Annotated in this window: 52 protein-coding genes (2 of these 52 cut by a window edge); 25 read left to right on the forward strand and 27 right to left on the reverse strand. The window is 70.6% G+C overall.

From position 1 onward, the window contains the following. The 7 genes from pdhA (ACZ561_RS21935) to ACZ561_RS21965 form a co-directional block, all read left to right on the forward strand. Window positions 1–3, forward strand: the 3' portion of a protein-coding gene (gene pdhA, locus ACZ561_RS21935; RefSeq protein ID WP_470998553.1) for a pyruvate dehydrogenase (acetyl-transferring) E1 component subunit alpha. It extends 1158 nt beyond the left edge of the window; only the last 3 of its 1161 coding nucleotides appear in the window; its start codon lies beyond the left edge, outside the window; the stop codon is at window positions 1–3. Beyond that, entirely contained in the window at window positions 3–1031 is a 1029-nt protein-coding gene (locus ACZ561_RS21940; protein ID WP_470997578.1) for an alpha-ketoacid dehydrogenase subunit beta, read from the forward strand. Before pdhA (ACZ561_RS21935) ends, ACZ561_RS21940 begins: the two co-directional genes overlap by 1 nt. Continuing rightward, complete coding sequence (locus ACZ561_RS21945) at window positions 1031–2350, forward strand: dihydrolipoamide acetyltransferase family protein (RefSeq protein ID WP_470997580.1); 1320 nt, start codon at window positions 1031–1033, stop codon at window positions 2348–2350. Before ACZ561_RS21940 ends, ACZ561_RS21945 begins: the two co-directional genes overlap by 1 nt. Before the next feature lie 94 nt (window positions 2351–2444). After that, window positions 2445–3338 (forward strand): NTP transferase domain-containing protein, encoded by an 894-nt coding sequence (locus ACZ561_RS21950; RefSeq protein ID WP_470997583.1) that lies wholly within the window; start codon window positions 2445–2447, stop codon window positions 3336–3338. Then, window positions 3335–4819 carry a molybdopterin molybdotransferase MoeA gene (locus tag ACZ561_RS21955; RefSeq protein WP_470997585.1) on the forward strand — a complete coding sequence of 495 codons (1485 nt, stop codon included), beginning with the start codon at window positions 3335–3337 and terminating at the stop codon, window positions 4817–4819. The genes ACZ561_RS21950 and ACZ561_RS21955 overlap by 4 nt, the downstream gene beginning before the upstream one ends. Before the next feature lie 20 nt (window positions 4820–4839). Further along, window positions 4840–5898 (forward strand): potassium channel family protein, encoded by a 1059-nt coding sequence (locus ACZ561_RS21960; protein ID WP_470998556.1) that lies wholly within the window; start codon window positions 4840–4842, stop codon window positions 5896–5898. A gap of 10 nt (window positions 5899–5908) precedes the next feature. Then, window positions 5909–6895: an NAD(P)H-quinone oxidoreductase gene (locus tag ACZ561_RS21965; RefSeq protein ID WP_470997588.1), complete on the forward strand. Its 987-nt coding sequence runs from the start codon at window positions 5909–5911 to the stop codon at window positions 6893–6895. 85 nt (window positions 6896–6980) lie between these two features. Here ACZ561_RS21965 and ACZ561_RS21970 read toward each other — a convergent pair whose 3' ends face one another. The 5 genes from ACZ561_RS21970 to ACZ561_RS21990 form a co-directional block, all read right to left on the reverse strand. Beyond that, window positions 6981–7526 (reverse strand): bacterial proteasome activator family protein, encoded by a 546-nt coding sequence (locus tag ACZ561_RS21970; RefSeq protein ID WP_361849460.1) that lies wholly within the window; start codon window positions 7524–7526, stop codon window positions 6981–6983. 96 nt (window positions 7527–7622) lie between these two features. Then, entirely contained in the window at window positions 7623–10478 is a 2856-nt protein-coding gene (locus ACZ561_RS21975) for an FtsX-like permease family protein (RefSeq protein ID WP_470997591.1), read from the reverse strand. Then, a complete protein-coding gene (locus ACZ561_RS21980) occupies window positions 10475–11209 on the reverse strand; it encodes an ABC transporter ATP-binding protein (RefSeq protein ID WP_376434364.1) in 735 nt (244 codons plus the stop codon). Before ACZ561_RS21980 ends, ACZ561_RS21975 begins: the two co-directional genes overlap by 4 nt. 148 nt (window positions 11210–11357) lie before the next feature. Further along, window positions 11358–12053 (reverse strand): PadR family transcriptional regulator, encoded by a 696-nt coding sequence (locus ACZ561_RS21985; RefSeq protein WP_470997595.1) that lies wholly within the window; start codon window positions 12051–12053, stop codon window positions 11358–11360. A gap of 106 nt (window positions 12054–12159) precedes the next feature. Continuing rightward, window positions 12160–12513 carry a hypothetical protein gene (locus ACZ561_RS21990; protein ID WP_470997598.1) on the reverse strand — a complete coding sequence of 118 codons (354 nt, stop codon included), beginning with the start codon at window positions 12511–12513 and terminating at the stop codon, window positions 12160–12162. A 97-nt stretch (window positions 12514–12610) separates the two neighbouring features. On the opposite strand from ACZ561_RS21990, the gene ACZ561_RS21995 reads away from it, so the two are divergent. After that, window positions 12611–12880, forward strand: a complete 270-nt coding sequence (locus tag ACZ561_RS21995) for a hypothetical protein (protein WP_470997601.1) — start codon at window positions 12611–12613, stop codon at window positions 12878–12880. Window positions 12881–12996: 116 nt separating this feature from the next. Here ACZ561_RS21995 and ACZ561_RS22000 read toward each other — a convergent pair whose 3' ends face one another. Continuing rightward, window positions 12997–14619 carry a protein kinase domain-containing protein gene (locus ACZ561_RS22000; protein WP_470997603.1) on the reverse strand — a complete coding sequence of 541 codons (1623 nt, stop codon included), beginning with the start codon at window positions 14617–14619 and terminating at the stop codon, window positions 12997–12999. Between the two features lie 269 nt (window positions 14620–14888). On the opposite strand from ACZ561_RS22000, the gene ACZ561_RS22005 reads away from it, so the two are divergent. Then, entirely contained in the window at window positions 14889–16550 is a 1662-nt protein-coding gene (locus ACZ561_RS22005) for a protein kinase domain-containing protein (protein WP_470997606.1), read from the forward strand. Window positions 16551–16565: 15 nt separating this feature from the next. Here ACZ561_RS22005 and ACZ561_RS22010 read toward each other — a convergent pair whose 3' ends face one another. From ACZ561_RS22010 to ACZ561_RS22020, 3 genes are all read right to left on the reverse strand, one after another. Further along, window positions 16566–17582 (reverse strand): phosphotransferase, encoded by a 1017-nt coding sequence (locus ACZ561_RS22010; protein WP_470997609.1) that lies wholly within the window; start codon window positions 17580–17582, stop codon window positions 16566–16568. Between the two features lie 15 nt (window positions 17583–17597). Continuing rightward, on the reverse strand, window positions 17598–18014 hold the full coding sequence (locus ACZ561_RS22015; RefSeq protein WP_470997612.1) for a pyridoxamine 5'-phosphate oxidase family protein: 417 nt from the start codon (window positions 18012–18014) through the stop codon (window positions 17598–17600). Window positions 18015–18147: 133 nt separating this feature from the next. Next, window positions 18148–18807 (reverse strand): response regulator, encoded by a 660-nt coding sequence (locus tag ACZ561_RS22020; protein ID WP_376434348.1) that lies wholly within the window; start codon window positions 18805–18807, stop codon window positions 18148–18150. A gap of 336 nt (window positions 18808–19143) precedes the next feature. Between ACZ561_RS22020 and pdhA (ACZ561_RS22025) the strand changes: the two genes are divergently transcribed. The 3 genes from pdhA (ACZ561_RS22025) to ACZ561_RS22035 are packed head-to-tail and all read left to right on the forward strand — an operon-like array spanning window position 19144 to window position 22707. Continuing rightward, on the forward strand, window positions 19144–20310 hold the full coding sequence (gene pdhA / locus ACZ561_RS22025; protein ID WP_470997615.1) for a pyruvate dehydrogenase (acetyl-transferring) E1 component subunit alpha: 1167 nt from the start codon (window positions 19144–19146) through the stop codon (window positions 20308–20310). 2 nt (window positions 20311–20312) lie between these two features. Continuing rightward, window positions 20313–21293: an alpha-ketoacid dehydrogenase subunit beta gene (locus ACZ561_RS22030; RefSeq protein WP_470997618.1), complete on the forward strand. Its 981-nt coding sequence runs from the start codon at window positions 20313–20315 to the stop codon at window positions 21291–21293. Window positions 21294–21324: 31 nt separating this feature from the next. Then, window positions 21325–22707, forward strand: a complete 1383-nt coding sequence (locus tag ACZ561_RS22035) for a dihydrolipoamide acetyltransferase family protein (RefSeq protein WP_470998559.1) — start codon at window positions 21325–21327, stop codon at window positions 22705–22707. A gap of 81 nt (window positions 22708–22788) precedes the next feature. Here the strand turns inward: ACZ561_RS22035 and ACZ561_RS22040 are convergent, their stop codons facing one another. Further along, on the reverse strand, window positions 22789–23634 hold the full coding sequence (locus tag ACZ561_RS22040; RefSeq protein WP_470997621.1) for an NAD(P)H-binding protein: 846 nt from the start codon (window positions 23632–23634) through the stop codon (window positions 22789–22791). A gap of 101 nt (window positions 23635–23735) precedes the next feature. Here ACZ561_RS22040 and ACZ561_RS22045 point away from each other — a divergent pair, with 101 nt between their 5' ends. The 3 genes from ACZ561_RS22045 to ACZ561_RS22055 all read left to right on the forward strand — a co-directional run bounded on the left by ACZ561_RS22045 (window position 23736) and on the right by ACZ561_RS22055 (window position 26147). Then, entirely contained in the window at window positions 23736–24128 is a 393-nt protein-coding gene (locus tag ACZ561_RS22045) for a winged helix-turn-helix transcriptional regulator (protein ID WP_376434340.1), read from the forward strand. A gap of 67 nt (window positions 24129–24195) precedes the next feature. Then, window positions 24196–24837: a GntR family transcriptional regulator gene (locus ACZ561_RS22050; RefSeq protein ID WP_470997624.1), complete on the forward strand. Its 642-nt coding sequence runs from the start codon at window positions 24196–24198 to the stop codon at window positions 24835–24837. Continuing rightward, the gene (locus ACZ561_RS22055) at window positions 24834–26147 is read left to right on the forward strand and encodes an MFS transporter (RefSeq protein WP_470997627.1); all 1314 of its coding nucleotides are present in this window, start codon (window positions 24834–24836) and stop codon (window positions 26145–26147) included. The genes ACZ561_RS22050 and ACZ561_RS22055 overlap by 4 nt, the downstream gene beginning before the upstream one ends. Before the next feature lie 153 nt (window positions 26148–26300). Here the strand turns inward: ACZ561_RS22055 and ACZ561_RS22060 are convergent, their stop codons facing one another. Beyond that, complete coding sequence (locus ACZ561_RS22060; RefSeq protein ID WP_470997630.1) at window positions 26301–27128, reverse strand: maleylpyruvate isomerase family mycothiol-dependent enzyme; 828 nt, start codon at window positions 27126–27128, stop codon at window positions 26301–26303. A gap of 155 nt (window positions 27129–27283) precedes the next feature. Here ACZ561_RS22060 and ACZ561_RS22065 point away from each other — a divergent pair, with 155 nt between their 5' ends. Together ACZ561_RS22065 and ACZ561_RS22070 are read left to right on the forward strand one after the other, a co-directional pair. Then, window positions 27284–28078, forward strand: coding sequence for a carbon-nitrogen family hydrolase (locus ACZ561_RS22065; protein ID WP_470997633.1), 795 nt, complete (start codon window positions 27284–27286; stop codon window positions 28076–28078). A 280-nt stretch (window positions 28079–28358) separates the two neighbouring features. Further along, window positions 28359–29561 carry a trans-sulfuration enzyme family protein gene (locus ACZ561_RS22070; RefSeq protein WP_470997636.1) on the forward strand — a complete coding sequence of 401 codons (1203 nt, stop codon included), beginning with the start codon at window positions 28359–28361 and terminating at the stop codon, window positions 29559–29561. A gap of 27 nt (window positions 29562–29588) precedes the next feature. Here the strand turns inward: ACZ561_RS22070 and ACZ561_RS22075 are convergent, their stop codons facing one another. Continuing rightward, on the reverse strand, window positions 29589–30080 hold the full coding sequence (locus tag ACZ561_RS22075) for an LURP-one-related/scramblase family protein (RefSeq protein ID WP_470997639.1): 492 nt from the start codon (window positions 30078–30080) through the stop codon (window positions 29589–29591). Between the two features lie 182 nt (window positions 30081–30262). Between ACZ561_RS22075 and ACZ561_RS22080 the strand changes: the two genes are divergently transcribed. Beyond that, entirely contained in the window at window positions 30263–32068 is a 1806-nt protein-coding gene (locus ACZ561_RS22080; RefSeq protein WP_470997642.1) for an NHL domain-containing thioredoxin family protein, read from the forward strand. A 119-nt stretch (window positions 32069–32187) separates the two neighbouring features. Here ACZ561_RS22080 and ACZ561_RS22085 read toward each other — a convergent pair whose 3' ends face one another. The 7 genes from ACZ561_RS22085 to ACZ561_RS22115 all read right to left on the reverse strand — a co-directional run bounded on the left by ACZ561_RS22085 (window position 32188) and on the right by ACZ561_RS22115 (window position 39080). Beyond that, window positions 32188–32532 carry a hypothetical protein gene (locus ACZ561_RS22085; RefSeq protein ID WP_470997645.1) on the reverse strand — a complete coding sequence of 115 codons (345 nt, stop codon included), beginning with the start codon at window positions 32530–32532 and terminating at the stop codon, window positions 32188–32190. A gap of 84 nt (window positions 32533–32616) precedes the next feature. Continuing rightward, complete coding sequence (locus ACZ561_RS22090) at window positions 32617–32844, reverse strand: DUF6458 family protein (RefSeq protein WP_376434320.1); 228 nt, start codon at window positions 32842–32844, stop codon at window positions 32617–32619. A 53-nt stretch (window positions 32845–32897) separates the two neighbouring features. Further along, window positions 32898–34187, reverse strand: a complete 1290-nt coding sequence (locus ACZ561_RS22095; protein WP_470997649.1) for a M18 family aminopeptidase — start codon at window positions 34185–34187, stop codon at window positions 32898–32900. Between the two features lie 108 nt (window positions 34188–34295). Next, complete coding sequence (locus tag ACZ561_RS22100; protein WP_470997652.1) at window positions 34296–36125, reverse strand: acyl-CoA dehydrogenase; 1830 nt, start codon at window positions 36123–36125, stop codon at window positions 34296–34298. Window positions 36126–36341: 216 nt separating this feature from the next. After that, window positions 36342–36809 (reverse strand): hypothetical protein, encoded by a 468-nt coding sequence (locus tag ACZ561_RS22105; protein ID WP_470997654.1) that lies wholly within the window; start codon window positions 36807–36809, stop codon window positions 36342–36344. A 58-nt stretch (window positions 36810–36867) separates the two neighbouring features. Further along, a complete protein-coding gene (locus ACZ561_RS22110) occupies window positions 36868–38637 on the reverse strand; it encodes an alpha/beta hydrolase (protein WP_470997657.1) in 1770 nt (589 codons plus the stop codon). 5 nt (window positions 38638–38642) lie between these two features. Further along, window positions 38643–39080, reverse strand: a complete 438-nt coding sequence (locus tag ACZ561_RS22115) for a hypothetical protein (RefSeq protein WP_470997659.1) — start codon at window positions 39078–39080, stop codon at window positions 38643–38645. A 238-nt stretch (window positions 39081–39318) separates the two neighbouring features. Between ACZ561_RS22115 and ACZ561_RS22120 the strand changes: the two genes are divergently transcribed. The 3 genes from ACZ561_RS22120 to ACZ561_RS22130 all read left to right on the forward strand — a co-directional run bounded on the left by ACZ561_RS22120 (window position 39319) and on the right by ACZ561_RS22130 (window position 42220). Further along, entirely contained in the window at window positions 39319–39810 is a 492-nt protein-coding gene (locus ACZ561_RS22120; RefSeq protein WP_355110628.1) for an SseB family protein, read from the forward strand. A gap of 117 nt (window positions 39811–39927) precedes the next feature. Continuing rightward, the gene (locus tag ACZ561_RS22125; RefSeq protein WP_470997662.1) at window positions 39928–40890 is read left to right on the forward strand and encodes a pirin family protein; all 963 of its coding nucleotides are present in this window, start codon (window positions 39928–39930) and stop codon (window positions 40888–40890) included. Window positions 40891–41131: 241 nt separating this feature from the next. Beyond that, window positions 41132–42220, forward strand: a complete 1089-nt coding sequence (locus ACZ561_RS22130) for an AI-2E family transporter (protein WP_470997664.1) — start codon at window positions 41132–41134, stop codon at window positions 42218–42220. 9 nt (window positions 42221–42229) lie between these two features. Here ACZ561_RS22130 and ACZ561_RS22135 read toward each other — a convergent pair whose 3' ends face one another. Both ACZ561_RS22135 and ACZ561_RS22140 read right to left on the reverse strand, forming a co-directional pair. Beyond that, window positions 42230–43048, reverse strand: coding sequence for an MBL fold metallo-hydrolase (locus ACZ561_RS22135; RefSeq protein WP_470997667.1), 819 nt, complete (start codon window positions 43046–43048; stop codon window positions 42230–42232). Between the two features lie 304 nt (window positions 43049–43352). Further along, window positions 43353–45560 (reverse strand): ATP-binding SpoIIE family protein phosphatase, encoded by a 2208-nt coding sequence (locus tag ACZ561_RS22140; protein WP_470997669.1) that lies wholly within the window; start codon window positions 45558–45560, stop codon window positions 43353–43355. Window positions 45561–45696: 136 nt separating this feature from the next. On the opposite strand from ACZ561_RS22140, the gene aspS reads away from it, so the two are divergent. Together aspS and ACZ561_RS22150 are read left to right on the forward strand one after the other, a co-directional pair. Further along, window positions 45697–47526 carry an aspartate--tRNA ligase gene (gene aspS, locus ACZ561_RS22145; RefSeq protein ID WP_470997672.1) on the forward strand — a complete coding sequence of 610 codons (1830 nt, stop codon included), beginning with the start codon at window positions 45697–45699 and terminating at the stop codon, window positions 47524–47526. A 185-nt stretch (window positions 47527–47711) separates the two neighbouring features. Continuing rightward, window positions 47712–48269, forward strand: coding sequence for a Uma2 family endonuclease (locus tag ACZ561_RS22150; protein ID WP_470998562.1), 558 nt, complete (start codon window positions 47712–47714; stop codon window positions 48267–48269). 3 nt (window positions 48270–48272) lie between these two features. Here the strand turns inward: ACZ561_RS22150 and ACZ561_RS22155 are convergent, their stop codons facing one another. After that, on the reverse strand, window positions 48273–49139 hold the full coding sequence (locus ACZ561_RS22155) for a helix-turn-helix domain-containing protein (RefSeq protein ID WP_470997674.1): 867 nt from the start codon (window positions 49137–49139) through the stop codon (window positions 48273–48275). 429 nt (window positions 49140–49568) lie between these two features. On the opposite strand from ACZ561_RS22155, the gene ACZ561_RS22160 reads away from it, so the two are divergent. Then, a complete protein-coding gene (locus ACZ561_RS22160; protein WP_470997676.1) occupies window positions 49569–50444 on the forward strand; it encodes a helix-turn-helix domain-containing protein in 876 nt (291 codons plus the stop codon). Continuing rightward, entirely contained in the window at window positions 50441–50650 is a 210-nt protein-coding gene (locus tag ACZ561_RS22165; RefSeq protein ID WP_470997679.1) for a DUF397 domain-containing protein, read from the forward strand. Before ACZ561_RS22160 ends, ACZ561_RS22165 begins: the two co-directional genes overlap by 4 nt. Window positions 50651–51172: 522 nt before the next feature. Here ACZ561_RS22165 and ACZ561_RS22170 read toward each other — a convergent pair. From ACZ561_RS22170 to ACZ561_RS22190, 5 genes are all read right to left on the reverse strand, one after another. Next, on the reverse strand, window positions 51173–51583 hold the full coding sequence (locus ACZ561_RS22170; protein ID WP_470997681.1) for an Imm50 family immunity protein: 411 nt from the start codon (window positions 51581–51583) through the stop codon (window positions 51173–51175). Further along, window positions 51570–52097 (reverse strand): Imm50 family immunity protein, encoded by a 528-nt coding sequence (locus ACZ561_RS22175; protein ID WP_470997684.1) that lies wholly within the window; start codon window positions 52095–52097, stop codon window positions 51570–51572. The genes ACZ561_RS22170 and ACZ561_RS22175 overlap by 14 nt, the downstream gene beginning before the upstream one ends. Beyond that, on the reverse strand, window positions 52094–52459 hold the full coding sequence (locus ACZ561_RS22180) for a hypothetical protein (protein WP_470997687.1): 366 nt from the start codon (window positions 52457–52459) through the stop codon (window positions 52094–52096). The genes ACZ561_RS22175 and ACZ561_RS22180 overlap by 4 nt, the downstream gene beginning before the upstream one ends. 227 nt (window positions 52460–52686) lie before the next feature. After that, window positions 52687–53136 (reverse strand): hypothetical protein, encoded by a 450-nt coding sequence (locus ACZ561_RS22185; RefSeq protein WP_470997690.1) that lies wholly within the window; start codon window positions 53134–53136, stop codon window positions 52687–52689. Between the two features lies 1 nt (window position 53137). Further along, window positions 53138–55595 carry the 3' portion of a putative T7SS-secreted protein gene (locus tag ACZ561_RS22190; RefSeq protein ID WP_470997693.1) on the reverse strand. Its footprint extends 2162 nt past the window's final position, so only the last 2458 of its 4620 coding nucleotides appear in the window; its start codon lies beyond the right edge, outside the window — the gene reads right to left on this strand; its stop codon occupies window positions 53138–53140.

Genomic DNA, 55595 nt, shown 5'->3' on the forward strand with positions numbered 1-55595 from the left:
TGATGACGACCCAGGTGGCGGCGGCCAAGGCCGCCAAGCCCGCGAAGCCGGCCACGATGGCGCAGGCGCTGCAGCGGGCCATGCGGGACGCGATGGCCGAGGACCCGACCGTCCACGTCATGGGCGAGGACGTCGGCACGCTCGGCGGTGTCTTCCGCGTCACCGACGGCCTCGCCAAGGAGTTCGGCGAGGACCGCTGTACGGACACCCCGCTGGCCGAGGCCGGCATCCTGGGCACGGCCGTCGGCATGGCGATGTACGGGCTGCGGCCGGTCGTGGAGATGCAGTTCGACGCCTTCGCCTACCCGGCGTTCGAGCAGCTGATCAGCCATGTCTCGCGGATGCGGAACCGCACGCGCGGCGCGATGCCGATGCCGATGGTGATCCGAGTGCCGTACGGCGGCGGGATCGGCGGCGTCGAGCACCACAGCGACTCCTCCGAGGCGTACTACATGGCGACCCCGGGTCTCCATGTCGTCACCCCGGCCACCGTCGAGGACGCGTACGGGCTGCTGCGGGCGGCGATCGCCTCCGACGACCCGGTCGTCTTCCTGGAGCCCAAGCGGCTCTACTGGTCGAAGTCCGACTGGTCGCCCGAGGCGCCCGCGCAGGTGGAGCCGATCGGCAAGGCCGTCGTACGGCGCCGCGGCACCAGCGCCACGCTGATCACGTACGGCCCGTCCGTGCCGGTCTGCCTGGAGGCCGCCGAGGCCGCCCAGGCCGAGGGCTGGGACCTGGAGGTCGTCGACCTGCGCTCGCTGGTGCCGTTCGACGACGAGACCGTCAGCGCGTCGGTGCGGCGCACCGGACGGGCGGTCGTGGTGCACGAGTCGGCCGGCTTCGGTGGGCCGGGCGGGGAGATCGCCGCCCGCGTGACCGAGCGCTGCTTCCACCACCTGGAGGCACCCGTGCTGCGGGTCGCCGGGTTCGACATCCCGTACCCGCCGCCCATGCTGGAGCGGCACCATCTGCCGGGCGTGGACCGGGTGCTCGACGCGGTGGCGCGGCTGCAGTGGGAGGCGGGGAGCTGATGGCCCAGGTGCTCGAGTTCAAGCTGCCGGACCTCGGCGAGGGGCTGACCGAGGCGGAGATCGTGCGCTGGCTGGTGAACGTCGGCGACGTCGTCGCCATCGACCAGCCCGTCGTCGAGGTCGAGACCGCCAAGGCGATGGTCGAGGTTCCGTGCCCCTACGGCGGGGTGGTGACCGCCCGCTTCGGCGAGGAGGGCACCGAACTGCCCGTCGGCGCACCGCTGCTCACGGTCGCCGTGGGCGGAACGGAAGCTCCCGTGTCGGCGCCCGCGAAGTCCGGGGCGGCCGCCGAGGATGCCGAGTCCTCGGAGTACTCCGGCAATGTGCTCGTCGGCTACGGCACGGCGGGGCCGGCGGCACGCCGGCGCCGCGTCCGCAAGGACACCGCTCCGGTGGCCCCCGTCGCCCAGGTGGCGGCGCCTGCGAAGCCGGTGCTTCCCGAGGGGCCCGTGCCGGTGATCTCCCCGCTCGTGCGGAAGCTGGCCCGGGACAAGGGGCTCGATCTGCGCGAGGTGCGCGGATCCGGTCCGGCCGGACTGATTCTGCGGGCCGACGTGGAGTCGGCCCTGGCCGCCGCCGAGCGCCCGGCACCTGCTCCGGCCGCGCCGTCGCCCGTGGCCGTCGCCGCCGGAGGCGAGCGTGTTCCGCTGCGCGGAGTCCGCGGCGCCGTGGCCGACAAGCTCTCGCGCAGCCGTACGGAGATCCCGGACGCGACCTGCTGGGTCGACGCCGATGCCACCGAACTCATGGCGGCGCGGGCCGCGATGAACGCGGCGGGCGGGCCGAAGATCTCGCTGCTCGCGCTCCTCGCCCGGATCTGCACCCATGCCCTGGCCCGTTTCCCGGAGCTCAACTCCACGGTGGACACGGCTGCCCGGGAGATCGTCCGGCTGCCGTCGGTGCACCTCGGGTTCGCGGCGCAGACCCCGCGCGGACTCGTCGTCCCCGTGGTTCGGGACGCGGGTACGCGCACGGCGGAGTCGCTGACGGAGGAGTTCGCGCGGCTGACCGAGTCCGCCCGGCAGGGGACGCTGACGCCGGCGGACCTGACCGGCGGGACGTTCACGCTGAACAACTACGGGGTGTTCGGGGTCGACGGATCGACGCCGATCATCAATCACCCGGAGGCGGCGATGCTCGGGGTGGGCCGGATCATCCCCAAGCCGTGGGTCCACGAGGGAGAGCTGGCCGTCCGCCAGGTCGTCCAGCTGTCGCTGACCTTCGACCACCGTGTCTGCGACGGCGGCACCGCGGGCGGGTTCCTGCGTTACGTCGCGGACTGTGTCGAGCGCCCCGCGGTCCTGCTCCGCACGCTCTGACGGCCCCGTCCCCGGATCGGCCGCCTGTCTCCGTACGTGAGACGGGCGGCGATCTTCGGGGTCGTACCGGGCGGGCGCGGATCATACTGCTGGGATGACGACCGTGTATGACGCCATCGTGCTCGCCGGGGGTGCCGCGAAGCGGCTCGGCGGGGCGGACAAGCCCGCGGTACGGGTCGGGGGCCGGGCGCTGCTCGACCGGGTCCTCGCGGGCTGCCGGGGCGCCGGGCGCACCGTGGTCGTCGGCGGTCGGCGGTCGACTGTCCGCCCCGTGGTGTGGGCCAGGGAAGAGCCGCCCGGTGGAGGGCCGTTGGCCGCGCTCGACGCCGGGGTGCGCGAGGTGGACGCCGACACGGCGCTCGTCCTCTCCGCCGACCTGCCGTTCCTCGACGAGGGCACCGGTCGGCAGCTCCTGGACGCCCTGTCCGCCGCGCCCGACGCCGAGGCCGCGCTGCTGGTGGACGCCGACGGCCGGGACCAGCCGCTCGTGGCCGCCTACCGCACCGAGGCACTCCGGCGTGAGCTGGCTCTCATCGCCGGTGCGCATGGCACCCTCGCCGGCCTCCCGCTGCGTCTGCTCACGGGGGAGCTCCACATCATCCGGGTCGCCGCGGAGCCCCTCGCCTCCTTCGACTGCGACACCTGGGAGGACATTGCCGCGGCCCGGGCCCGCATCAGGGAGCATGGGAACGTGCTGGACGAATGGATCACCGCAGTCAAGGACGAGCTGGGCATCGAGATCGACGTCGACACCGGCGTGCTGCTCGATCTGGCCCGGGACGCCGCCCACGGGGTCGCCCGCCCCGCCGCGCCGCTGACCACGTTCCTGGTCGGGTACGCGGCGGCGCAGGCCGCAGGTGCCGACGGCGGCCCCAAGGCGGTCGCCGAGGCCGCCCGCAAGGCCGCCGCCCTCGCCAACCGCTGGGCCGCCGAAGCGGAGCAGGCCGAAGCGGAGCAGGCCGAAGCGGGGCAGGGCGAAGCCGGATGACCCCACAGGAGCGGGCGGCCGGGTCCGGGACCGGCCCGGAGGCCGCCCCCGAGCCCGAGAGCGACGGCAGCGACGAGGCCCTCGCCCTCGTCGCCCCACCGCGCGCCGCCGCATTCCGACCCGCCGAGCCCCGCGCCGCCGAGTCCGGGTCGGCAGAACGGTCCGCCGGACAGTCCACCGACCCCGCGTCCGCCGATCCGCGCGCCGGCCACCGCCACTCCGGCCCGTCCCACTCCTCCGATCCCCACCGCGCCACCGCCTGGCCCGCCGCCCGGGCGGTCGCCGCTCGGGCCGGGGCCGCGACCGGATCCGGTCGCGAGCCCCGCCGTACGCCCCTGGGGCAGGCCCTCGGCCAGGTCCTCGCCGAGCCGCTCCGCGCGCTCACCGATCTGCCGTCCTTCGACACCTCCGCCATGGACGGCTGGGCGGTCGCGGGACCGGGCCCGTGGGAGATCCACGAGGAGGGCGCGGTTCTCGCCGGCCACGCACCGCTTGCGCCGCTCGCCGACGGCACGGCGGTACGGATCGCCACCGGCGCCCGCGTCCCGCCCGAGACCACCGCGGTCATCCGCAGCGAACACGCCCGCACGGACCCCGGCGGCCATCTGCACGCCCGGCGCGAGGTCCTGCCCGGCCAGGACATCCGCCCCCGCGGACAGGAGTGCCGCTCCGGCGACCGGCTGCTGCCCGCCGGGACGGCGGTGACCCCCGCCGTCCTCGGCCTCGCTGCCGCCGCCGGCTACGACGAGCTGGCGACCCTGCCCCGCCCCCGTGTGGAGGTCCTCGTTCTCGGCGACGAGCTTCTGACGGACGGACTCCCCCACGAGGGTCTGATCCGGGACGCCCTCGGCCCCATGCTCGGCCCCTGGCTGAACGCGCTCGGCGCCGACGTGCTCGCCACCCGGCGGATCGGCGACGACGCCGACGCCCTGTACGTCGCCGTCACCGGTTCCGAGGCCGACCTCGTGATCACCACCGGGGGCACGGCCGCGGGACCCGTCGACCACGTCCACCCGGTCCTCGCCAAGGCCGGAGCCGTACTCCTGGTCGACGGTGTGAAGGTCCGCCCCGGCCATCCGATGCTGCTCGCCCGCCTTGACGACGGCCGGCACCTGGTCGGCCTGCCCGGCAACCCCCTCGCCGCCGTCTCCGGACTGCTCACGCTGGCCGAGCCGCTGCTGGGTGCCCTCGCGGGCGCCCCGGTCCCGCCGCCGTACAGCGTGTCCGTACGGGACGAGGTCCAAGGCCACCCGTACGACACCCGGCTCGTCCCGGTCGTCCACCGGGGCGACGAGGTCGTGCCGCTGCACTACAACGGCCCGGCGATGCTCAGGGGTATCGCCGCCGCGGACGGGATGGCCGTCGTGCCGCCCGGGGGCGCGCGGTCGGGGGACGCACTGGAGATCCTCGACCTCCCCTGGCCGGTGGCCCCGGGCCAGGCACCAGGACACGGTGCGTCCCAAGGAGCGTGTTTCACGTGAAACTTCCCAGCCGTGACGTCATGGCCCGGAACGCGGACGAGAAGACGTCTCCGTCCCGGATCCGGATGCCCCGGCGCGTCGTCGAGAAGCCGCTGCGGCAGGTGACCAAGCGGCTGCTGATGGCCCTCGGTGTGCTGGCCCTGACCACCGTGATCGTCTACATCGACCGTAGCGGCTACAACGACAACGCCGACGGGAGCCTGGACTTCCTCGACAGCGCCTACTACGCGACCGTCACCCTCTCCACCACGGGGTACGGCGACATCGTCCCCTACAGCGACTCCGCGCGGCTCGTGAACATCCTGGTGGTCACGCCGTTGCGCGTCCTGTTCCTGATCATCCTGGTCGGCACCACTCTCGAGGTCCTCACCGAACGGACCCGGGAGGAGTGGCGGCTGAACCGCTGGAGGTCCACCTTGCGTGAGCACACCGTCGTCGTCGGCTTCGGCACCAAGGGCCGCTCGGCGATTCAGACGCTCTGTGCGACCGGGCTGCGGAAGGAACAGATCGTCATCGTCGACCCCTCGACGAAGGTGATCGAGACGGCGAACGCGGACGGCTTCGTCGGTGTCGTCGGCGACGCCACCCGCAGCGATGTGCTGCTCCGCGCGGAGGTCCAGAAAGCCCGTCAGATCGTCATCGCCACCCAGCGCGACGACACCGCCGTCCTGGTGACGCTCACCGCCCGGCAGCTCAACAGGGGCGCGAAGATCGTCGCCGCGGTCCGCGAGGAGGAAAACGCGCAGCTGCTGCGCCAGTCCGGTGCGGACGCCGTGATCACCAGCGCCAGCGCCGCCGGCCGGCTCCTCGGTCTCTCCGTGCTCAGCCCCAGCGCGGGCACGGTGATGGAGGACCTGATCCAGCAGGGATCGGGGCTCGATCTGGTGGAACGGCCGGTGATAAAGGCCGAGGTGGGCAAGAACGTCCGGGAGACCGAGGACCTGGTGGTCAGCGTGCTGCGCGGACATCGGCTGCTCGGATACGACGATCCCGCCGCCAGCCCACTGCAGTTGACGGACCGTGTGATCACGATCGTCCGGGCGGCGCCCGTCACCCCGCTGTCGACGCCGCCCGAGTAGCCTCGCCGCCATGCATGCGATCACGATTCCGGAACCCGGCGGCCCCGAGGCACTCGTCTGGGCCGAGGTGCCCGATCCCGTGCCCGCCGAGGGCGAGGTCCTCGTCGAGGTGGTGGCGAGCGCCGTCAACCGTGCCGATCTGCTCCAGCGACAGGGCTTCTACGACCCGCCGCCGGGCACCTCCCCGTACCCCGGCCTCGAATGCTCGGGGCGCATCACCGAGCTCGGGCCGGGGGTGTCCGGCTGGTCCGTCGGCGACGAGGTGTGCGCGCTGCTCGTGGGCGGCGGTTACGCGGAGAAGGTCGCCGTGCCCGTCGGCCAGCTGCTGCCGATACCGGACGGGGTGGACCTGGTCACCGCCGCGGCGCTGCCCGAGGTGACCAGTACCGTCTGGTCGAACGTCTTCATGATCGCCCACCTGCGGCCCGGTGAGACGCTGCTGGTGCACGGCGGTGCGAGCGGCATCGGCACCATGGCGATCCAGCTGGCCAAGGCCATCGGCGCACGGGTCGCCGTCACCGCCGGCGGCCCCGAGAAGCTGGCGCGCTGCGCCGAGCTGGGCGCGGACATCCTCATCGACTACCGCGAGCAGGACTTCGTCGAGGAGCTGCGCAAGGCCACGGACGGGGCCGGAGCGGACGTGATCCTCGACATCGTCGGAGCGAAGTACCTGGATCGCAATGTGAAGGCCCTTGCGGTCAACGGACGCCTGGCGATCATCGGGATGCAGGGCGGGGTGAAGGGCGAGCTGAACCTCGGCGCCCTGCTCGCCAAGCGTGCGGCGATCACCGCGACCACGCTGCGTGCCCGCCCGCTGCACGAGAAGGCGTCCATCGTCGCCGCGGTGCGCGAGCATGTCTGGCCGCTGATCGGCGCGGGCACGGTACGCCCCGTGGTCGACCGTACGGTGCCGATGCCCGACGCCTCCGAGGCCCACCGGGCACTGGACTCGGGTTCGCACGTGGGCAAGGTCCTGCTGCTGGCCCCGCGGGCCTGACCCGCCCCAACAGCTCCTGTACGCGGAAGGGCCCGGCACACACGTGTGTGCCGGGCCCTTCCCGTGCGACAGGCGACCTACCGGCCTACAGGTACGGCCCCGAGCGGACCGCGTGCCCGTGGCCCTGGTCGTCGTCATCGTCGTGCGGCGCACCCGGCGGAAGCGCCCGGCGCATCTGCTCCAACTGGGCACGGGCCGCCATCTGCTGGGCGAACAGCGCCGTCTGGATTCCGTGGAAGAGGCCCTCGAGCCAGCCCACCAACTGGGCCTGCGCGATGCGCAGTTCCGCCTCGGAGGGAATCGCCTCGTCCGTGAACGGCAGAGAGAGACGCTCCAGTTCCTCGACCAGCTCGGGCGCGAGCCCGTCCTCCAGCTCCTTCACGGAGCTTGCGTGGATGTCCTTGAGCCTGACACGGCTGGCCTCGTCGAGAGGTGCCGCGCGTACTTCCTCCAGGAGCTGCTTGATCATGCTGCCGATGCGCATGACCTTCGCAGGCTGCTCGACCATTTCCGTCACCGGGACCTCGCGGGATTCGTCGTCACCCTGAGTGCCGCCGAGCGCCATTCCGTCCTGTCCCACGATGAGGACCTGGGGGCTCTCCTGCGACCGTTCATTCCTCGGCATCTCCATGCCGCCATTCTCTCGCACACGTGCCTCACCACACGGTGTGCCCCCGGAGGAGGGTGATCCACCCTTCTCCGGGGGCACGGGACGGCAACGGTCCGGTCAGATCGCGGCGCGGCGGGCCAGGGCTCCGCGCGAACGGGTGACCAGAGCGGCCAGGAGCGCGGCGCCGATCGGCACGACCACCAGCAGCCCCACCAGCGTCTCCCAGGGGACGACGATCGGCACGTACGGCGGGGCGTCCATGGCGCCCCAGCCCTGGTCCAGGCTCTCCTGGTAGAAGCGCTCGCGTTCACGCCCCTCGGTGAGCCGCAGGCCCATCGCCGGCAGCACACCGGCCGCCGACCCGAGGATCACACCCATCGCGGCGACCACCCCGCACTGGAAGCCGCTGAGCGTGCGGCGGACCCGCGGGGGTGCTCCGACGGCGGAGAGTGTCTTGAGGTCGGCCTCCGCGTCGGCCTGAGCCAGGCCGGTCGCGATACCGGCGGCGCCGATGGTGACGAGACCGGCGAAGACGGCCAGCGAGAGGAGGATGATGCTGCTCTTGCCGACGAAGCCGTCCTCGACCCGCAGCTCGACATCGCTGCCGATCTTGGCGATCTCCCCGTCGAGCTTCTGGCGCTGCTCGCTGGTCGGCATCGTGTCGGTGGAGAACAGCGAGCCCAGCGGCGCCGTGCTGAGGCCGGCGGCCTTGGCGGCGGCCGGGGTGAGGAGCGCCTGGACGCCGTACGACTTCTTCTCGCCGGGCACCAGGTAGGCGGGGAGCGACTTGATCTCGCCCGGGACGGGCTTGCCCGCCTGCTCGGCCTCGCTCGCCTTCATCGTGTCGGCGATCAGCTTGACGGAGATCTTTCCGCCCTCATCGACCTGGGGCTTGGAGAAGGAAACGATTTTGCCCTCGGCCAGGGCCTTCTCGGCTCCCGAATCGTTGATTCCGAGGACCTTCAGGACCTTGGCGTCGCCGATCGTCAGCCCGCCCTCGACGTAGATGCCGCCGTCGTTGCTCGACTTGCAACGCCAGTCCTCGGCGAGCTTGCGCCGCTGTTCCTTGGTGAACTTCTCCGAAGGGTCCTCGCCGTTCTCGGAGGTCCACAGCGGGCACTCGTTGGCCTTCGGGATGACGATCTCGGACCTGCCGCAGCCCGGGGAGTCCATGAAGGGCTGGCAGTTGGGCTTGCCGACCTGCACGCGGTCGACATCCGCGCGGACGTCGATGGGCAGGTGGCGCTGGACGGCATCGCGGACCGCCGGGACGTCCCGGCCGCCGTCCTCCATGACGAGGGCGGAGACCGCACCGTGCGGCAGGCTCGCCCGGTACTCGGCCCGCGCCTGCGCGTCGGAGCTGGCCGTGTACGTGGAGACGGCGACGGTTCCGGCGACGGCGGCGAGCACGGCGGCGACGGCGGGTGCCGTACGCCCCCGGTTGCGCACGGCGTCCCGCAGGGCGAGGCGCGGCGACAGGGGCAGCCAGCGGCCGGTCCGGCCGAAGAGGCCCACGAGGGCGGGGGTCATGGCGACCACGCCCAGCTCGGCGATGGCGCTGCCACCCGCGACGATGACGAACTGGTCGGAGACCACCGATCCGTAGAGTGCGATCGCCGCGCCCAGGAGCAGGGCGCCCAGGCCGACCAGCGGCAGCACACGGCTGCTGCGGCGGACACCGCGACGGCCGGTGAGCGAGGCAAGGACGGTCTGCCGGGAGGCGGTGATGGCCGGGACGATCGCGGACAGGACGCCGGTCAGAACGGCGAGCAACGCGATGGCGAGCAGTTCCAGGGGGCGTATGTCGAAGCTGCCGAACCGCTGCCCGAACGAGTCCTCGAGGACCGGCTGGAGGGCGAAGGTCAGAATCAGCGCGAGGACCGTGCCGGTGACGGCGGCGGCGACACCGATGACGAGACCGCCGCCCAGGACGATGGCCCGGATGTGGCGCCGGTCGCCGCCGTTGGCGCCGACGAGCCCCAGCTGACGGCGCGAGCGGCGCGCGCCGACGGCGAACGCGGGTCCGGCCAGCAGGCAGATCTCCAGCATCGCGAGGCCGACGACCGTGCCGACCGCGGCGAGCTCGGCGGCCTGGGCGCCCGCGCTGGACTCGTAGTTGCCCCAGCCCTCCCTCTGGTACAGCGGGACCTCGGAGTCGGCGGGCGGGTCGAGGAGCACGGCGCGCGAGACGACGGCGACACCCTTGGTGTTGATCTGCTGCACGGTGTTCCACGTGAAACCACCGGGGGCCTTCACCAGGTGCGTGGTCTCGACGCCACCTCGGGTCATGCCGGCCTTCTCGGCCACCTTCGCGTACGGGGCGAGGAAGGCGCCGGGCAGGGCGTTGACCTGGTCGGCCTTCAGCTCGTTGGGGAGCTCGTAGGAGCCGACGATCCGGTAGGTCCTGTCGTAGCCGCGCGCGGACAGGGTCGAACCGATCGACAGGCCGCTGCTCTCCAGGAAGTGCGTGGTCGCGGCGAACTCGTCCGCCTTCTCGGGGAAGCGTCCCTCCTGGAGGGACATGATGCCCTTGGCGATCGGGTCGGCGGCCTTGAGCTCACGGATCTCGGTCTGGAGCAGTCCGTGGACGGTGGTGAGCTTCGCGTTTCCGGAGCTGTCCGTCAGGACGGTGGATCCGGCCGGGAAGGTCTTGGTGACGTCGGTGGTGCCGGTGGGCCACATCTTGTCGCCGTAGTCCTTCGCCGGCGTGCTCATCTCGCCGTCCGGCGACTGGAGGATCGGCGCGCCCGCGACGGCGGCGTCGGTGAACCGGGCGTCGGCGGCGCCGATCGTCCGGTCCAGGCTCTCCTCGGTGGACAACTCGGAGCTGCGGAAGGTCAGATCGGCGGCGCTGACACCCAGGATGGGCAGGGCGATCATGGCGAGGACCAGGAAGCTGCGGCCCTTGTAGCGCCAGGCGTCGCGGCGGGCTATACGGATCGCGGCGCGCCAGGAGTGGAACCAGTTGTTCACCGCTCGGCCGCCTGGCCCGAGAGGAGCGAGTCGGCCTCGCTGCGGACGGTCTGGTCGACGACGGCGCCGTCCCGCAGGAAGACGACGCGGTCGGCCCAGGCGGCGAACCGCGGCTCGTGGGTGACGAGCACGCCCGCGGCGCCGGCGTCGCAGCGCGAGCGCAGCAGGGCGAGGACGGACTCTCCGGTCTCGGAGTCCAGGGCGCCGGTGGGCTCGTCGGCCAGGACGAGGCGACGGTCGCCGACGAGGGCGCGGGCGATGGCCACACGCTGCTGCTGGCCACCGGACATCTCGTCGGGGAAGCGGTCGGCGAGGTGACCCAGGTCCATCTCCTCGAGCGCGGCGAGGGCCTCGCCGCGCGCCTTGCGTGCGGAGGTGCCGTCCAGCTCGCGGGGCAGGGCGACGTTCTCGGCGGCCGTGAGGGCGGGGATCAGGTTGTAGTCCTGGAAGACGTACCCGATGCTGCGGCGGCGCAGGGCCGCGAGGGCCTTGCGGCCGGCGGTGGTGATGTCGGTGTTCTCGACGATCACCCGGCCGGAGGTGGGGGTGTCGAGACCGCCCGCGATGGTGAGCAGGGTGGACTTTCCGGAGCCGGACGGGCCCATGACGGCGACGAGTTCACCGGGGAAGACATCGAGGTCGATGCCGCGCAGGGCGTGCACCTCGGTCTCGCCGGAGCCGTGGACACGGGTCAGGTTCTGCAGTTGCAGCACGGGCTGCTGTGTGGACATGGAGGGGTCCCCCTTGGGCGTACGCCGACGGACGGTCGTGTGACGTGCGGTCACGCGCGGTCGCGTGCGGTGTCGTACGGAGCGATTGGTCTCGTACGGAGCGGTTGAGGTGGTGGTGCGTGTGCGGTGCGGTGTGCGGGCCGCGGGTTCAGCGCAGTGGTGACGGGCGGGCGTCCCGGGAGGACGTGGCGGCGGAGTCGGGCGGCCGTGCCTCACCGGCGTCGGAGCCGGTACCCGAGCCGGTACCGGGTCCGGTGTCGGGGCCGGATCGGTCGGAGAGGCCGGTGGTGCCGACGGCGGCCGTCGAGAGCCGGATCAGCCGGGCCTCGCAGTGGTCCAGCCAGCGGGCCTCGGCCTCGGTCTGGAAGATCAGCTGCTCCAGGACGAGGAGCCAGGCCACGTCGTCGCGTTCCCGGGACTCGCCGCTCTCGAGGGCGGCGAGTGCCTGGGCTTTGAGCCGGGTGTAGTCCTGCATCGCCTTCACGGTGTGGCGGCGCTGGGACTGGATGACGGCGCGGATGTCGACCCCGGGCGCCCCGACGGCCATGGCGAGCTTGATGGCGAGCTCGTCGCGGGCCGGGCTGGTGCGGTCCACGGGCTTCTCGAACCACTTCTTGAGCTCTTCGCGACCGCTGTCGGTGATCGCGTAGAGCGCATGGCCGGCGTCGTCCTCGCCGCCCTGCGCGACCATGCCGTCCCGTTCGAGACGGTTGAGGGTCGTGTAGACCTGGCCGACGTTCAGAGGCCAGGTGGAGCCTGTGCGTGACTCGAACTCCGTACGGAGCTGCGAGCCGTAGCGAGGCCCGCGTTCGAGGAGGGCGAGCAGCCCGTGGCGGATCGACATACTCAGTATGTATACCGGGTATGCCGGAGTGGACAAGCGACCTGAGACGGAACCTCCGGGTCCGACTCAAGGGGGACGAGGCGGGGCCGGGCGGGGTGCGGGCCGCTCAGCGGCGGCGCAGCCGGACCCCGAGGAAACCGATCCCGAGCCCCACCATCGCGAGCCCCGCACCGAGGGTCAGGACGGGAACCTGCCGGTCAGCGGGGGTGGCGGTGGCGCGGGGACTGAGCCGGGGAGCCGCGGCGGGCGCGGACGCGGGTGGCGGTGTGTCGGTCGTGGGCTCCGTCTCGGGTACCGCTTCGAGTCCGTCGTCCGACCCGTCCTCCTCCTCGGGAGACTCGTCGGCTGTTGCCGTTTTGGTACGTGAGGGCTCCTCCGGCTCGGGGGAGGAGCTCGATTCCGGGGGCGGGACGGGCCGGCCGGGCCGCTCGCGCCCTTCCGCGGCGGGGCGCCCCGCCATGGAACCGGCCGGGGCAGGCTCGCCCAGGTAGGAGGGCGTGGGCCGCCCCCGGGTGGGCGCGGCCGGAGGGCCGGGAGGCCCGGAAGGGCCGGCGTTCGTGGCGGAAGGCCGCGGGCGGGGCGCGGCGGAGGAGGGCGAGGGGGAGGGAGAACGGGACGGCGTGGCGGCCGAGGTCGACGACGTCGGCCTCGAGGGTGACGTGGCCGGCTTCGAGGGAGCGGCCGTCGACGACGAGGGCCTCGGGTCCGCCGTCGGCCCTCTCTCCGCCCCGTACGCGACCGGTACGGCACCCACCACCAGCCAGCACACGACCACCGGGCCGATGGTCCGTGTCCGCGTACCGCGGAGTCCTGGAGTCACCGGGTGACCCCCTCCCGTACCGAGCCGCCGAGTTTCAACTCAGCGTCACATGTCGGGACACATCCGGCATCCCGGGCGGGAGGAGGGGGTGAGAGCCCTGCTCAGGGGGCTCTCGGCGTACGGCTACTGCGGCGGGTTGCCCGTCGAGACCTCGAGCGTGAACTCGGCGCCGTCCTTGCTGACGTCCTCACCGATCGGCGGGTACTGCTCCAGGACGGTGCCGTCGCCGTAGGTGTTCTCGTCGACCGGGGTCTGCGTCTTGATCTGCCAGCCCGCGGCCTGGATGCAGGCCTTCACCGACTGGATGTTCTTGTACGTGAAGTTCGGGACCTCGAACTTCTCCGGATCGTCGCTCGACTCGGTCGGCTCCGTGCACTTCTTCGTCTCGATGGTCTTCGAGAGGTCCGGTCCCTTGTACCCCGGGGCCGCCGACTGGCTCTGGCTCGGGTCGCCGCCGTTCTTCGACGAGTCGTCCTTGTTGAGGCTGATCGCCGTGATCACACCGCCGATCGCCACCAGCGCCACGACGATCGCACCCACGAGCACCGGCATGTTCCGCCGGGAGCCGGAGCCGCCGCCCGTCGTGACCGAAGTCTGCTGATGCGGCTGAGGCGCCATCGTGTACGGCCCGGGAGCGGGCGTCTGGTACGCCGGGGCGGGCGTCGGGGCCTGCTGCGGGTAGCCGTAGGACGGGGCCGGCGTCGGCGGGCCGTACGGGCCCGGCTGCGGCGTCGGGGGCTGGTACGGCTGCTGGACGCCGTGCACCGAGGGCGGCGGGGTCTGGCCGACCGGCGGGAAGACCGCCGAACCCACGCCCGAACCGCTGCTGACCTGACCACCGGCCACGATCACCGGCGCGCCCGTCTGCCCCGCCGACAGCACCCGAAGGCACTCGTCCTGCATCGCAGCCGCGCTCGGGAAGCGCTCGTTCGGGTTCTTCTTCAGCGCGCGGGCGACGAGCGCGTCCATCGCCGGCGTCACCGAGCGGTTGATGGAGGACGGCGCGACCGGCTCCTCCTGGACGTGCGCGTACGCGATGGCGAGCGGCGAGTCCGCGTCGAACGGAAGACGGCCCGTCAGCAACTGGAAGAGCATGATGCCGACCGAATAAAGATCGGAGCGGGCGTCCACACCGCGGCCCAGGGCCTGCTCGGGGGAGAGGTACTGAGGAGTACCGACGACCATGCCGGTCTGCGTCATCGAGGTGACACCGGACTGCATGGCCCGCGCGATGCCGAAGTCCATGACCTTGACGACGCCGCGCTTGGTCATCATCACGTTGCCGGGCTTGATGTCCCGGTGGACCAGGCCCATTTCATGGCTGGTCTCCAGCGCGGCCAGCACGTCGGCCGTCACCTTCAGCGCCTTGTCGGCCGGCATCGCGCCGAACTGCCGTACGTCGGAGGCGAGGACCGAGCCGAGCGGCTGCCCCTCCACGTACTCCATGACGATGTACGGCATGACAGCGCCGTCGAGGGTGTCCTCGCCGGTGTCGAAGACCGAGACGATGTTGGTGTGCGACAGCTTCGCGACCGCCTGCGCCTCGCGCCGGAACCGCTCGCGGAACGACTGTTCCCGGCCGAGTTCCGAGTGCAGGGTCTTGATGGCCACCTGCCGGTCGAGCGCGCTGTCGTACGCCAGGTAGACGGAGGCCATACCGCCCTCGCCGAGCAGGTCGCGAAGCTGGTACCGGCCGTTCGCGACCGAACCGCCCGCATAGCGGCCCTGTGCGCCGTCCTGGCTCATTCGTGCTCCCCCTACGCGCGCGTGGCGGCGCTGATCGGAATTTCCTGGCCAAGTCTGCCCCAGGGCAACGACACGTCAAGCCAGGTGCCCGTTCCGTGACACTCCGCGTGAGAAGCGTCTCGCAAGCGTTACAGGAACCGCCTGGAATTTGCACAGGCGTATGCGGAAGGGGTTGGATGACCGGTCCATCTCGAACCGTGGTGTCGGACGAAGCCTGTAGCGTGACGGCGGTACGGCATTGCACGGTAGACATACGACGGCGAGGACTGATGGCACCCGAATCCGAAGCAGGCGGCGGCGGCCTGTCGGGCGCCGCCGCCGAGTCCTGGGGCGTCGGCGGAGTGGTCGGTGACGGACGGTACCGGCTGACGCACCGTCTCGGACGAGGCGGCATGGCCGAGGTGTTCGCCGCCGAGGACGTCCGCCTGGGCCGCACGGTCGCCGTGAAGCTGCTCCGCTCCGACCTCGCCGAGGACCCGGTCTCCAAGGCCCGCTTCACCCGTGAGGCGCAGTCGGTCGCCGGGCTCAACCACCATGCGATCGTGGCGGTGTACGACTCCGGCGAGGACGTCGTGGGCGGCCAGTCCGTGCCCTACATCGTGATGGAGCTGGTCGAGGGCCGCACCATCCGCGACCTGCTGATCAGCGCCGAGGCGCCGGGTCCCGAGCAGGCCCTGATCATCGTCTCCGGAGTGCTCGAGGCGCTCGCTTACTCGCACCAGCACGGCATCGTGCACCGGGACATCAAGCCCGCGAACGTCATCATCACGCACACCGGCGCCGTGAAGGTCATGGACTTCGGCATCGCGCGCGCCCTGCACGGCGCGCAGTCGACGATGACCCAGACCGGCATGGTCATGGGCACGCCGCAGTACCTCTCCCCCGAACAGGCGCTCGGAAAGGCCGTGGACCACCGGTCCGACCTGTACGCCACGGGCTGTCTGCTCTACGAACTCCTCGCTCTGCGGCCTCCCTTCACCGGCGAGACACCGTTGTCGGTGGTCTACCAGCATGTGCAGGACGCGCCGATCCCGCCGTCCGAGGTCGCCCACGGGGCGCCGCCGGAGCTCGACGGGCTCGTGATGCGATCGCTCGCGAAGGACCCGGACGACCGGTTCCAGAGCGCCGAGGAGATGCGCGGGCTGATCCAGTACGGCCTGCAGATGCTCCAGCAGGCGGGCGGTCACACCGGCACGTGGAACACGGGCCCGGTGGAGGTGCACGAGGGCGGCCACACGCCGGTCGGCGGCGTCGCGGCGACGACCGCGATGGGGCACCCGATGCACCACGAGACGTCGCAGCGCCCGATCCTGCCGCCGATGAACCCGGACGACGGCGGATACGACGGCGGCGGCCACGGTGGCTACGGGCAGGACGGCTACGGGCCCCAGGGCGGCCGCAAGAGCGGCCGGGGCAAGGCGCTGCTCTTCGTGGCGCTCGCGATGATCGCGATCGTGGCCGGTGTCGTGTACGCGCTCGACAAGGCCGGTGAGAAGAGCGGCGGTACGAACAAGCCGCCGGCCGTGACCGACTCGCCGTCCACGTCCCAGGAACCGTCGACGCCTTCGCAGGAGACGCCGACGCAGGAGACCGAGGAGCCGGACACCTCCACGGGCGGCAACCAGCAGCCCTGGACGCCGTCCTACAAGCCCTCGTACAAGCCGTCGACGCCGTCCACGCCGACGGGCGAACCGTCGGCCCCGCCCACGGACACGACCGACGGGGGCACGGACACCGAGGGCACGACGGAGGGCACCACCGAGGGGACCACGGAGGGCACCACCGAGGGGTCCAGCGAGGGCACCACGGAGGGCAACACCAACTCGGGTACGTCGCAGGGCAATACGAACACGGGTACGTCGCAGGGCAACACCAACACGGGTACATCGCAGGGCACGACACTCGGTACGACCGCGGGCACCACCTCCTGACGCGTCTCGCGAGACTCACCCCGTGAACGCGTCGCGTACCGCCTCGTACTCGCGGGTCCACCACACCGCCAGGGCCGACGCCGCAGGAAACTGCGGGTCGGCCCTTCGGTCGTGGAGCTGGTAGCGCCAGCGCAGTATCCAGAAGTCGTTGAGCCGTTCCCACCACACGCGGTGCACCGCGGACGCCAGTTCCGCCCCGTCCGCGCCGGCCGCCCGCCGGTAGGCCCGCGCGTACGCCCGCACCTTCTCCAGGGCCAGCTCGCCCGCCGGCCGTACGAAGAAGATGGCGGCGGCCCTGACCGCCTCCTCCGCCCGTGGCTGGACGCCCAGGCGGTCCCAGTCGACGATCGCGGCCGGCTCCGCGCCCCGGTAGAGCAGGTTCAGCGGGTGGAAGTCGCCGTGCACCCAGCCGGCCGCCGCGGCGGCCGGGGGACGGCGGTGGGCGTGCTCGGCGAGGAGCACGCGGCGTTCGAGCAGCCGGTGCTCGGCGAGCGCGTCGAAGCCGGTGCGGGGGTGACCGGCGCGGGAGAGCCGGAGCAGTTCGTCGATGAGCCGGAAGGTGTCCTCGGGGCGAGCGCTCTCGTGCTCCGCGCCGGCCGGCGGGGACTCCATCACCTGCTCCAGGCAGGTGTGGACGTGCCCGAGGAGCGCGCCCAGGCGCCTCGATCCGCCCGTGGAGAGCTGGGCGCCGTCGCGGTGGCGGCCGTCGATCCAGGGGTGCAGGGCGTAGCAGCGGCCGCCGATGACGGCGACGGTGCGGCCGGCGGAGTCGGCGAGCGGCGGGGCGACGGGAAGCCCGAGGGCGTGCAGGCGCTGGGTGGCGCGGTGCTGGCGGCTGATGGTGTCCCGGTCGGCGGTCGGGGCGTCGAGGTGCTGCTTGAGGAAGTAGGCGCCCCGGGTGGTGGCGAGGCGGTAGCCGCGGTTGAGGAGGCCCTGGGTGACGGGTTCGCAGGAGAGCGGCTCACCGGCCTCGTGGTAGCGGCGGAGCAGGGCGCCGACGGGCGGAGCGAGCGTTTCAGATGAGCGCGGCACTCCCCAGATGTTAGATCACGCTACGTGGTGGAGATGTCGCTCCATGGTGTAGTCCAGCTCGTGCACGGTCATGAACTGGGGCTCGATGCGCATGTAGACCGGCTCGAAGGGCTCGCCGTCCACGATCTGCGGTGCGGCGCCGAAGGCCGCCAGCTGCTCCTCGGTCGGCTCGACGACCTCGGCGGTGCCGGTGAACTGCACGGACCACAGGTTCTCGGCACCCGAGTTGAAGTTGTCCGCGCCGTAGGCGACGACGCTGCCGGCGCAGGCCCGGTGGTAGCCGAGGCCCCGGTGCATCCGGAGCAGGACACCGCCGTCGTCCACGATGTGCCGGGCGGGTGCGACGAACGGCATCGCGCGCATACTCGTCGCCACCCGGCCGTACGACACGCCGTTCAGCAGCTGGATGGCGCGAATCTCGTCGGTGGACATGGATTCCACTCTCTGCCACCGCCACCGTGCCGGAACAGGGGCCCCCGCCCCGGTCGGGCCGGGACGTAAGTCCCGAATCCCCACCGCCGGTCCGGGCCGGTCCGTCAGGGTGACCCGGGTCGGCGGGAGGGTGTCAGTGGCGCTCCGCCTGCAGCCTGGCGACGTACGCCGCGGCCTGCGAGCGCCGCTCCATACCCAGCTTCGACAGCAGGCTGGAAACGTAGTTCTTGATGGTCTTCTCCGCCAGGTGGAGCCGCTCGCCGATGGCCCGGTTGGTCAGACCCTCGCCGATCAGGTCCAGGATCTTGCGCTCCTGATCCGTCAGGTTGGCGAGCTTGTCGTCACCCTTCGGATTGTTTCCGTCGCGTAGCCGTTCCAGGACGCGGGCGGTCGCGACCGGGTCCAGCAGGGATTTGCCGGCCGCCACGTCCCGCACGGCCGACAGCAGTTCATTGCCGCGGATGGCCTTGAGGACATATCCCGAGGCCCCGGCCATGATCGCGTCGAAAAGTGCCTCGTCGTCGGCGTACGAGGTCAGCATGAGGCACTTGATGTTCTCGTTCTGCGAACGGACCTCGCGACAGACCTCGACACCGCTGCCGTCCGGAAGCCGGACGTCGAGCACGGCCACGTCGGGGCGGGTCGCGGGGATCCTGACCAGCGCATCCGCCGCCGTACCGGCCTCGCCGACCACGTCGATGTCGTCCTCCACGGAGAGCAGCTCGTGGACGCCGCGCCGGACGACTTCGTGGTCGTCCAACAGAAATACCCGGATTTTTCCATCTTCGCGCACGTAGCCAGTCTCACATATTGGCTCTTCCCGCGCCCGGGGTGCCCGGGATAACGTGCCGGTGTTCCGGCGGCCTGCGAGGCTGTTGGCAGTGCGCTGACCAGCTGCGTTCCCGCATTTCTCGATTTACTTGGAAATCCAAGCAAAATCGCAGGTCAAATGGGGTTTCGCAGGAATGCGACGCACTGGGTAACGTGCCTATGACAGGGCGCTCGCCGGGGCACCTGTCACGCCCGACCCCGGCCGAGTCGCACCCACCCCGTGCGCGGGCACGGACAAGGCGAGCCGCACTGGCCTACCCGGCAACCCCGGGGGCCGGACCGACGGAGGAGCACGCACGTGACCGTGGAAAGCACTGCCGCGCGCAAGACGACGCGACGCAGCAGCGGCACCAAGCGCACCGCTAGCGCGAGCGTCAAGAAGAGCCAGGCCACCGAGCCCGAGCTCGTTCAGCTGCTGACGCCCGAAGGGGAGCGCGTCCAGCACCCCGATTACGACATCGACCTGAGCGCCGACGAGCTGCGCGGCCTCTACCGGGACATGGTCCTCAGCCGCCGCTTCGACGCCGAGGCCACCGCCCTGCAGCGCCAGGGCGAGCTGGGCCTGTGGGCCTCGCTGCTCGGCCAGGAGGCCGCGCAGATCGGCTCCGGCCGCGCCCTGCGCGACGACGACTACGTCTTCCCCACCTACCGTGAGCACGCCGTCGCCTGGTGCCGTGGGGTCGACCCCACCAACCTGCTCGGCATGTTCCGGGGTGTGAACAACGGGGGCTGGGACCCCAACACCAACAATTTCCACCTGTACACGATCGTCCTCGGCTCGCAGACCCTGCACGCCACCGGCTACGCCATGGGCATCACCAGGGACGGCGCGGACTCCGCCGTGATCGCGTACTTCGGCGACGGCGCGTCCAGCCAGGGCGACGTCAACGAGTCGTTCGTCTTCTCCGCGGTCTACAACGCCCCGGTCGTGTTCTTCTGCCAGAACAACCAGTGGGCCATCTCCGAGCCCATCGAGAAGCAGACCCGCGTCCCGCTCTACCAGCGCGCCCGCGGCTTCGGCTTCCCCGGCATCAGGGTCGACGGCAACGACGTCCTGGCCTGCCTGGCGGTCACCCGCGACGCCCTGGAGCGCGCCCGCCGTGGCGAGGGCCCGACGCTCATCGAGGCGTACACCTACCGGATGGCCGCCCACACCACCTCCGACGACCCGACCCGCTACCGCCGGGACGCGGAGCGTGAGGAGTGGGAGGCCAAGGACCCGATCCAGCGCCTCAAGACGTACATGGAGAACGAGGGCCACGCCGACGCGGCCTTCTTCGAGGAGCTGGAGACCGAGAGCGAGGCGCTCGGCAAGCACGTTCGCGAGGTCGTCCGCGCCATGCCCGTCCCGGAGCACATGGCGATCTTCGACAACGTGTACGCGGACGGGCACGCGCTCGTCGACGAGGAGCGCGCGCAGTTCGCCGCCTACCAGGCGTCCTTCGAGGGCGGAGAGGCCGAGTAATCATGGCTGTTCAGAAGCTTCCGCTTGCGAAGGCTCTCAACGAGTCGCTGCGCAAGGCCCTGGAGACCGACCCCAAGGTCCTCGTCATGGGCCTGGACGTCGGCAAGCTCGGCGGTGTCTTCCGGATCACCGACGGGCTGCAGAAGGACTTCGGCGAGGACCGGGTGATCGACACCCCGCTGGCCGAGTCCGGCATCGTCGGCACCGCGATCGGTCTCGCGCTGCGCGGCTACCGGCCGGTCGTGGAGATCCAGTTCGACGGCTTCGTCTTCCCGGCGTACGACCAGATCGTGTCCCAGCTGGCGAAGATGCGGGCCCGTTCGCTCGGCACGGTGAAGATGCCGATCGTCATTCGCATCCCGTACGGCGGTGGCATCGGCGCCGTCGAGCACCACTCCGAGTCCCCCGAGGCGCTCTTCGCGCACGTTCCGGGCCTCAAGGTGGTCACCCCGGCGAACTCCTCCGACGCCTACTGGATGCTCCAGCAGGCGATCCAGAGCGACGACCCGGTCATCTTCTTCGAGCCCAAGCGCCGCTACTGGGACAAGGGCGAGGTCGACACCGAGGCCATCCCGGGCGAGCTGCACAAGGCGCGCGTGGCCCTCGAGGGCAGCGACCTCACGCTCGCCGCGTACGGCCCGATGGTGAAGACCTGCCTGGAGGTGGCCGCGGCCGCCGCCGAGGAGGGCAAGTCGATCGAGGTCGTGGACCTGCGCTCGATCTCCCCGCTCGACTTCGACACCATCCAGACCTCGGTCGAGAAGACCCGCCGTCTGGTCGTGGTGCACGAGGCCCCGGTGTTCTTCGGCTCCGGCGCGGAGATCGCCGCCCGGATCACCGAGCGCTGCTTCTACCACCTGGAGGCCCCCGTCCTGCGGGTCGGCGGCTACCACGCGCCGTACCCGCCGGCGCGCCTGGAGGAGGAGTACCTGCCGGGCCTGGACCGCGTGCTCGACGCCGTCGACCGCTCGCTGGCGTACTGAGGAGAGCATCGTGACGATCCGCGAATTCAAGATGCCCGACGTGGGCGAGGGCCTCACCGAGGCCGAGATCCTCAAGTGGTACGTCCAGCCCGGTGACACGGTCGCCGACGGGCAGGTCGTCTGCGAGGTCGAGACGGCGAAGGCGGCCGTCGAGCTGCCGAGCCCCTTCGACGGGGTGGTCCACGAGCTGCTCTTCCCCGAGGGGACGACGGTCGACGTCGGCCAGGTGATCATCTCGGTGAACGTGGGCGGGGACGCTCCGGCGGAGGCTCCGGCCGCGCCCGCCGCCGCGCCGGCGCCCGCAGCACCCGCCCCCGCGGCGGAGGAGCCCGAGCCGCAGGGCCGCCAGCCGGTCCTCGTCGGCTACGGCGTCGCCGCCACCTCCACCAAGCGCCGCGCGCGCAAGGGTGCCACGGCGGGCACCGCCGCGGTGCCCGAGCAGGCCGCCGCCGCGATCCAGGGCGAGCTCAACGGGCACGGTGGTGTCGCCACCGCCGCCCGGCCGCTGGCGAAGCCGCCGGTGCGCAAGCTCGCCAAGGACCTCGGCGTCGACCTCACCACGGTCGTCCCGACCGGCCCGGACGGGATCATCACCCGCGAGGACGTCCACGCGGCCGCCGCTCCGGCGGTCGAGGCCCCGGCCCCCGTGGTCGAGGCGCCCGCGCCCGTCTCCGCCCCCGCCACCGTCCCGGCTCCCGCCGTGTCGGCGGACGCCCGGGAGACCCGTATCCCCATCAAGGGCGTACGGAAGGCCACGGCGGCGGCGATGGTCGGCTCGGCCTTCACCGCGCCGCACGTCACCGAGTTCGTCACCTTCGACATCACGCGCACGATGAAGCTGGTCGAGGAGCTCAAGTCCGACAAGGACATGGCGGGCCTGCGGGTCAACCCGCTCCTCCTCATCGCCAAGGCCGTCCTGGTCGCCGCCAAGCGGAACCCGGACATCAACGCGGCCTGGGACGAGGCGAACCAGGAGATCGTGCTCAAGCACTACGTCAACCTGGGCATCGCCGCGGCCACCCCGCGCGGTCTGATCGTGCCGAACATCAAGGACGCGCACGCCCAGACCCTCCCGGAGCTGTCGAAGTCCCTGAGCGAGCTGGTCGCCACCGCCCGCGAGGGCAAGACCACCCCGGCGGCGATGCAGGGCGGCACATTCACCATCACCAACGTCGGCGTCTTCGGCGTCGACACCGGTACGCCCATCCTCAACCCGGGCGAGTCCGCGATCCTCGCGGTCGGTGCGATCAAGCTCCAGCCCTGGGTCCACAAGGGCAAGGTGAAGCCGCGTCAGGTCACCACGCTGGCCCTGTCGTTCGACCACCGTCTGGTCGACGGCGAGCTCGGCTCCAAGTTCCTGGCGGACATCGCCGCGATCCTGGAGCAGCCGAAGCGACTCATCACCTGGGCGTAACGGACCGCGCACACTGCGTTGTTTCACGTGAAACGCCCGACCGGGCTCCCCGGTCGGGCGTTTCGCTTCTTCAGGCGGGACCTACCGGAACGCGGCGGCATAGCGCTGCGCCCAGTCGGCGAAGGTACGGGGTGCGCGCCCCAGGACCTGCTCGACATGCGGGCTGACGCGCTGCTCGGCGGGGTTGGGCTCGCCGAGGATGGTCAGCGTCGTCTCGACCACGGGCTCGGGCATGAAGTGCAGCATCTGCGCCCGTGCCTCCTCCCGGGTCTGCTCCACGAACCGGACGGGCTCGCCCAGGGCGAGCGAGATCGCCTCGGCCCGTTCCCGGGGCGTGCTGAGGGCGGGACCGGTCAGCTCGTAGATCTGCCCGTCGTGGCCCTCCTCCCGCAGCGCCGCGGCACCGACCTCGGCGATGTCGTCCGGGTCGATGACCGGCAGGCCGGTGTCCGCGAAGGGCGCGGCGATCTCCCTGCGGGTACGGACCGACTCGACCCAGGCGAAGGCGTTGGAGGCGAAGCCACCGGGCCGCAGGACCGTCCACTCCAGGCCGGACGCCCGGACGGCGTCCTCGATGGCGCGTCCCGTGTCCCCGTGGGAGGCCGACTCCGGCCGTGTCGCGACGCCCTGGGAGGACAGCAGGACGACCCGTCGGATGCCGCCGGTTTTCGCGGCGTCGAGGATGGCGTGCGGATGGAGCTGATGCGCGCTGGGGCCGCCGCTCTGCAGGAACAGCGCGTCGGCGCCGTCGAAGACGGGCCGCAGGCTCTCCGCTTCGATCAGATCCGACCGCACATGCCGGACGTTCGGCGGCACATCCGTCTCCGAGATCCCCCGGGACGTCGCGGTCACCTGCTCGCCGGCCGCCGCGAGTACCCGTACGAGCGATCGGCCGACGTTGCCCGTCGCCCCCGTCACAACGATCATCGTGAACTCCCCTGTCGTTCCGCTTGGTTGACGTCGGGGACGCTAACAGCCTCGGTATAGTAGGTACCTAGAGGAAAGTGACTATGCCCGAGGGGGAGCGCATGGCTACCGAGACGATGCGGACGGCTTCGGCGGACACCGACCCGGAGCTCGCCTGCCCGGTCGCTCCCGTGGTGGACATCGTCTTCAGCCGATGGACCACACCGATCCTGTGGACCCTCAACGCCCGTGGCCGGCAACGGTTCGTGGAGCTGGAGCGGGCGATCGGCAGGATCACGCCGAAGGTGCTGACCCAGCGGCTGCGTCAGCTGGAGCGCGACGGCCTGGTCGTCCGGACGTACCACCCGGAGGTGCCGCCCCGGGTCGAGTACGAGATCAGCGAACTCGGCCGCAGCCTCGCCCCGCTCTTCGCCCACCTGGCCGAATGGGCCGCCGACAACCTGGACAAGGTCGACGAGGCCCGCCAGGCCTACGACGCCGATCCGGCCCACTAGAACCCCGCCCCGTCCGTATCGCGGACGGGGCTGCCTGTTGCACCCCTGTTGTATCTAAGCTGTGCGCATGGCATCCGCACCCCCAGCAGCCGACCGTGTCTACATGCACGTCAAGCAGGCCGTCCTCGAGCGTCGGTACGAGGGAGGCACGCTCCTCACCGAGGGCGAACTCGCCCAGGCCGTGGGGGTCTCCCGCACCCCCGTACGGGAGGCGCTGCTCAAGCTGGAGATGGAAGGGCTGCTCAAGCTCTACCCCAAGAAGGGCGCCCTGGTCCTCGCCGTCTCCGCGCAGGAGATCGCCGACGTCGTCGAGACCCGGCTGCTCGTCGAGGAGTTCGCCGTCCGCCGTGCCGTGCCCGCGCCGGCCGCGCTGATCGCGCGGCTCGAAGAGCTCCTGGAGGAGCAGAAGCGGCGGGCCGAGGCGGGGGACCTCGCCGAGGTCGCCGTCACCGACCGCTGCTTCCACGCCGAGATCGTCAAGCACGCCGGCAACCAGATCCTCGCCCGCCTCTACGACCAGCTGCGCGACCGCCAGCTGCGGATGGGCGTGGCCGTGATGCAGTCCCAGCCCGACCGCATCACCAAGAACATCACCGAGCACGCCGAGATCCTGGAGCGGATCCGCGCGGGTGACGTCGAGGGCGCGGCGCACTGCGTCCGACAGCACCTGAGCTGGGTCAAGGTCCTGGTCCGGGGTGAGGAACGGTGAGCGGACGGGGCTTCGGATCGGCCGTCACCCTGCCCGGTGACCCTCCCGGCGGCAGGCGCGCCGCCCTCGTCTGGGGCGTCGGCGTCGCCGTCTACTTCGTCGCCGTCATCTTCCGTACGTCGCTCGGCGTCGCCGGACTCGACGCCGCCGACCGCTTCGACGTCAACGCCTCCGCGCTCTCCACCTTCTCCATCCTCCAGCTTCTCGTCTACGCCGGGATGCAGATACCCGTCGGCCTCATGGTCGACCGGCTCGGCACCAAGAAGGTCCTGACGCTCGGCGTGGTGCTCTTCACCGTCGGACAGCTGGGCTTCGCGCTCTCCCCCTCGTACGGCATGGCACTCGCCTCCCGCGCACTGCTCGGCTGCGGTGACGCCATGACGTTCATCAGCGTGCTGCGGCTCGGCAGCCGCTGGTTCCCCGCCCGGCGCGGCCCGCTCATCGGCCAGGTCGCCGCGCTGTTCGGCATGGCGGGCAATCTTGTCTCCACCATCGTCATCGCCCGCGCCCTGCACGGCATGGGCTGGACGACGACCTTCGTCGGCAGCTCGATCGCGGGCGTCGTCGTCCTCGTCCTGCTGCTGCTCTTCCTCAAGGACCACCCCGAGGGCCACGAGCCCCCGCCCGCCGCTCACACCGGGGCCGCGTTCGTCCGCCGCCAGATCGCCGAGTCCTGGCGGGAGCCCGGCACCCGGCTGGGCATGTGGGTGCACTTCACCACCCAGTTCCCCGCCATGGTGTTCCTGCTGCTGTGGGGCCTGCCGTTCCTGGTCGAGGACCAGGGCCTGTCCCGGGGGGTCGCCGGCGAGCTGCTGACGCTTGTCGTGCTCTCGAACATGGTGGTGGGGCTCGCGTACGGGCAGATCATCGCCCGGCACCACGCGGCCAGGGCCCCGCTCGCCCTCGGCACGGTCGTGTCGACCGCGCTGCTGTGGGCCGTCACCCTCGCGTACCCCGGCGAGGCGGCCCCGATGTGGCTGCTGATCACCCTCTGCGCGGTCCTCGGCGCCTGCGGGCCCGCCTCGATGATCGGTTTCGACTTCGCCCGCCCGGCCAATCCGCCGGAGCGTCAGGGAACGGCCTCGGGAATCGTCAACATGGGCGGTTTCACCGCCTCGATGACGACGCTGCTCGCGGTCGGCGTCCTCCTCGACGCGACCGGCGACAACTACCGGATCGCCTTTTCCTCCGTCTTCGCGCTGCAGGCGTTGGGCGTCGTCCAGATCCTGCGCCTGAAGAGCCGTTCGGCCCGCAGGGAGAAGGAACGCCTCGTCGCCAGCCGCGTCGAGGCCGTGCACGTACCGGCATAGCGGTAGCCGCGTCGCCGCACGCGCTCAGCCGTACGCGCGTCGCCGTACGTGCTCAGCCGTGCCCGCGTTGCCGTACGCGCGTCGCCGTACGCGCTCGGCCGTGCCCGCGTCGCCGGGCCCGCTCGGCCGCACCCGCGGACCGGCGCCCCGGTGCTACCGCGGCGTCACCGTGAAGTTGTCCAGAATCGCCCGCGCCAGGTCGAGGTCGCCCTCGGTCTTGATCCGGTCGGCCACCTCGGCCGGCCGGACCCGGCCGCACGCCAGGCGGACGTACGTCTCCCAGTCCAGCGCCAGCGTCGCGAGAGGCCCCAGCGAGGGCGCCCCGTCGACCGTCCCGTTGCCCTCCGCGTCCACCCGTACCGTCCGCAGGAACTCGACCGGTCCGTGCACATCGAAGACGACCGCCGAACTCGTCGGCGCGCCCGCGTCCTTGGCGACCACCTTCGGCAGCGCCTCCAGGAGGACGTCACGGGTGACATGGGCGGCGGGGGAGTCCAGGTTGCCCGGCCGGCCGAGCGTGGTGCGCAGGTCCTGCTCGTGCACCCAGACGTCGAACGCGCGCATCCGGTAGCCCAGTTCCAGCGTCTGCTCGGCGCCGAGCGGCGCGCGGATCAGATGGTCGGGCTGCCGGTTCTCGTTGCGCAGCTGGCGCGCGCGGCGGATCAGGATGTACTCCAGCTCCGAGGTCATCTCGGGGCCGGTGTGGTGCCGCCGCACATCGACCTGCATCTCCATGTAGCGGGCGAACTCACTGCGTACGTGGTAGAGGTCGCGGGGCAGCGAGTGGATGGGGCGCGGGTCCCCGAGCATCTCGCACTCCATGCCGATCACATGGGACACGATGTCGCGAACCGACCAGCCCGGGCACGGTGTCGCGCGGTTCCATTCGCCTTCCACGAGCGGCTGAACCAGCTCGGATATCGCTTCGATGGAGTGGGTCCAGGCATCGGCGTAGGTCTGAAGGCTGGGATGGACGGTCACGGGACCCCTCGGCGGTTCTGCGGTGCGCGGGCTGAAAACAAGACTGCGTGGGAGGCTCGGACGCTAAGTTACGCTGCCCGAAGGCACCCCGGCAGTGCTTTCGTGTGACGATCGTAGGCCTGTGTTGACGGCTCGAATGCCAGGACGGTGGTAGTGTGCGCGCCTCGCTGATCCAGATTGCAGTAGACCCGGACGAATCGGTCGAAGCTCGCCGAGCGCGGGTGGCCGATCTCGTACGGAAGGAGCGCGGCGCGGCGGACCTCGTGGTTCTGCCGGAGCTGTGGCCGATGGGGGCGTTCGCGTACGACTCCTTCGCGGCGGAGTCCGAGCCGCTGAACGGTCCGACGTACGAGGCGATGGCGGCGGCGGCCCGGGACGCGTCGGTCTGGCTGCACGCCGGATCGATCGTCGAGGCGGTCGGCGGAGCGCTTTTCAACACGTCGCTGGTCTTCACTCCGGAGGGTGAGCTCGCCGCGAGCTACCGCAAGATCCACCGTTTCGGCTTCGACAAGGGCGAGGCCGTGATGATGGCGGCGGGGGACGAACTGGTGACGGTCGCGCTGCCGACGCTCACGGTCGGCGTCGGCACCTGCTACGACCTCCGCTTCCCCGAGCTGTTCCGCGGGCTGGTCGACGCGGGCGCGCAGGCGTTCGTCCTCCCGGCGGGCTGGCCGGCCCGCCGTCGCGCCCACTGGACGCTGCTCGCGCAGGCGAGGGCCGTGGAGAACCAGGCGTACATGCTGGCCTGCGGCACGGCGGGCACGCACGCGGGCGTGGAGCAGGCGGGGCACTCGATCGTGGTGGACCCGTGGGGCGAGGTCCTCGCGGAGGCGGGCCCGGACGAGGAGATCCTGCGCGTCGAGCTCGACCCGGCGAAGGTGACGACGACGAGGGAACAGTTCCCGGCACTGAAGGACCGGGTACTGGGCGTGGCGAGGCCGGGGCGCTGATCCACCTCCCGGGGACCGACGGGCACGGGGCAGCGAGTGGGATCTGATGGGCGGTCGGGCAGCTCACGGGAGCTGACGGCCCGAGGATCTGACGGCGGGGCCAGGGCGCCTGACGGGCTCAGGCTCCTGACGGGCTCATGGGAGCCCCTGACGGGCCAAGGCCCCTGACGGCTCGACGGGCTGACGGGGTGTCCACTGGGCGAGCGCGTGGCAGGGGCGGCGGACCAATCCGGCGGGATTGGTTCTGGGCCCGCGGGCTCCGCCCCGCTTCACTGGCGCCATGAGCGACGACACCGGAGCCCTCCGTCCCGAGACCCTCGCCGTCCACCCGCCGCACCCGGATACGACCGGCAGCAGACCGATGAGCGTCCCCCTGTACCAGGGGCACATCTTCTCCTTCGACACCGCCGACGCGATGGCGGACGCCTTCCACACGCCCGGCACCTTCCTCTACAACCGCTTCGGCAACCCCACCGTCCGCGCCCTCGAGGACGCCGTCGCCCGCCTGGAGGGCGGGGCGGCCGGGCTCTCGTACGCCTCCGGCATGGGCGCCATCAACGGTGTCCTGCTCGCCCTGCTCTCCGCCGGCGGCCATGTCGTCGCCCAGCGCTGCCTCTACGGCGGTACGTACGCGGTCCTCACCGACCTCGCCGAACGCTGGGGCGTCGAGGTCACCTACGTCTCCGGGACGGACCCGGAGGAGGTGCGCCGCGCCCTGCGTCCCGAGACGCGGCTGCTCTACCTGGAGACCATCGCCAACCCGACCACCCGCGTCGGCGACCTGCCCGCCCTGATCGCCGTCGCCGCCGAGGCCGGCGTGCCGAGCGCCGTGGACAACACCTTCGCCTCGCCGCTGCTGTTCCGGCCGATCGAGCACGGCGCGGACATCGTCATCCACTCCGCGACCAAGTACCTCGCCGGGCACGCGGACGTCCTCGGCGGCATCGCGGTCTTCAAGGACGCCGAGCTGTACGGCCGGGTCCGCCACTACGCGGTCGAGCTGGGCGCGTCGACCGACCCCTTCGCCGCCTGGCTGACCCTGCGCGGCCTGCAGACGCTGCCGCTGCGGATCGAGCGGCAGTGCGCGAGCGCCCTCGACCTGGCCGGCCGGCTCGCCGCGCACCCCGCGGTCTCGGCGGCGCTCCATCCGGCGCTCGCCGGACACCCCGACGAGGCCGTCGCCCGGCGGCTGCTGCCGAAAGGCGGCGGTGGGGTGATCTCCTTCGACCTCGCGGGCGGCCGGGAGGCGGGCCGTGCCTTCGTCGGGGCGGTACGGGTGGCCTCGCTGAGCCCCTCGCTCGGCGATGTGAAGACCCTGGTGATGCACCCGGCCTCCACCTCCCACCGCCAGCTGGACGCGGCGGCCCTGGAAGCGGCGGGCATCGGCCCGGGGACGGTACGGGTGTCGGTCGGCATCGAGCACGTCGAAGACCTGTGGGCGGATCTGGAGCAGGCCCTGGAGGTGGCGGCGAAGGCGGTCTAGTACGGGCGAGGTCTCGGGCCGTACGGGTCAGCCCTCCCGTTCCCGCTCCGCCATCCGGATCACGCATACCGCGACCGCGATCAGCAGTGCCGCGTCGGTGTCCTCACGGACGACGTTCACGGCGTACGTGTCCCGGACGTGGAACCACTGCCGGGAGATGTGGGCGAGGAGTTCACCGTCGTACTCGACGGTGAACTCCCGGTCCAGGATCCGGCCGCTGACGTCGAGCTCGGTGCCCTCGACCATCGTGACCCGGAAGTGGTTGCGGAGCAGCGAGAGCCGCTTCCTGCGGATCGTGGCGAGCGGGCGGTCGTCCCGCTCGACGGTCATCGTGTCCCGCAGGCTGAACATCTTCTGCCGCAGGGTGATCAGGACCTGCCCGAGCGGGTCCTTCAGCTCCAGGGTGTCGCGCAGCCGCAACGCCTTGCCGTCGACGAGGAAGGCGTGCCGCCCGCGCTCGTCCTCGATCCAGTAGTCGTCGCCGATGGCGAAGATTTTGTCCCTTACGAGGTATTTCATGACGTCAGGGCTTCCCCGTCGGGTGCGGGTTCACGCAGGCGCGAAGGAGCGGGTGGAGGGCTCGGTGGTGGCGTCGAGCAGCGTGCCGAAAGGGCGCGTCGAGCGCCGTCGCTCCTCAGTTCCGGGTGTCGCCGTACGACGCGTGTGATCCGGCCTTCATACGTGGATGGCAAGCTTGAAGCATGAACGATGCCGCCCCGGCGCCCACCCCCGCGCCCGCGACCCGCCGTGCCCGTGTCCGTGCCCCCGAGCTGATCGGCAAGGGCGGATGGATCAACACCGGCGGGAAGGAACTGACCCTCGCCGACCTCCGAGGTCGCGTAGTGATCTTGGATTTTTGGACGTTCTGCTGCATCAACTGCCTGCATGTCCTCGACGAGCTCCGTGAGCTGGAGGAGAAGCACCGCGACACCCTCGTGATCATCGGTGTCCACTCCCCCAAGTTCGTCCACGAGGCCGAGCACCAGGCCGTCGTCGACGCCGTCGAGCGGTACGAGGTGCATCACCCCGTCCTCGACGACCCCGAGCTCGCGACCTGGAAGCAGTACGCGGTACGCGCCTGGCCGACGCTCGTCGTCATCGATCCCGAGGGGTACGTGGTCGCCCAGCACGCGGGTGAGGGGCACGCCAACGCCATTCGGACGCTCGTCGAGGAGCTGGAGGCCGAGCACGGGGCCAAGGGGACGCTGCGGCGTGGGGACGGGCCGTACGTACCGCCGGAGCCCGTGGCGACCGATCTGCGCTTCCCCGGCAAGGCGGTCCTGCTGCCCTCCGGGAACTTCCTGGTCTCCGACACCACCCGTCACCAGCTCGTCGAGCTGGCGCCGGACGGGGAGACCGTGGTGCGGCGGATCGGGGACGGTGAGTTCCGCGAGCCCCAGGGGCTCACCGTGCTCCCCGACGGCACGGTCGTCGTCGCCGACACCGTGAACCACGCGCTGCGCTCGTACGACCCCGAGAGCGGTGCCATCGAGCTGCTCGCCGGCACCGGGAAGCAGTGGTGGCAGGGGTCGACCACCTCCGGGCCCGCCCTGGAGGTCGACCTCTCGTCGCCGTGGGACGTGGCCTGGTGGCAGGGCAAGGTGTGGATCGCGATGGCCGGCGTCCACCAGCTGTGGACCTACGACCCCGCGACGCGGACGGTCGGGGTCGCCGCCGGTACGACCAACGAAGGGCTCGTCGACGGGCCGGCCGCGGAGGCCTGGTTCGCGCAGCCCTCCGGGCTCGCCGCCACCGAGGACCGGCTGTGGATCGCCGACTCGGAGACCAGCGCCCTGCGCTGGATCGACACCGACGGCGTCGTCCACTCCGCCGTCGGCACCGGCCTCTTCGACTTCGGCCACCGCGACGGCGCCGCCGCCCAGGCGCTCCTCCAGCACCCGCTGGGCGTGACCGCCCTTCCCGACGGCTCGGTCGCCGTCAGCGACACGTACAACCACGCCCTGCGCCGCTTCGATCCGGCGACGGGTGAGGTGACGACCCTCGCCACCGATCTGCGCGAGCCGAGCGACGCCGTGCTCGTCGGGGACGAGATCGTCGTCGTCGAGTCGGCGCGGCACCGGCTGACCCGTCTGCGGCTGCCCGAGGAGGCCGTCCAGGTCGAGGCGGTCGCCCACCGCACGCAGCGCGAGGCCACCGAGGTGGCGCCCGGCCGGCTCCGGCTCGACGTCGTCTTCCAGGCGCCGACGGGGCAGAAGCTGGACGAGCGGTACGGCCCCTCGACCCGGCTCCTGGTCTCCTCGACCCCGCCGGAGCTGCTGCTCGCAGGCGAGGGCACGGGGACGGACCTCTTCAGGGAGCTGGACCTCAACCCGGAGATCACCGACGGCGTGCTGCACGTGTCGGCGATGGCGGCGTCCTGCGACGACGATCCGGCCAACGAGTACCCGGCCTGCCATGTGCACCAGCAGGACTGGGGCGTACCGGTGAAGGTGACGGCGGAGGGCGCCGAGCGGCTCCCGCTCATCCTCGCCGGGATGGACGCCTAGAGGACGACGCTGCGTCGCCCTCGCCGACGAGGCCACCTCCTGTCGGACACGACCCGGTCGTGTCCGACAGGCCCAGGTGTCCAAGGCCCCCAGCCGTCCGCGAGCCCGGCGCGGTGGCCCTAGCGCACGAATCCCTGGTTCTTGGACGGGCGTCCCGCCGCCCCGTCAAGGCAGCCGTTCACCCACGCCCCGGGGTCGTGGACGGCCCGGTCGCCGCCCATTCCCCAGCGCTCCATGGCCGCGCACTCGCCGGCCAGCAGCGCCCGGGTCCGCTCCCCGTCCAGGTCGGCCTTCCGGATCCGGACCGCCTGGAGGTAGCCGCCCTCGTAGGCGATGTCCGTGCCCCAGGGCGGGCGTTCGTCGTACCTGGCGATGCCGTAGCCCGCCACGGCCGTGCCGATCAGCACGACCGCGGCGACGCAGGCGATGAACTTCCCCCGGGGAGGGCCTTCGTGACGTTCCATGAGGTGGACGGTGTCAGGAGCGGCCTTTCCCGGATGTTTCGTCCGGTGCCTCGCACGGCGCCGGACGCCCCGGGGCGTGGGCTGTCAGTAGCCGCCGTCGCGCCGGTCCTCGTCCACGACCGTGGGAGCGGTTGGTGGGACGACGACCCGTCGGCGCCGGGCGATGCTGGTGAAGGTGGCCAAGCCGATGAGCCCGACCGCCATCATGATCAGTCCCATCAGGTCGAGGTTGACGCCGTCGAGCTCCCAGTCCGTGGCGAACGTGAGGATCGCGCCCACGGCGATGAGGATGATGCAGCCTCCCAGGCCCATGAATCCCGCCTCCTAGTGGGGTAGTCAGGATCGGGTACCCGGGCCGGGGGTGACTATCCCTCCAGGAAGGCGACCAGCGCGTTCGCGAGCAGGTACGGGTCCTTCGCGCCGCACAGTTCGCGGGCGCTGTGCATGGAGAGGATCGCGACGCCGATGTCGACGGTCGTGATGCCGTGGCGGGCGGCGGTGATGGGGCCGATCGTCGTGCCGCACGGCATCTCGTTGTTCGACACGAACGTCTGCCACGGCACGTCGGCCTTCTCGCAGGCGGCGGCGAACACGGCGCGGCCGCTGCCGTCGGTGGCGTAGCGCTGGTTGACGTTCACCTTGAGGATCGGGCCGCCGTTGGCGCGCGGGTGGTGCGTCGGGTCGTGGCGCTCCGCGTAGTTGGGGTGGACGGCGTGGCCGGTGTCGGAGGAGAGGCAGACGGTGCCGGCGAAGGCGCGGGCCTTGTCCTCGTACGCGCCGCCGCGTGCGAAGACGGAGCGCTCCAGGACCGAGCCGAGCAGCGGGCCCTGGGCGCCGGTGTCGGACTCGGAGCCGTTCTCCTCGTGGTCGAAGGCGGCGAGGACCGGGATGTACGCGAGGTCGGGCTGCGTGGACACGGCGGCGAGGGCGGCCACGCCCGCGTGGACGGAGATCAGGTTGTCCATGCGGGGGCCGGCGACGAGTTCGCGGTCGCGGCCGAGGTAGGAGGGCGCTTCGACGGAGTGGACCATGAGGTCCCAGCCGGCCACGTCCTCGGCGTCGACGCCCGCTTCCTGGGCCACGAAGGAGATCAGGTCGCCCTCGTGGACCTCTCCGAGGCCCCAGATGGGCTGCATGTGGCGCTGCCGGTCGAGCTTGAGGCCGTCGTTGGCCTGGCGGTCGAGGTGGATGGCGAGCTGCGGGACGCGCAGCACGGGCCGGTCCACGTTCACCAGGTGGTGGCTGCCGTCGCGGAGGGTGAGGCGGCCGGCGAGGCCGAGGTCGCGGTCGAGCCAGGTGTTGAGCAGCGTTCCGCCGTACGTCTCGACGGCCACCTGTCGCCAGCCCTGCGCGCCCATGTCGGGCTGCGGCTTGACCCGCAGGTTGGGGGAGTCGGTGTGGGCGCCGACGATCCGGTACGGGGTGTGGGCGTCGGCGCCCTCGGGCACGTACCAGGCGATGAGCGCGCCGCCGCGGATCACGTACTTCCCGCCGGCGGAGGCGTCCCAGGCCGCGGTCTCCTCGACCTGCCGGAAGCCTGCCTTCTCCAGTCGCTCGGCGGCGTTCGCCACGGCGTGGTACGGCGACGGGGACGCCGCCAGGAAGGTCATGAGGTCGTCGGTGTGGCCGCGGTCGAAGCGGGCGGTGCTCGTCATGGGTTCACCTTACGCAGGCGTCGGAATGCGAGAACGGCGCCCCGAAAGACGGAACGGCCCACTCCCCTCCCCGGGAGCGAGCCGTTCGTCAGTGGACGGGGGCGCGTACTAGAACGCGGCCTCGTCCAGGTCCATCAGCGAGCCGTCGACGGCCTCGGCGAGGGCGCGCTCGGCGCTGACGCCCGGCAGGACGTTGGCGGCGAAGAACTTCGCGGCCGCGATCTTGCCCGTGTAGAAGGCCTGGTCCTTGGCGGAGGCGCCGGCGGCCAGCTTCTCGGCGGCGACGGCCGCACCCTTGAGGAGCAGGTAGCCGACGACGACGTCACCGGAGGCCATCAGCAGGCGGGTGGTGTTGAGGCCGACCTTGTAGATGTTCTTGACGTCCTCGCCGGTGGCGGTGAGGTCGGTGAGCATCGCGCCGACGATGCCCTCGAGGTCCACGGCCGCCTTGGCGAGCGCGTCGCGGGCGCCGGCCAGCTCCTCGCCGCCGGTGCCGACCGCGAGGAACTTCTTGATCTCCTCGGCCAGCGCGTTCAGGGACGCGCCCTGGTCGCGGACGATCTTGCGGAAGAAGAAGTCCTGGCCCTGGATGGCCGTGGTGCCCTCGTAGAGGGTGTCGATCTTGGCGTCCCGGATGTACTGCTCGATCGGGTACTCCTGCAGGAAGCCGGAGCCGCCGAAGGTCTGGAGCGACTGCGCGAGCTGCTCGTAGCCCTTCTCGGAGCCGTAGCCCTTCACGATCGGCAGCAGCAGGTCGTTCAGGCCGATCTCGGCCTTCGCGTCCTCGCCGGCGGCTTCCTTGAGCTGGATCGCGTCCTGCACGGCGGCCGTGTAGAGGACGAGGGAGCGCATGCCCTCCGCGTACGCCTTCTGCGTCATCAGCGAGCGGCGGACGTCGGGGTGGTGCGTGATGGTGACCTTGGGCGCGGCCTTGTCCATGAAGTTCGCCAGGTCGGTGCCCTGGACGCGCTCCTTGGCGTACTCCAGGGCGTTGAGGTAGCCCGTGGAGAGGGTGGAGATCGCCTTCGTGCCGACCATCATGCGGGCGAACTCGATGATGAGGAACATCTGGCGGATGCCGTCGTGCTTGTCGCCGATCAGCCAGCCCTTGGCGGGGTGCTGGTCGCCGAAGGTCATCTCGCACGTGTTGGAGGCCTTGAGGCCCATCTTGTGCTCGACGTTGGTGGCGTAGACGCCGTTGCGCTCGCCCAGCTCGCCGGTCTCCCAGTCGAAGTGGTACTTCGGCACGAGGAAGAGCGAGAGGCCCTTGGTGCCCGGGCCGTGGCCCTCGGGGCGGGCGAGGACGTAGTGGAGGATGTTCTCCTCCATGTCGTGCTCACCGGAGGTGATGAAGCGCTTCACGCCCTCGATGTGCCAGGAGCCGTCGTCCTGCTGGATCGCCTTGGTGCGGCCGGCGCCGACGTCCGAGCCGGCGTCCGGCTCGGTGAGGACCATGGTGGAGCCCCACTGGCGCTCGACGGCGATCTGCGCGACCTTCTTCTGCGCCTCGTTGCCCTCGTTGAAGAGGATGCCGGCGAAGGCCGGGCCGGAGGAGTACATCCACACGGCCGGGTTCGCGCCGAGGATCAGCTCCGCGTAGGCCCAGATCAGGGAGCGCGGGGAGGTGGTGCCGCCGATCTCCTCGGGCAGGCCGAGGCGCCAGTACTCGGAGTCCATGAAGGCCTTGTAGGACTTCTTGAAGCCGGCCGGGACCGGGGCGGTGTTCGTCTCGGGGTCGAAGACCGGCGGGTTGCGGTCGGCGTCGGCGAAGGACTCGGCCAGCTCGTTCTCGGAGAGGCGGGTCAGCTCCTCCAGAACGCTCTTGGCGGTCTCGACGTCCATCTCCTCGAACGGACCGGTGCCGTACACCTTGTCGCGCCCGAGCACCTCGAAGAGGTTGAACTCGATGTCGCGGAGATTCGACTTGTAGTGCCCCATGGCGACGGCTCCGTAAGGATCGGGGAGGCGGATGTCTCGGTATGCGAGCGTGCTCGTACTACCGGTGAGTAGCCCACGCTTCTCTACGATGATGCTACCCACCGGTAATAAGAGCAACCCCTATCCGGCCATCTGTGACGCGGGCCGCAGGAAAAAGGGGCCCGGGGCGCGTGCCCCGGGCCCCTCTTCCGGAATGATCGACTCCGATCGGGCGGGTCAGTAGTGCTCGACGGTCTGGCCCTCGGGGACCTGGTAGCAGCCGGAGATCACGTCGATGATCAGGGACGGGGGGTTCTTGTCGCCGCCGCTGTCCTTCCGCCAGAAGCTGACATGGAGTCCGAACTTCCGCTCGTCGTTGTCCGCGGTGAGCTCCAGGCTCTTGGACGGGCTGGTGTCGGGGCCGTACTTCACGATCTTCCAGCCGTGCTTGGGGAGCTCCGCCTTCAGCCGCTCCATGGCCTGGGCCAGCTCGTCGTCGCTGCCGGCCGTGAGGCTCCACGGGTGCTTCATGATGTAGAACTTCTCGCGGTCCTTGCCCTCGCAGCTCAGGACCCCGGTGCCACTGTTGGACGCCTTCCCCTTCACTCCGATCAGGTCGTAGATCTCGCTCGACACCTTTTCGGTCTCGGCTCCCACCTCGTCCTGCTCACGGACCCCGACCTTCGTTTCGCTGGACTCGGACATGCTGCATCCCGTGAGTGTGAGAAGTGCCGCTGCCACTGCCATGGCGCCGGCCCGGACCCTATTCAACGTGCTCCACCTTGCCGTATTGACCTGTCACGACCGCTGCCTGGTTCGCAAGGCTCTGACTGCCCGGCTTCCAGTAGTCACTGTGACCCTCGGTGTTCGTGGCCATCTGGTTGGCGCCGAAGGGCTCGTCGCTCGGGATGAGGAACACGCCGCCGCCGAGCCGCCACTGGCTGCCGCCGTGCCCCCAGCGGCCGATGTCGGGCACCGCGTCGCCGTCGGCCTCCTCGTTCCACACGTGCCCCCTGGGGACGTCCATCTCCTCGGCCGAGCCCACCTGGACACCCGGGCTGCCCGCGAAGATCACGTCGTCCGCGTGCAGGTCCCCTTGTCGGGCGGCCGAGCCGATGAGCGTGGTGCCGTAGGAGTGGCCGACGGCCGTCGTGTGGCTCTTGTCCGGACCGCCCTGGGCGGTCTCAAGACCTTCCATGAACTTGTTGTAGGCCGGGGCGCCGTCGTTCGCGTAGTGGCTGAAGGGCGCGTCCTTGACGATGTCCTGCGGGGCGTCGTACCCGAGCCAGGTGATCGTCGAGGTGGTGTCGTCCCCGGGCAGGGCGTCCGACGTACGCCAGAGGTCGACCATGCGGTCGACGTTCCCGCCGATGTTGCCCAGGTTGGACGTCGTACCCGGCACGTACACCGCTGTGTGGTCCGCTGTGTCGGGGTTGCCGTTGGCGAGGATGGCCCGGCCGTTCCCCTCTGCCGAGAACCCCAGCAGATACGCCTCTGGCAGTCCCTTCTTGCCCGTCTGGTCGAAGCGGGATTCGATGGCCTTGATTCCGTTCAGGGAGCTGTCGAGCTGCGCCTTGCGGTCCCCGTACTCCTTGTTCCACTTGATCCACTCGTCGCTGTAGACCATGCCGACGCGCGGACCGCCGAAGACCTTCTGGGGGAAGGGCTCCGCCGGGATGCCCTTCAGGTCGATCTGGATCTGGGCCTTCGACTCGGCCAGGACCATCCGGTTGGCGTCGTCGCGGACGGCGGACGGGATGCCGTCCAAGGCGCCGATGGAGGCCGGGTAGAGCGTGGCGTACTCGTCACGCTGCTCCTGGGTCAGACCGTTCCACCACTCGGCGTTCTCCTTGGGGGACTTGCCGTGCGGGATCTTGTCGTCATCGGCGTACTTCCCGGCGGCGTCCTGGAGCGCCTTGGTGTCCTTGGCGGCGTCGGCGAAGGTCTCGTCGCTGACGGTGAGTCCCGGCTCGGCCTTCAGTCTGCGCAGGACGGAGGCGTAGCGGCTGTCGATCTCGTTGGCCTCGCGGATGGCGTCGCCGATGCGCTGGGCGATCTCCTCGGCCTTGCCCTTGTTGGCGTCGGCGCTGCCCACCCCCTCGCCCCTTCCGGGCGCGAGGGGGACGGGCGCACCGTGCTGGGCGGTGTTGGTGCCGGGGGCGAGGACGAAGGACTGGGTCGGGTACTCCACGGAACCGTCGGGCTTCACCGTGAACTTGAGGTTCTCGGCGTCCTCCAGCGCCTGCTTCAGCTTCTTCTGCGGGGCGGCGAGCTCGGAGGCGAGCCCGTTGAGCGCGGTGCGGATCAGCCCGCACTCGGTGTGCAGGTACTGGTAGTTGCGGCTGAGCTGCCGGACGTCGCCGGTCGCGCGCTCGGCGGTCTCGCCCTTCTGCGTGTCGTTGATCTTGGCGAACATGCCGTTGTCGACACGGTCCTTGTCGACGTTGGAGCGGGAGCTGATCTTGCCCCAGCCGTCCGCCGCGTCCGTGTACTCGTTCAGCTTCACATCACGCAGTTGCTGCCAGGTGGGCATCCGGATCAGCCCTCCTTCTTCTGGGAGGGGGCGGGTGCCTCGGCGGCGATCTTGCGCTGGGTGTCGAGCTCGCGCTCGCCGAAGTCGCGGCCGGCGCTCTTGAGGGCGGATTCCAGCCGCCCGCACTCGTCGCGTACGGAGGTGAGGCGCGTCTTCCAGGTGCCGAGGATCTCGGTGAGAGCCGCGGAGGAGTCGAAGCCGGCGGTCCCGCCGCCGACGCCCTCGTTCGCCGTGTCGAGGTCGGTGAGCGAGGTGGTGGTGGAGGTGCGCAGCTCGCTCGCGGTGCCTCCGGCCTTGTGCCACGGGCCCACGTCGGCCTTCAGGTTCGCGTCGCCGCCTCCGCCGCCGTCAGGGGCGGGGAGCCCCGCGAGCGTCATCGACGCGGGCTGTTCGCTCGGCTTCGTGCCACCGAACAACTCGTCCCATTCGGCGTTCAGCGCCATGTTCCACCCCCGTGGCGGCCGGAAATTGCTCACGCGAACCTAGCAAAAGAGAAAGGGGCCGGTGCGAAGAATCGTGCGAATGGACGGATGCTTCGGTCGGAAGCCGTTCGGCGTCCGGGATTCCGTGGCCCGTTCTCGGGGATCCATGCCCCTTTCCCGTCCGCGCGCGGGGTGTGCGCTCCGTCTCGGCCGACCCGATCCGCTCTGCGCACCGCGCCCGCTCGCTAGGCTGGGACCCATGTACGGCTACGACCAGAATCAGGGCGCCCAGCAGCAGTACGCCCCGCCGCCGCAGCAGCCGATGCCGGGCGGTGTGCAGGGCGGGATGCAGGGCGGTTACGGGCAGCAGCCTCCCCTGTACCCGGAGCCGTCGCCGCCGTCGCTCGCCGACGCCGTGCGGGCCTTCACGACCGGGTCCCTGGCGGCCGAGGACTTCCAGCAGATCTTCGCGACCTCGAAGGTCTACTGCCCGCGCGGGGACAACCCCGGTTTCCTCGCCCTGCACAACACCCAGCAGCCGGTCATCCCGATGTTCACCTCCTTGAAGGAGCTGCGCCGGTACGCAGGCAAGGAGTCGAAGTACTTCGTGATCACCGGCGCCGAGGTGATCGACCTGCTCCCGACGGGCTACGGCTTCGTCCTCGACATGGAGGGCGACCACCGGATGGTCTTCGACGCGAAGGCCGTGGAGCAGATGGTCGACTTCGCGATGCGGCGGATGTACGGCTGACGCACGCTGGAGAAGTGGGAGAAGAACGCCCGGGAGGAATTCCTCCCGGGCGTTCCGTGTTCCGGGTGGCAGGAAGTTCATCTTTCAACTAAACTGGTCGCACAAGGAGGTCCCGCCATGCCCGCTGTGACTGTCGAGAACCCGCTCGCCCTGCCGCGCGTCGCCGCCCCGGCCGACGCCGTCTCCCGCCCCGTGCTCGCCGTGACCACGGCCCCGTCCGGCTTCGAGGGCGAGGGCTTCCCGGTGCGCCGCGCGTTCGCCGGGATCAACTACCAGTACCTCGACCCGTTCATCATGATGGACCAGATGGGAGAGGTGGAGTACGCCCCCGGTGAGCCCAAGGGCACCCCGTGGCACCCCCACCGCGGCTTCGAGACCGTCACGTACATCATCGACGGGATCTTCGACCACCAGGACTCCAACGGCGGTGGCGGCACCATCACCAACGGCGACACTCAGTGGATGACCGCCGGCTCCGGACTCCTCCACATCGAGGCCCCGCCGGAGTCCCTCGTCGTGAGCGGCGGACTCTTCCACGGGCTCCAGCTGTGGGTGAACCTGCCCGCCTCCGACAAGATGATGGCCCCGCGCTACCAGGACATCCGCGGCGGACAGGTGCAGCTGCTGACCTCCCCCGACGGCGGCGCGCTGCTCCGCGTCATCGCCGGCGACCTCGAAGGGCACGCCGGCCCGGGCATCACGCACACCCCGATCACGATGATCCACGCGACGATCCGGCCGGGAGCCGAGGTGACCCTGCCGTGGCGCGAGGACTTCAACGGGCTCGTGTACGTCCTCGCGGGGCGTGGTTCCGTCGGTGCGGAGCGACGGCCGGTCCACATGGGCCAGACCGCCGTCTTCGGCAAGGGCGGCGCGCTGACGGTCCGGGCCGACGAGAAGCAGGACGGGCACACGCCCGACCTGGAGGTCGTCGTCCTCGGCGGGCAGCCGATCCGCGAACCGATGGCCCACTACGGCCCGTTCGTCATGAACACCCAGGCCGAGCTGCGCCAGGCCTTCGAGGACTTCCAGGCCGGGCGTCTCGGCACGATCCCGGCGGTGCACGGGATGGGCGAGTAGCGCAGGACGGTTCGGACTCGGGTGGGGGTGCGGATTCGGGCACGGGTTCGGTACGGGGCTGGGCGAGGTGCCCGGCCCCGTACGCGTCCCGGGTTCGTCCCGGGCTCCCTGGCCCCGTAGGCGTACGGGTGCGTCCCGAGCCCCTGCCCCCGTACCCGTACCCGTACGGACTCTGACGGGGCGTCACCCGTCCGGTCCGTAGCGCAGGACGACACGCCGGGCGCCGTGGTCCGGTGGACGGGTGCAGACGCCGAGTCCCCGCCCCCTCCTCCCCGAGGTCGCCCGCCGGGTCGCCGCCTGGTGCGTCGTCCTGCTGCTCGTCGCGGGGGTCGCCGCCGTCGCCATCTGGCTGTGCGTGGTCTTCCAGACGGCCGTCACGCCCGTCCTGCTCGCGATCCTCGGCACCGCGCTCCTCGGACCGCTCTACCGGCGCCTGCTGCGGATGAAGGTGCGGGAGTCGCTCGCCGCCGGACTCACGGTCCTCGCCGTCCTCGCCTTCGTCGGCGGCGCCACCTACATCGTCGTCCTCGCCCTCATCGAGACCGGCGACCAGATCATCGCCTCGCTGCGGCAGGCAGCCACCGACATCGCCGACCATCTGGGCGCGGCCGGGACCTCGATCGACGACCTCGCCAAGAACGCGAAGGAGCTGCTCGAGAAGTTCGGCGGGACCGCCGCCTCCGGTGTGATCTCGGGTCTGAGCGTCGTCGGCCAGGTGGCCGCCATGGCCGTCCTCGCCCTGCTGTTGATCTTCTTCTTCCTCAAGGACTCCGACAAGGCCGCCGGTGCCCTGCGCTCGCTCGCCCCCGGCTCGACCGGAGACACGCTGGAGGCCATGGGCCGCCGCGCGTTCGAGGCCGTCGAGGGGTTCATGCGCGGGACGACTCTCGTCGCCCTCGTCGACGCCGTCCTCATCACCCTCGGGCTGCTGATCCTGCGGGTTCCCGGCGCCGTCGGGCTCGGCGCGCTCGTCTTCGTCACCGCCTACATCCCGTACCTCGGCGCGTTCCTGTCCGGGGCCGTCGCCGTCCTCGTCGCCCTCGCCGACCGCGGCTTCGTCATCGCGCTGTGGGTCCTCGGGGTCGTCCTGGCCGTCCAGGTCATCGAGGGCAACGTCCTCCAGCCCGCGATCCAGAGCCGGACCGTACAGATGCATCCGGCCGTCGTCATGCTCGCCATCACGGCGGGGGCGTCCGTCGCCGGGATCCTGGGCATGCTGCTGGCCGTACCGGTGACGGCGGCCGCCTTCGGCGTGATCGGCGACCTGCGGAGCCGGTACGGGACCCAGGACGCGGGCGCTCCGGGCGCCGGCCCCCCGGCCGAGGAGTGACGTCGGCGCTCAGGTCGCCGCCGGGATGCCGCCCGGCTCGAAGGACGCCAGCATCTGCTCGAGCGCCGCCTGATCCGGGCCCACGAACGGGTCCGAGTCCGGGGCCATGGTGATCGTGTCGATCATCATGGCGGTCATCCGCACCGCGGGCGGCAGATGTGTCGACAGCACGATCTCCGGGTTCATCTCCCGCAGCGGCTCGACCGTCGCCCGGTACTTCGCCTGGTCCACGACATGCACCCACGGGCTGTCCACGGTCGCCCACAGCAGCTGCGCCTGCCGCAGCTCCTCGGGCTTGAGGTCGTTCGCGTGTCCGCTCTCGGCCAGCTCCGCGGTCGGCATCGGGCCGCCGAAGCAGTCGGAGCTGAAGCAGATCCGGGTCTTCTCGTCGTAGAAGCCGACCGTGGCGGGGTTGTCGTAGAGCGGTGGCCTGAAGGCGTGCAACACGCGGTCGCCGACATCGAGGGACTGGCCGGGGTTGAGGAAGTAGACGCGGTCCATCGGCAGCGGGCGCTCGGTGGTCATGATCCCGGCGCCGACGAAGGTGGTCACGACCTTGGCCTTCGGCGCGGCCACGAGGAGGTCGAAGATGCCGCCGGTGTGATCGCGGTCGGGGTGGGTGAGCCAGATCCAGCGGACGTCGATGGGGTCCATGACGGATCCGAGGGCGCCGACGAAGTTCCTGTCGGAGAGGGAGAGGCCGGTGTCGACGACGACCGGTTCCTTGGCGGTGAGGACGTACGCGCTGGCGGGGATGTGCCCGATCCCCGGGACTTCGAGGCTGTCGGCCAGGACAGTGGTGTCGCTGCCGACCTTGTGGGTGTCCATGGCGAACTCCGTGGTCCCCCCGGCGACGGCCGTACGACACCAGTCTCCCGCGCAGGACCGTGTGCCGCGCGGTGGCGGGTGGCCTGTGCGCGCCGAGGGTGCGTCCCCGCGTGGTGGCGGGTGGCCGGTGTGCGCCGAGGGTGCGTCCCCGCGTGGTGGCGGGTGGCCGGTGTGCGCCGAGGGTGCGTCCCCGCGTGGTGGCGGGTGGCCGGTGTGCGCCGATCGTGCGTCCCCGCGTGGTGGCGGGTGGCCGGTGTGCGCCGATCGTGCGTCCGGTCTGCTCCACGCACGCGTGCCGGCGCCGCTACCCCCCGCTCTTTCCCTTCGCCGGCTCATGGAGCTCGAACCAGATCGACTTGCCCTCGCCCCGCGGGTCCACGCCCCACGCGTGCGCCAGCATCTCCATCAGGACGAGGCCGCGACCCGACGATGCCATCTCGCCCGGGTGCCGCTTGTGCGGCAGCTCGTCGCTCGTGTCCGCGACCTCCACCCGCAGCCGGCGGCCGCCGTCGTCGCAGGTCACCTCCGCGACGATCAGGGCGTCGCCGTCCGTGTGGATGAGGACGTTGGTGACCATCTCCGAGACCATCAGGACCGCCGAGTCGAGCTGGTCCCCGTCCGCCCAGTCGTGCAGCAGCTGACGCATGTGCTGGCGGGCCGCCGCGATCCGTTCGGGCTCCGCCTGGGCGACGGTCATCATCGTGCGGCGCGGAGCCTCGCGGACGGCCGGACCCTGGCGGGACAGGAGCAGGACCGCGATGTCGTCCTCGCGCCGGTCGGCGAGCGGCCCGGTCGTGTGGTGGGAGCCGGGGCCGTGGACGGCCTCGACGAGGCTGTCGGCCAGATCCTCCAGGGAGTCCCCGTCATGCCCTTCGAGCAGCGTACGGATGCGTTCCCAGCCGCTGTCCAGGTCGTGGCCGCCGGTCTCCAGGAGCCCGTCGGTGCACATCATCAGGGTTTCGCCGGGCTCCAGGGTGAACCGGGTGGTGGGGTAGTCGGTGTCCGGATCGATGCCGAGGGGCAGGCCGCCGGCGGTGGGCCGCAGGAGAACCGTCCCGTCGGTCATCCGCACCGCCGGGTCGGGGTGTCCGGCCCGGGCGATGTCCACGACACCGGTGACGGGATCGATCTCCATGTAAAGGCAGGTCGCGAAGCGCGGCCCACCGTTGTGCGCGCCGGGGTCCTCCCCGCCGAGTCCGACACCCCCGATCCCGACGCCCCCGATCCCGACGCCCCCGTTCCCGAAGCCCACGGTTCCGTCCGCGCCCCCGCCTCGGCCCGCGACGCCCCCGTCCCCGGCCCCGTCCCCGTTCGTGATCCCGTACAGGAAGCGCGAGGCGCGGGAGAGGACGGCGTCCGGGCGGTGGCCCTCGGAGGCGTATGCCCGCAGCGCGATCCGGAGCTGGCCCATCAGCCCGGCGGCGCGGACGTCGTGGCCCTGGACGTCGCCGATCACGAGCGCGATACGGCCTCCGGGGAGCTGGATCATGTCGTACCAGTCGCCGCCGACCTGGAGTCCGCCGCCGGTGGGGACGTACCGCGCGGCGACGTGCAGGCCCGGGATGCCGGGGCCGAGCACCGGCATCATCGTGCGCTGCAGGCCCAGCGACAGCTCGCGCTCGGACTCCGCGACCCCGGCCCTGGCGAGGGCCTGGGCGAGCATCCGGGCGACCGTGGTCAGGACGGACCGCTCGTCGGGGGTGAAGGCGACCTGGTGCTTGAAGGCCGCCATCCAGGCGCCCATGGTCCGCCCGGCGACGACGAGCGGGAGGTACGCCCACGACTCCCGGCCGAAGCGCTGCGCGAGCGGCCAGGTGACCGGGAAGCGCCGCAGGTACTCCTCCGGCGACGGGAGATAGATCGCCCGCCCGGTCCGTACGACCTCGGCCGCCGGATAGTCGGTGTCCACCGACATCGAGGTGAAGGGGCCCTCGTCGCCCGCGTTGTGCCCGTGGTGGCCGATGATCGTCAGCCGTTCGCCCGCGACCCCGAAGACGGCGAGTCCGTCGGGCGAGAAGCCCGGCATGGAGAGCGAGGCGGCGACCCGCAGCACCTCGGCGGTCGACCGGGCCTCGGCCAGCGCCCGCCCCGCGTCGAGCAGGAACGCCTCGCGCGAGCGGCGCCAGTCGCCGGTGACGGGCGTACGGGCGGCGGTGCCGGGCTGGGGTTCGGCGACCTCCTGGAGCGTGCCGACGAGCCGGTAGTCACCGGCTTCGACGAGCGGCTTGGACCTGCTCCGTACGGTACGGATCACCCGTCCGTGTCCGTCCATGATCCGCAGCCGGGCCTCGGCGAGGGTCCCCTCGGCCACGGCGAGGTTCACGACCCCGTCGATCTCGTTCCAGTCGACGGGATGAAACCGGGAGCGTACGGCGGCTTCCGTGAGCTGGACCGGTTCGGCGGGCAGCCCGAGAAGCCGGGCCGCCTCGGCGTCGAGCGTGACCGTCCCGGACGCGTTGTCCCAGCACCACATGCCGGTCGCGATCGCGGCCAGGACGTCCTCGGTGCGCATTGCCCTACTTTATGAATATCGGACTGCTGGTCGCCACTGAGAGTATTCGAAGGTCGATCTCGGGTCGCCCGGTACCCTTGACGGGCCTGGATATGTCCAGGCATCCCACCGATCCCAGAAGACTGGATGAACGACGATGCATCGGTACAGGTCCCACACCTGCGGCGAGCTCCGCGCCTCTGACGTCGGCACCGACGTCCGGCTGAGCGGCTGGCTGCACAATCGGCGCGACCTGGGCGGCATCCTCTTCATCGATCTGCGCGACCACTACGGCATCACGCAGCTCGTCGCCCGGCCCGGCACCGCCGCGGCCGAGGTCCTCGACAAGCTGACGAAGGAGACCGTCGTCCGTGTCGACGGCAAGGTCGTCTCGCGTGGCGCGGAGAACGTCAACGGCGAGCTCGCCACCGGCGAGATCGAGATCGAGGCCGCCGAGGTCGAGGTCCTGGGCGCGGCGAAGCAGATCCCGTTCACCATCAACGCCGACGACGGCGTGAACGAGGAGCGGCGCCTGGAGTACCGCTTCCTCGACCTGCGCCGCGAGCGGATGCACCGCAACATCATGCTGCGCTCCGCCGTCATCGCCTCCATCCGCTCCAAGATGGTGGCCCTCGGCTTCAACGAGATGGCGACCCCGATCCTCGCCGCGACCTCCCCCGAGGGTGCCCGCGACTTCGTCGTCCCGTCCCGTCTGAACCCGGGCAAGTTCTACGCGCTGCCGCAGGCGCCGCAGCAGTTCAAGCAGCTGCTGATGATCTCCGGCTTCGACCGCTACTTCCAGATCGCGCCGTGCTTCCGCGACGAGGACGCCCGTGCCGACCGCTCGCCGGGCGAGTTCTACCAGCTCGACGTCGAGATGAGCTTCGTCGAGCAGGAGGACGTCTTCCAGCCGATCGAGAAGCTCATGACCGAGCTCTTCGAGGAGTTCGGCGGCGGACGCCACGTCACCTCTCCGTTCCCGCGGATCCCGTTCCGCGAGTCGATGCTCAAGTACGGCAACGACAAGCCGGACCTGCGGACCTCTCTCGAACTGGTCGACATCTCCGACGTCTTCGAGAACTCCGAGTTCAAGGCCTTCGCCGGCAAGCACGTCCGCGCGCTCGCCGTGCCGAACACCGGTGACCAGCCGCGCAAGTTCTTCGACCAGCTCGGCGACTTCGCGGTCTCCCTGGGCGCGAAGGGCCTGGCCTGGGTCCGCGTGGGCGAGGGCAACGCCCTGACCGGCCCGATCGCCAAGTTCCTCACCGAGGAGAACGTCAAGGTCCTCGCCGAGCGCCTCGGTCTGGAGCCCGGCCACGCGATCTTCTTCGGCGCGGGCGAGTTCGACGAGGTCTCCAAGATCATGGGCCCGGTCCGGGTCGAGGCCGCCAAGCGCGCCGGCCAGTTCGAGGAGAACGTCTTCCGGTTCGCCTGGATCGTCGACTTCCCGATGTACGAGCGGGACGAGGAGACCGGCAAGATCGACTTCTCGCACAACCCGTTCTCGATGCCGCAGGGCGGCCTCGAGGCCCTGGAGACCCAGGACCCGCTGGACGTCCTCGGCTGGCAGTACGACATCGTCTGCAACGGCATCGAGCTGTCCTCGGGCGCGATCCGGAACCACGAGCCCGAGATCATGTTCAAGGCCTTCGAGATCGCGGGCTACTCGCGCGAGACGGTCGAGCACGAGTTCGCGGGCATGCTCCGCGCCTTCGAGTACGGCGCCCCGCCGCACGGCGGCATCGCCCCGGGCGTGGACCGCATCGTGATGCTCCTGGCCGACGAGCCGAACATCCGCGAGACGATCGCCTTCCCGCTCAACGGCAACGCCCAGGACCTCCTGATGGGCGCCCCGACGGAACTGGACGAGGCCCGCCTGCGCGAGCTGAACATCCAGCTCCGCAAGCCGGTGGAGTCGAAGGTCGTGGAGACCCCGTCCTCCGACCGCCCGATCACGGACGCGGTCCACCCGGACGCGGCGCGGTAGTCACTGGCGCTCGAACGAGTGAAGGGCCCGGGATCCACGGATCTCGGGCCCTTGGCATATGCCAGATTGCCGCCATGGCGACTGTGACGAACGCGGCCGAGGCGGCCGCGAAGCCCGTACCGTGGGAGACACCACCGATCCGGGAGGAGTCTGCCGTGAGCGCAGTCGAGCACCGACCTCGTGCCATGACGCAGGAGCTTTTCGAGGAGCTCGCGCGTGTGGGTGACCGGCTGAGCGACGCGCTGCGACTGGAGTTCATCGACGGAAAGATCGGGGAGAAGGCCTTGCCTGACGGCGGCCACGGGCGCATCAGCCAGTGGCTGACCCGCCTGTGCATCCAGGCGAACAGCGACTGGTGGCTGCATGTGGACCAGGGGCTGCGGGTCGAGGCCTACCGCAAGGGAAACGCCCGGCCGGACGGTTGTCTCGCACCCAGCGACACGTTTGTGGGCCAGGGGGAATGGGCCGGCGCGGACGGGGTTCTGATGGCCGTCGAGGTGACCTCGCACGACTCGGACACCGACCGCCGCGACCGCGTCGACAAGCCACGCGCGTACGCGGAGACCGGCATCCCCATCTACCTCCTCATCGACCGAACCACCGGCGAGGTCAAGGTCCACTCGCAGCCGGACGGAGAACGGTACGGCCTTGTCACGGCAGTGCCGTTCGGAAAGACCGTCACCCTGCCCGATCCGGTGGGTATGGAACTGGACACAGAGCCGCTGAAGGACTGGGTGCACTGACGCTCACTCGCGTCGGGCGCGGCAGGCGCCGCAGTTGCCGGGTTCCGGGCCTCGGAAGGCGCGGTCGCAGTGATCGCAGTTGTGGAGTGGCTGGCTGATCCTCGGGGATGCCTCCGAGCCGCGGAACGGCGGCAGGGCTGGGAGTTGCGCGGCGAGGCGGTGGGCGAGCAGCGCGGCCGGGCGGTGCAGGGGCTCCGGGGGCAGGCCGGAGGTCAGGGCATGCCGGACGGCAGCCGGTGGCATCTGACGTTCAAGCCAGGCGACCACCCCTGGCGCGAGGTGCTCGGCGTCCGTGGCGGAGAGCAGGAGGCGCGGATCCGCACGGTGGAGGCCGGCGAGCACGTCGAGGGCGGTGCGGAGGAGATCGGGGGCGGGGTAGGCGGGCTGCGGTACGGCGGGGAGGGCGCGGCGCGGGGGCTTGTCCGCTCGGCGGGCGGGTCGCTGCGGTGGCGGCTTCGGCCCGCCTTCGCCCCCGCCCTCTCCGCGTGCGCGGCCCGGCTGGTTGCAGGAGACCGTGCGGGTGACGATGCGGCCGCTGCTGGTGCGTTCGCACGTACGGCGTAGATAGCCGTGGGCTTCGAGTTCGCGCAGGGCGGTCGCGATACGGGCCTTGCCTTCCGGGAAACGGGCGGCGAGGGACCGGATGTCGATGGCGGCGCCGCCCGGCAGGCTCTGGATGTGGACGGCAAGGCCGATGGCGAGCAGCGACAACTCGGCGTGCTGTGCGAGGTGGTTGCCGATCACCGTGAAGCGGGTGGTGTGGCGGACGTTGTCGTGGATGACGCCGCCGAAGGTTCGCCGCTGAGGGTGGTTCTTCCCGCCGTTACGGGACTGCGCGTGCGGGCGCACGCTAGTGTGCTGGGTATCCATCAGGAAGGGTTTTGCTTCCTCGTTGGTAGGCCCTCGCATCGGGATTCGCGGTCCCGGCGGGGGCCGACGCATTTCTGCGATCGGATGATCTGTCGCGCTGAGCGTAGATCAGGCAAACCGTGCCGAAGCCAGCCGAGTTGGGGTATTTCACCCGAGTGGGTGATCGTCCCACCCTGGGCGGGAGGGGTGGGGCTTGGTGGGGTTCTTTCTCTCTCGTCGTTGCTTGGGAAGGCGGCCGGACCTACCGGAGCCCGCGCGCTCGGGCTCCGGTAGGTGCGTCGTTTCCGCAGCTCACGGGCCTGGTGCAGCGAGAACGCCCCGTAGGCTCCGGGCTGACTGTCCGGAGCTTGTCCACTGCTGTCCGGGCTGACGGTGCGTCTGCGGCGGGTAGGGCCGTTGCGGCAGCCAGGACGAGAGGAAGGGTGCGGCATGTCGGTGGATGACGGGGTGGGGCGGCTCAAGGGCGAGGCGGACGAGCCGGGCTGGGAGGTGGACCCGGACGACGACTGGGGTGTGGCCGTCGTCGCCACCGTGGGGCGGCAGTTGAAGCTGTGGCGGGAGGCGGCGCGGATGCGGGCCGGCGACTTCGGAGTCGCGGTGGGCTACGGCGAGGACATGATCTACAAGCTGGAGGGCGGAAAGCGCATCCCGCGCCCGGAGTTCCTCGACAAGGCGGACGAGGTGCTGAGGGCGGACGGCATGATCGCGGCGATGAAGGACGACGTGCGCAAGGTCCGTTACCCGAAGAAGGTCCGCGACCTGGCGAAGCTGGAGGCGGGAGAGGTCGAGCTCCAGCTCTACGACCCGCTCAACATCCATGGCCTGTTGCAGACACCCGAATACGCGCGTGGGCTGCTCCTGATGCGGAGGCCGGCGTACACGCAGGACGAGGTGGAGCGGATGGTGGCCGGACGCATGGCGCGCAAGTCCGTGTTCGAACGGGACCCGGCACCCGAGCTGGGCTTCGTCCTGGAGGAGTGGACACTCCGACGCCCACTGGGAGGCCGCGCGTTGCTGCGCGCCCAACTCGAACACCTGCTGGTCGTAGCGCAGTTACGGAGCGTGGAGCTTCAGATCATGCCGATGGACCGGCAGGAGCACGCCGGGCTGGCAGGCGGCATCGAGGTGCTGAAGTTCGGAGACGGATCGGTGGTCGGCCGCTCGCCGGCCGTGGCCAACGGCCGCCCCGTGACCGAGCCGAAGCAGCTCCGTATCCTTGAGCTGCGGTACGGCATCATCCGGGCCCAGGCCCTCACGCCCCGTGAGGCGACCGCCCTCATCGAGCGACTGCTGGGAGAGACATGATCCGCAACACCTCGGCCGGCGGCGCCTCCGAACTGGCGTGGTTCAAGAGCAGCTACAGCAGCAGCAGCGAAGGCGACTCCTGCGTCGAGGTCGCCACGACCCCCGCCACCGTCCACGTCCGCGACTCCAAGTGCCCCGACGGCCCCCAGCTCACGCTCACCCCGACCGCTTGGACGGGCTTCCTGTCGTACGCGCCGGGCGAATGACCTCCCTGCCGTCCGCGCGCTGATTCCCGTCACCGGGAGGCCCGGGCTGCCGGTCGACTGGACGAGGCCCGCAGCGAACGCTTTGCCACACCCCCGTGGCGCGGAACCTCTCCAGCGAGGAGGCCAGATCACGGCCTGCGCCGCCCCTGGCCGGAAGCCGAGCGCGGAACTCCCGCTCCAGCTCCACCGCCGGCCGCAGCACGGCCTCCGCCAGCTCGCCGGGACCGCACGTCCCTACGACGGCTCCGTTCGCCGACACCGCGACGTTCCCCTGGCGGTCACGCCGGAAGTCGAGCCGGAACGAGGAGCCGGTGCCCACGAACGACGCGGCCTGCCTCTCCCCGGAGAGGAGAGTTCGCACCGCGTCCAGGAGAAGCGGCACCGACAGGTAGATCATCATCCCCTGGTCGGGGACGTGCCCCGCGGACCCCATGGACCCGCACTCTCCCTCGCACATGACGTCACCGAGATCGAAGTCGCAGGCCTCACCCTGCTCTGGGCGCACGCTGAACGTCATCCTGATCATGAGCTGGAGCGGAGGAACGCACGAGCTCGGGTCAGCACGGGCGCGGATGCCACGAAATCGAGGTGGGAGCGCTCGCCTTCGACGGAAGCCCTGACCCTTCCGTCATCGCGACGGGCCAGCGTGATCACCGCATCGCGAGCACTGGAGTCCCAGCCTCTGATCCGGAGCTCTTTCGCGCGCGTGAACTTCAGGTAGAACGCGACGGCGTTGTACGTCCGGCTCGTCCAGGCGTGAGGTGGGGACGACGGGAGAGCGGACGTCTCGAAACCCAAGGTCACCGAGGCGTCTCTTTCGTCGATCTGTACGTAGAACAGCTCGCATTCGTCCAGCCGCGGCGGCGTCGCGTAGGCATCCGTGATCGCCCCTGACGGGTCGCTGATCACGGTCGTCCAGTCAGAGTCGCCCATGGAAGGTCTTCTCGTCGGTTTCCGGGATCGTTTCATGGCGCAGGCCGTCGAGCTTCCGGGCGAAGAGATGACGGCCTCCGTCCGTGCCGTCGGCTGCGACCTTGAAGCCGCTCACATGTCCCACCAGGACAGACTCGTTGCTGGTGAAGCCGAGGTCCACTCCGGGACCTGTCACCCGCACCCGCATTCTCCGTTCCGCGCCCAGGGGTCGGGCATCGAAGGACGCGGAAGGCACGGGAGGATCCCACTGCGTCAGACACAGGTCCTCCACCGCCAGGAACTGCAGGTGGCACTGGACGGTGTCGACGTCCGCGCCCTCCCACTCCGGCGGCGGCGCGGCGGGGAAGCCCGAAACGTCCACCCGCAGGGTGACGGTGGGCCCGCGCCAGTCCACATGGAGGGAGCGCAGCCTGAACTCGTCGAAAGGCGGGATCCCGGGACGAGGAAGGGGGCCGGCGATCGGCCACTGCCCCACGGCCGCGGACGGCGCTCGCCGGTTCTGGTCGCGGCTCATCCGGGGAGCCGCGTGGAAGTCAACCACTCCTCGTGGTCGAGAACCAGTGCGGAGGCGCCGTCGTTCCGCGTGTGCACGACGATCAGATCATCCATGCTGGGGTACCAGAGGTCATCGATCGCCGCCAGCAGCTGCGCCACTGTCATGCTCGCCGCGACCCGCTCCGCGGGCCAGGCCACCGCGACCTCCGCCTGGAGGTCTGGCAATGTGGCCGCGAGACAGGTGCGGAGCTCCTCAGCCGTCTTCTCGGAGACATCCGCTGCCGTGTCGGCTGCCTGTCGCAGCCGAATCACCTCCGGCCAATTGCCGCCCAGTGCTCTGACGACGTCGTTGAGAAGTGCGGAGTCGGTATGCAGGCCCATGGCCTCGAGTGTGGAGTGGAGTCCGGGTGGCATGCGCGTGTGTCCCCTCAGTCGCCTACAGGAAGTCCCTGGTCGCCCTGCCGCAGTTGCCTTCGCGTTGATGCCGGTTTCGGTCGTACGACGAGGTCGAGGCGTATGCCGGGGTCGCGTCGTGGCGACTGCGACGACCCCGGCCATGATGCGGGCGGACATCCCGTTCCTCGCGGGACGGCTCGTATGTCAAGTCATTACAGGGAACGCACGATAACCCAATATTCGTATTCTTCGGAGGTCACGGCGCATACCGTTTTTCCGTCAGTTGATACAGTGAGCAGCTCGTATTTCCCTGTCGTTCTCTTGATGCGGGACAGCAATTCACGACCGGCTGAATTTCGAACGCGGATCCAGCCAATTTTGACGCCTCCCGAACCCGGGGGTAGGACGAAGAATTCCCTGTTGTCGGAGTAGAGGTTTGCCTTCATGGTCTGGCACTCCCATTGACGACTCAATTCCAGGTCTGCATCGGGGCTTGACCTGTCGACTCTGGACGTCGGTTCTACTTCAATTCCCGTCACGGTAAGGATCGCCTGCATTGCGTCCGGAAGGGGGGAGTGCTGCCCCTCAGGCATGATGGTGAATCCGCATGATGAAAGACGCTCGCGCCAGTCCGATGCTGCTGGATGATATTCGCTTCCCACTTCAACCTCCTTTGTGAAAGAAATGATGATCTCCGCCCGGCTTGTCTATAGGGTCATATCTGACCATGCTTTCCGGGTAGCCCCATCTGCCGGGACCGTGTTGCACCTTTGAGTTGTCCCACCCGAAATTGACGCCGGTGCGGGTGTCGTCGATCTTGGGTTTCCCTGCGTGGAAGTGTAGGCCCGCCGGGTCATGGGTGTGCTCCACTATGACTCTTGACCCCTGCTCCGTCTCGTATTGTCTGAAGGTTCCCCAATGGGTGGGATTACTTGAATAGGTATATCCAGGAACATGCTTAAGTGTCACGTCGCCGACTACGGTCCATTGGGCCAGGGGGGCTTCGCCGTAAGGGACGCCAGCAGCTTCAAAGGCCGCTCGTTCTGCGTCGGATCTCTTCTCGAACGGGTTGGAATGCTCCCCCTTGGGCGGGCAAGGCCCCAATCCCAGCGGGTCGCTCCACGTATGAGGGTTATGGACGTACGTTGCCGGGTTCGGGGCCGGAGTCAAACCCAGAGGGTCCTGGCTCAGGTAGCGGGCCGATTCCGGGTCGTAATAGCGGAAGTAGTTGTAGTGGAGGCCCGACTCCGGGTCGAAGTACTGGCCCGGGAAGCGGAGTGGGGTGTACGCCGTGGCCGACTTGTTCCAGGTCGTCGCGCCCCAGAGGGTGGCTCGCGTGCGCCAAGCCACGTCGCCCGACTCGTCGACCAGTTCCGTCGGGGTGCCGATCAGGTCCGTGACGATGGCGAAGAAGCGCTCGTCGTTCGTGTCCGTGCGGCGTTCGGTCTGGGCTAGGGGGCGCAGGCCCGCGTGGTCCCAGGTGAGGGTGATCTCCTCGGTCGTCTGCTCGCAGAGAGTCGCGCCGTCCCAGGTGAAGCCGACCCGCTCCAGGTCGGATTGCTTGGATATTCGGCGGCCCAGGGGGTCGTATGAGTACCGCCAGACCGTGCCGTTCGGAGTCGTCACCGACGTGAGACGGTCCTCTGCGTCCCACGTGTAGCGCCAGGTGTCCGGTTTGCGGGAGAGGCGGGTCTTCTGGCGGAGGACGATCCGGCCTTGGGCGTCATGTTCGTAACGGACCGAGCCCGCACGGGTGATGTGGGTGCCCTGGTAGGTGCGCGGACCTGTCGAGGTGTGGGCCGGGTGGGTGGACGGCCAGGAAGCTTCCGTCTGGTTGCCGGCGTCGTCGTAGGCGTACCGCTCCGTCCAGTTGTTCGCCTGGACGGCCGTGACGCGCCCCGCCGCGTCCAGATCGAAGCGGCGGGTGCCCGAGAGCTCGTCCGTGATACCCACGAGAACCCCGTCCTCGCGGTAGGTGTACGCGCGGTGCATCAGGCGGTGGCCCGACCTGCCGGTCACCTCCTGACCGGTGACGCGGCCCATCGTGTCGAACGACGAGTTAAGAGCAGCGAAGTCGCCGATGAGACGGGAGGTTTCGCGCCCAACGGCGTCATGGGTGAAGGTGAGCGGGCGGCCCGAGGAGGTCAGTTCCGTCCGGCGGCCCGCCGCGTCGTACAACCACGTGCTCGACGCACCGCTCGGTGTCGTCCGCCCCACGCGGCGGCCCACCCCGTCGTACGCGAAGGAGACCGTCTGCCCGTTCACCGTCTCCGAGACCAGCCGGCCGTGGCGGTCGCGGAGACGGGTAAGGGTCGCTTCGGGAGCGGTCGCCACCGCCAGTTCGTCGAAGATGTCGTACTCGTACGTCGTCACCGCGCCCGCCGCGTCCTTGCGGACGACCTGGCCGAGCTCGTTGTGTTCGAATCGGACGCTCTGCCCCAGGGCGTTCGTACGGGACGCCAGCCGGCCCGCCCCGTCGTACTCGTACGTCAGCGTCCTGTCGTCGAAGTCCGTCTCCGCGGTCACTCGACCCGCGGGGTCGTAGCGGTAGTCCCAGGTCAGGCCCTGAGGGTTCGTGACCTGAGTCAGCCGGAGAGCGGCGTCGTGGGCGAACGCGTAGCGCACCCCGTCCGGGCCCGTACGAGACCTCATCACGTCGAAGTCGCCGTACTCGAACAGGGTCGTGGCGCCCATGGCGTCCGTGTGGGTCAGACAGTTGCCCTCGCCGTCATACGTCCACGATTCCGTAGTGCCGTCCGGTGCGATACGGCGGGACAACCGGCCCTCCACCGTCCACTCCAGATGTGTGACCGCCCCCAGCGCGTCGGTGATCCGGAGCGTGCGGCCGAACGAGTCTCGTTCGTAGCGGGTGGTAGCGCCCAGTGGGTCGGTGACCTCCAGAGGAAGACCGGTGCGGTCGGTGCGTATCCGTGTCGTGGCGCCCAGCGGATCCGTCACCGAGGCGAGCCGGCCCGCCTCGTCGTAGGTGAACTCCGTACGGGCCCCCGACGCCTCCGTCACCGACGTGCGGTTGCCGCGCTCGTCGTACGTCTGGCGGCTCGACGTGCCGTCCGGGTGCGTCACGTGGACCGGCAGACCGAGCGCGTCGTATTCGACGGTA

This window comes from Streptomyces sp. NPDC039609 (assembly GCF_055596705.1).

Bases quoted from the DNA above. Each gene is read 5' to 3' on its own strand.
- ACZ561_RS21940 (WP_470997578.1), top strand. From the start codon at position 3: ATGACGACCCAGGTGGCGGCGGCCAAGGCCGCCAAGCCCGCGAAGCCG.
- ACZ561_RS21945 (WP_470997580.1), top strand. From the start codon at position 1,031: ATGGCCCAGGTGCTCGAGTTCAAGCTGCCGGACCTCGGCGAGGGGCTG.
- ACZ561_RS21950 (WP_470997583.1), top strand. From the start codon at position 2,445: ATGACGACCGTGTATGACGCCATCGTGCTCGCCGGGGGTGCCGCGAAG.
- ACZ561_RS21955 (WP_470997585.1), top strand. From the start codon at position 3,335: ATGACCCCACAGGAGCGGGCGGCCGGGTCCGGGACCGGCCCGGAGGCC.
- ACZ561_RS21960 (WP_470998556.1), top strand. From the start codon at position 4,840: ATGGCCCGGAACGCGGACGAGAAGACGTCTCCGTCCCGGATCCGGATG.
- ACZ561_RS21965 (WP_470997588.1), top strand. From the start codon at position 5,909: ATGCATGCGATCACGATTCCGGAACCCGGCGGCCCCGAGGCACTCGTC.
- ACZ561_RS21970 (WP_361849460.1), bottom strand. From the start codon at position 7,526: ATGGAGATGCCGAGGAATGAACGGTCGCAGGAGAGCCCCCAGGTCCTC.
- ACZ561_RS21980 (WP_376434364.1), bottom strand. From the start codon at position 11,209: ATGTCCACACAGCAGCCCGTGCTGCAACTGCAGAACCTGACCCGTGTC.
- ACZ561_RS21985 (WP_470997595.1), bottom strand. From the start codon at position 12,053: ATGTCGATCCGCCACGGGCTGCTCGCCCTCCTCGAACGCGGGCCTCGC.
- ACZ561_RS21990 (WP_470997598.1), bottom strand. From the start codon at position 12,513: ATGGCGGGGCGCCCCGCCGCGGAAGGGCGCGAGCGGCCCGGCCGGCCC.
- ACZ561_RS22000 (WP_470997603.1), bottom strand. From the start codon at position 14,619: ATGAGCCAGGACGGCGCACAGGGCCGCTATGCGGGCGGTTCGGTCGCG.
- ACZ561_RS22005 (WP_470997606.1), top strand. From the start codon at position 14,889: ATGGCACCCGAATCCGAAGCAGGCGGCGGCGGCCTGTCGGGCGCCGCC.
- ACZ561_RS22015 (WP_470997612.1), bottom strand. From the start codon at position 18,014: ATGTCCACCGACGAGATTCGCGCCATCCAGCTGCTGAACGGCGTGTCG.
- ACZ561_RS22030 (WP_470997618.1), top strand. From the start codon at position 20,313: ATGGCTGTTCAGAAGCTTCCGCTTGCGAAGGCTCTCAACGAGTCGCTG.
- ACZ561_RS22035 (WP_470998559.1), top strand. From the start codon at position 21,325: ATGCCCGACGTGGGCGAGGGCCTCACCGAGGCCGAGATCCTCAAGTGG.
- ACZ561_RS22040 (WP_470997621.1), bottom strand. From the start codon at position 23,634: ATGATCGTTGTGACGGGGGCGACGGGCAACGTCGGCCGATCGCTCGTA.
- ACZ561_RS22045 (WP_376434340.1), top strand. From the start codon at position 23,736: ATGGCTACCGAGACGATGCGGACGGCTTCGGCGGACACCGACCCGGAG.
- ACZ561_RS22050 (WP_470997624.1), top strand. From the start codon at position 24,196: ATGGCATCCGCACCCCCAGCAGCCGACCGTGTCTACATGCACGTCAAG.
- ACZ561_RS22070 (WP_470997636.1), top strand. From the start codon at position 28,359: ATGAGCGACGACACCGGAGCCCTCCGTCCCGAGACCCTCGCCGTCCAC.
- ACZ561_RS22075 (WP_470997639.1), bottom strand. From the start codon at position 30,080: ATGAAATACCTCGTAAGGGACAAAATCTTCGCCATCGGCGACGACTAC.
- ACZ561_RS22080 (WP_470997642.1), top strand. From the start codon at position 30,263: ATGAACGATGCCGCCCCGGCGCCCACCCCCGCGCCCGCGACCCGCCGT.
- ACZ561_RS22085 (WP_470997645.1), bottom strand. From the start codon at position 32,532: ATGGAACGTCACGAAGGCCCTCCCCGGGGGAAGTTCATCGCCTGCGTC.
- ACZ561_RS22090 (WP_376434320.1), bottom strand. From the start codon at position 32,844: ATGGGCCTGGGAGGCTGCATCATCCTCATCGCCGTGGGCGCGATCCTC.
- ACZ561_RS22095 (WP_470997649.1), bottom strand. From the start codon at position 34,187: ATGACGAGCACCGCCCGCTTCGACCGCGGCCACACCGACGACCTCATG.
- ACZ561_RS22100 (WP_470997652.1), bottom strand. From the start codon at position 36,125: ATGGGGCACTACAAGTCGAATCTCCGCGACATCGAGTTCAACCTCTTC.
- ACZ561_RS22105 (WP_470997654.1), bottom strand. From the start codon at position 36,809: ATGTCCGAGTCCAGCGAAACGAAGGTCGGGGTCCGTGAGCAGGACGAG.
- ACZ561_RS22110 (WP_470997657.1), bottom strand. From the start codon at position 38,637: ATGCCCACCTGGCAGCAACTGCGTGATGTGAAGCTGAACGAGTACACG.
- ACZ561_RS22115 (WP_470997659.1), bottom strand. From the start codon at position 39,080: ATGGCGCTGAACGCCGAATGGGACGAGTTGTTCGGTGGCACGAAGCCG.
- ACZ561_RS22120 (WP_355110628.1), top strand. From the start codon at position 39,319: ATGTACGGCTACGACCAGAATCAGGGCGCCCAGCAGCAGTACGCCCCG.
- ACZ561_RS22125 (WP_470997662.1), top strand. From the start codon at position 39,928: ATGCCCGCTGTGACTGTCGAGAACCCGCTCGCCCTGCCGCGCGTCGCC.
- ACZ561_RS22135 (WP_470997667.1), bottom strand. From the start codon at position 43,048: ATGGACACCCACAAGGTCGGCAGCGACACCACTGTCCTGGCCGACAGC.
- ACZ561_RS22140 (WP_470997669.1), bottom strand. From the start codon at position 45,560: ATGCGCACCGAGGACGTCCTGGCCGCGATCGCGACCGGCATGTGGTGC.
- aspS (WP_470997672.1), top strand. From the start codon at position 45,697: ATGCATCGGTACAGGTCCCACACCTGCGGCGAGCTCCGCGCCTCTGAC.
- ACZ561_RS22150 (WP_470998562.1), top strand. From the start codon at position 47,712: ATGACGCAGGAGCTTTTCGAGGAGCTCGCGCGTGTGGGTGACCGGCTG.
- ACZ561_RS22155 (WP_470997674.1), bottom strand. From the start codon at position 49,139: ATGGATACCCAGCACACTAGCGTGCGCCCGCACGCGCAGTCCCGTAAC.
- ACZ561_RS22160 (WP_470997676.1), top strand. From the start codon at position 49,569: ATGTCGGTGGATGACGGGGTGGGGCGGCTCAAGGGCGAGGCGGACGAG.
- ACZ561_RS22165 (WP_470997679.1), top strand. From the start codon at position 50,441: ATGATCCGCAACACCTCGGCCGGCGGCGCCTCCGAACTGGCGTGGTTC.
- ACZ561_RS22170 (WP_470997681.1), bottom strand. From the start codon at position 51,583: ATGGGCGACTCTGACTGGACGACCGTGATCAGCGACCCGTCAGGGGCG.
- ACZ561_RS22175 (WP_470997684.1), bottom strand. From the start codon at position 52,097: ATGAGCCGCGACCAGAACCGGCGAGCGCCGTCCGCGGCCGTGGGGCAG.
- ACZ561_RS22180 (WP_470997687.1), bottom strand. From the start codon at position 52,459: ATGGGCCTGCATACCGACTCCGCACTTCTCAACGACGTCGTCAGAGCA.